The sequence below is a fragment of the Capnocytophaga sputigena genome, from assembly GCF_002302495.1.
GTDB classification, from domain to species: Bacteria; Bacteroidota; Bacteroidia; order Flavobacteriales; family Flavobacteriaceae; genus Capnocytophaga; species Capnocytophaga sputigena.
Genome location: NZ_CP022379.1, coordinates 2,280,343 through 2,338,013, shown reverse-complemented (window position 1 = coordinate 2,338,013; position 57,671 = coordinate 2,280,343). Strand labels below are relative to the sequence as shown.

Genomic DNA, 57,671 nt, shown 5'->3' with positions numbered 1-57,671 from the left:
AATTTGCTAATCATAGGGTTACCAACCTGTATTTTGTTTCCAATTACCTTGTTCATAATCAATATCATTCACAGGTATAGGCCATACTATTTTATAATAGCTTGCACTTCCTACTTGTATATTGAGTTCACTGTAATCTTCAGGCGGGGTATTTCTGATAGAGTTTAAGTTTTGAGGGGTACCACGTTTTACAGCTAATCCCCAACGATTGATATCGTATAGACGGAAGTCTTCAAAAGCTAACTCTCTATTGCGTTCGTTTTGTATATCGGTAAAGAGGTTGCTACCCGAAGTAGTAACAGCACTGAGCCCTCTGGCAGCACGCAATAGGTTTAAATATTTTTTAGCGTTAGTCTCGTCATTATTTCTATAAGCAGCCTCAGCAGCTATTAGGTAGGTTTCGGCTATACGGAAGAGTTTAGCTCTATGCCCATAATAAAAGAAATAACTATCAGTAGGTTCTAATTTTGTATTTCTAGGATATTTATTCACTGCATAAAGGTTAAAGAAACCTATTTCTACTTGTTTTAAAAACACATCTTTACGCCAGTCGGCTGCCGTAAATAAATCTACAAAATCCTGAGTAGGCAACACATTAGGACTTGCTTCTGTTTGCCCTGGGAAAAAGAAACTTTCTTGTTCACTTAAATAAAGTTCATTTGTATTTCCTGAAGTTTCAGACACTCCTGATTTGATAGCAGCATATAATTGTGTAATACTCTCGGTATCATCATCTTCAGCCCATATTTTACTCAAAACATCAGCAGAAGTTGCTAATGGATAATTACCTGTATTGATAAGCTGTTGTGCTACTTGGTAAGCCTGTGCCCAATTGTTTTGATAGAGCAAGACTCTTGCTTTGAGAGCTCTGGCAGCATCGAGGGTGAAAGTATCAGCACCTGCTGTTCCTTCTGTACCTGCCAATAGAGTTTCGGCTTTTTGAATATCGCTGAGGATAAAATCATAAGTTTCGGCTACACTACTACGTGCTGGAAAATTCTTCAATGAAGAAATTATGAGTATAGGTAAACCTAAATCGGTAGTAGCTGTTCCACTATTATAAGGTTTACAGAAGTGCGTAACTAAATAGCTATAGCAATAAGCACGCCCTAAATACAATGCTCCTGTAAGTTCTTTTATTTCATTTTGTTCTGGTATATTAGGGAAGCCTTTAAGCGCTATATTGATATCTTGAATGATTAAAAATCGTTCTTTCCATATAGTAGCTGTTGTATTTTCTGAAGCTCCAAAAATTGACCAACGGTGCATATTAGGAAGTTTTTCCATTGCCCCTTGCACTGCATTTAGATAATCGGCTTGGATATCGGAGGCATACATCTGTTCTCCTTGATTGGCATTGCGCAAGGCATTGTACATCCCATTGACCCACTGTTCAGCATCGCGTTTGTTGCTGAATAGTTTGCTTTCGTCCACTTCGTTATAAGGATCTAAATCCAAGCGCGCACAAGCTGTTGGCAATAAGCTAATCGCCGAAAATAACAATGTTGTATATAATATCTTTTTCATTTGTTTTTAAAATTTAAGTTCAACACCCATAGTAAATTGTCGAGTAGGAGGATAACCACCTCTTGATAATGTATTAGAGAACTCAGGGTCGGCGCCTGAATATTTAGTGATGGTGAAAATATTACGTGCCGATGCATATAAACGAACTCCTGAAAAGAATTTCATTTGGTCTATTAGTTCTTGAGGAAGCGCATAACTTATACTTACACTTTTCAATCGCATATATGATGCATTTTCTAACAATCGGGTATCTTTTCGCATATAGTAAGCACTGTTTAGTCTTGGTAACTCGGTGTCATCACCCTCTTGTTTCCAGTAGTTTAACAAGTCCTTGCTAAAGTTCTTTGCTCCAAAACTTCCTTGATTGAGTGTATAATACTTATCTTCATTGATGAGCCATTTACCTAAAGAATATGAGAATGCCAAGTCTAACGACACATTACGATAAGTGACTGCTACTCCAAAACCACCATTGACTGGTGCATACATTTTCTTACCTGTGGTTTGCATAAGTTGTTTTTCATCAAATTGGTAAGTTGTTTTGCTATCGTCTTTTTGCTGAATCATATAGTTAGTTTCATTGGGCAAATACCACTCTGCATTCCCATCCTTATTAATACCTTTGAATATAGGCATTGTCCATTGTAGTGCTTCATTTAGTCTATAGCCTGCATAACTGAAACTATTGGCAAAAAATTCTTTGTTTAGATACAACGATGTTACTTTTTGCTGATTGTAGTTCATATTGAAATATGGACGGATATTCCAATTGTTATTTTTGCTTCTGAAAGCAATAGTAGAAAAAGTAAAATCAATACCTCTATTTTGCATATCACCTATATTGTGAGGGATAGAAGTAAAGCCCGAAGCTGAGTTGATATAGCCTTGTGCAAGAGTTTTATGAGTATTGCGTTCGTAGAACTCTAAGTTGATATTGGTACCTTTCACTATTGAAATGTGTAACCCTAATGTAGTTTTCTGTTGTTCTTCCCACATAATATCGGGGTTACCTAACATAGAAAGGAAATAACCTGATTTTTCCTTGTAAGTATTAGAAGGACTTATCAAAGTTCTATTGCGGTAATCACCAATAGATGAGTTACCCGAAATACCTGTACTAAAACGCAAATCTAAGCTAGTAAGCCAATTCACGTTTTGCAAAAATTTCTCTTCTTTGACTTTCCACATCGCACCTATCGCCCAGAAATTTGCGTAACGGTTGTTAGCTCCAAAAGCTGAAGAACCATCACGACGTGCTGATAAATCTAAGAAATAACGATTTTTATACGAATATTCTAAACGAGAGAAAAAGGAGTTAAACCCAGTTTCCGACTGGCTATCGCGCACTGTAGGTTCTTTAGGTCCGTGACTAAGCATTGTTAGCCTATCGGAAGGTTGCCCTTTTGAAGAAGCACTAAAAGAACGCATTACTGACTCCACAGACTCTTGTCCTAACAAGAAATCAAAATTGTGAGACTCTTTTATGTTCCATCTATATTCTAACAAGTTCGTATAAGTGCGTTGCAAATATTTGCTCATTTGTCGCTCGGTTTGTCCTACTGTTTTGTTAGAATCGGTATCATAACGGTATTCTATAAATGAAGGTAGAGGTCCTCTACTATAATCTTCATCTACATTGTATTGTATCCCCAATTGAGTTTTGAAAGTCAAGTTCTTTACTGGTTCTATCTGCAAATAACCTATAGGCATAATATTATCACTATATCTATCGGCAGGGTATTTTTCAGCTAAATAATCAGGATGATAAAAACCATTCTGATGACCTGTAATAGAAGGGATATAATTCTTGCGTTTTCCATCGGTTTGAGTAGGTGAATAGATAGGCAGTGACAAAATATCAGTTTCAGCACCACCACCGCCTGAAACTGATTGCATATCAGTATGTGCTAGCGATATAGAAAGTCCAGCCTTTAGCCACTCGGCTATTTGTGTATCTAAATTAGCATTGAGATTATAGCGTTTATAATCTGAACGCGCTTTTATTCCTTGCTGATCTAAATAACCTAAGGAAAGGAAATAAGAAGTTGTATTACTTCCTCCTGAGATAGATACATCAGTACGTGAAACAGGAGCAAAATCGTGAAAGAAAACTTTATCCCAACGCGTATTGTAAGGATTTTCGGCTAAAATTCTATCGGCAATTTCTCTAGGGGTGGTTTCAGTATATCCCAAACGTCTACCAAGTGAAGTTAAAGCACTAGGTTCCTTGAGTATCCAAAAATCCATATACTCCTCAGGAGTAGCCATATTTTCAAAGAATTTTCGGGTTACATTAGTACGCATTGAAAATCCTAACTGATGATTGATAGCAATATGAGTACGCTCATTGCGTTTGCCTCTTTTAGTAGTAATTAAGATAACGCCATTGGCAGCACGTGCCCCATAGATAGAAGTAGAAGCCGCATCCTTGAGCACTGTTATACTCTCAATATCAGCAGGGTTATACATTGTCATTATATCGCTGGTTACGACAGCACCATCTATTATATATAGAGGTTCTGAAACTATAGTTTCGTCGAAAACAGAGAAAAAAGTATTTAATCCGTGTATGAGTACAGAAGAGTTTGCTCCTGGTCGTCCAGAATCTGTAGAGATTACTAAGCCAGCTACCTTACCTTGCAATGCGTCAATAGCGCTTGCATTAGGTGTTTCGGCAATATCTTTTCCTTTTACTGTAGCAACTGAAGCGACTGTACGACTGGCAACTTTTTTACCTCCATAGCCTACTACTACGGTGCCTTCGAGTTGTTGCACATCCTCTTGCATAGTAATATTGAGCTCTTTAGTGCCTGCAGTGAGTTTTTTCTCTACCGTTTTCATTCCTAAGAAAGAAAACTTGAGCACATCACCCACATTCGCTTTTAGGGAGTAATGTCCGTCGAAATCGGTAGTTGCACCTCGTTGGGTACCTTTCACTAAGATAAAAACACCTAATAAAGGCTCACCTTTGTTATCCTTTACAGTTCCTGAAATTTCTATTTGCTGAGCGCTCATAGAGCCTACTATCAGCAAAAAGAATAGCCAAACATAGCTTGTTGATAATCTTTCTCTCATAATTACTTTTAAAAAATAGGCGCAAAGTTTTTAAAAAAAAAATGAGATATGCAAATTAATTTGTTGATTTGTTGATTTGTCCATTTGCTGATTTGTCCATTTGTCCATTTGCTGATTTGCCAATTTGGCGATTCGATTTGATATTTTATTTTTTGCCAATTCAAAAAAATGTATTACCTTTGCGCCCAGAAATCCTCAGAGAGACTATTTGAGGATTTTTTATTTTTATATAAACATAACAACATCTAAAAAGAACATTATGAAAAAAGTATCATATTACACCCCTGAAGGACTGAAAAAGCTCCGCGATGAGCTCAACCAGCTAAAAGATGTAGAGCGCCCTCGTGCCTCTCAAGCTATTGCAGAAGCCCGCGACAAAGGCGACCTATCAGAAAACGCCGAGTATGACGCTGCTAAAGAAGCACAAGGCTTGCTGGAAATGAAAATAGCTAAACTTGAAGAATTAGTAGCTAATGCCCGCATCATTGATGAATCTCAACTTGATGTGAGCAAAGTGCTTGTACTTTCGACAGTAAAACTGAAAAACCTCTCCAACAAGATGGAAATTACCTACACCCTTGTAGCCGAAAGTGAAGCCGACCTCAAAGCAGGGAAAATATCGGTAAGTTCGCCTATTGGCAAAGGACTTTTGGGTAAATCAGTAGGTGAAATTGCTGAAATTAAAGTACCTAATGGCACTCTTAAAATGGAAATCTTAGAAATAAGTAGATAACATAACAAGTAACAGGTAACAAGTTAAAAATATGAGTATCTTTACAAAAATTATCAATGGAGAAATTCCTTGCTACAAAGTAGCTGAAGACGATGAATTTATCGCTTTCTTTGATATCAATCCTAACGCTAAAGGACATACCCTCTGTGTACCTAAACAAGAAATCAGCTATATCTTTGATATGGAAGATGCACACTACTTGCGCTTGATGGCTTTCTCGAAACGCGTAGCCAAAGCTCTTGAAAAAGTAGTGCCTTGCGAGCGTATAGGCGTAGCAGTTGTAGGACTTGAAGTCCCTCACGTACATGTACACCTCATTCCTATTAGCGAAATGAAAGAAATGACTTTCCAACACAAGGTTAAACTCACCGATGAAGAGTTTAAAGCCCTTGCACAGAAAGTGAGTGAAGCTCTTTAGCTTCTATTCTTGGAGGAAAATAAAAAAGGCTATCAACAATTTAATACTTGTTGATAGCCTTTTTTATTGTTTGTCAAAGTGTTAGTGGTACTTATGACAATAATCCGTCAAGAGCATCGGTGTAAGTCTTTTTAGGAGCTACTCCTACTTGGCGACCTACTACTTCACCGTTTTGGAATACCAATACAGTAGGGATGTTGCGAATGCCATATTTACCAGCAAACTCTTGGTTGTTATCCACATCCACTTTACCTACTACTACTCTACCTTCGTATTCTTTAGAGATTTCTTCAACTACGGGAGCAAGCATACGGCAAGGACCGCACCACACTGCCCAAAAGTCTACTAATACAGGTTGGCTGCTTTTAAGTACCAACTCTTCAAAATTTCCATCTGTTATTTCTAATGCCATACTAATATGTTTTTTGTATTGTTGTTAAAAATTTGAGGCAAAGATACGATTTTTATCGAATATGCCAAGCCTCTAAGTAATAGTTTTTCGTTATACTATTATAACATTCATTATCTACGTACTGATTGCAAGAATTCGGAAAGTTTCTTTTTACCAGAGGGAAAAGTAAATTTAGCTTGCAACTGGTAGTAATTTTGAGGATCTACTACATTGGGGTAGGCTTCTTGAGCGATGATAAATTTATTATCGTCAAAAGAAAGTTCTTCCATCAATTGTCCTACTTGCTCGGTGGTAAATGAGACAATATTTTTTTGAGCGCGAAAGAAAGAGAGTTTGTCTTTATCAAAAGTCTCATCTTTGTACATTTTAAAGAAGTTGTTGAAATCACTTTGACGCATCATAGGAGCACCTCCATAATTTCCTCCGTAAGAGCGATTCCACACATCATTCCACTGACGACCGTGATAGGAAGGCTGATTGTTATTCAAAGTAATTTCGTCTAACAAATACAAGCCATCACGCGAAAAGAAATCCATTATCATACGAGTATTATCGTGAGGGTTGATAGTTACGCGGTAAATCAGTGTGCGTCCTTGCCAGATACTGAGAGGCTGAGGAGTAGCAGTTAGGTCGAAAAATCGATACATACCAGTAGTGCTAGTAATTTCTTGATCGCCTATACTCACCGTAAAGCGTCCACGTTCAGGAATGCGGATAAACACTTCGGCATAACCACCGTTATAATCGTATTCCCAATCAATATTTACCGAGATACCTCCACGCCCCATCACAGCGCGTGCTTGTTTGTTTTGGTGGTACTCGTTTTGTAATAAACGTCCAGCTGAGCCTACTTCTTGAGCCCAACTTACAGAGGCAAGAGCCCCTAAGCATAGTAATAATAACTTTTTCATAAAGTGTATAGTATTTTATTGACAATAGGTAGCGAAATTCGTGCCAAAAGTATTTTTTAGGTAAGAGATAAGAGGTAAGAGGTATGAATTTGTACTACAAATTTTGATAAAGTGATTAAAACAAAATGGTTTAAGTGATATTTAACAATGCTTTAAGATACGAGAGAACGTTAAATTTGTATTTTTGCACCGTTGAACTAATAAAAACAATATAAACAAATGAAAAATCTTTTAAAAATGGCTTTTATAGCCGCAGCAATTTTTGTAACATCGTGTGGAAAATCGGACGATCAAACAAATAATCAAACAAATAATCAAACAAATAATCAAACAAATAATCAAACAAATAATAATAATAATAATAATTTAGTAGGAAGTTGGATTATTGAAAGTGAAACAGAAAATGGTATTGCAAAAGTTCTTAATGAATGCGAAAAGAAAAATACTTACACTTTTACTGCTGATAACAAATATTCTTTAGTTTCTTACGACAAAAATCCTGCAAATAATCAATGTAAAGAAAATCTGGAGGAAGGCACTTACACTATTACTGGAAAACAGATTGTTTTAACAGAAAAAGGAGATAGAATAGGCGAAGCTGATAAAGCTACTTTTTCTATAGCCAACAACAAACTCACTCTTACTTTTGAAGATTTCAACCAAAGTAGTAGTGCTACAGAAACTACAGTTTATATCTATAAGAGAAAGTAACTTTAGCTTTTACAAGTTAAAAAAGCGCAAAGCCTTGAAGGGCGTTGCGCTTTTGTTATTTTATTTCTTTGAATAATTGAAAATCCTTTAACCTTACAATTACCTACTTCTTAGCAGTGGTTTTCTTGCGGGCAGTAGTTTTCTTAGGAGTTTTCTCGGTGAGGAGTACAAGGGCTTGTTCTTTAGTGAATGTTGCCACATCGGTATCTTTAGGGAGTTCTACCTTGGTTTTACCTTTGATGAGGGTAAAACGCCCCCAACGCGCTTTTTCTATGCGAATAGTTCCTTCATCCCATTCTCTTACTATTTTCTCTGATTCTTTTTTGAGTTTATCTTCTATAAGTTCTTGTACATCTTGCTGGGTGAGATGATCGAAATTGTATTTCTTAGGCACATTGATATAGGTGTTGTTCCACTTGATAAAAGGTCCAAAACGACCTACTCCTTTGGTCACCTCTACTCCCTGATAAGTAGCAATAGGGGCATCAGCTTTTTTCTTTTCGCCAATGAGTTGTTTTGCACGTTCGAGGGTTACACTAAATACATCTTCTCCTTTATCAAGCGATATAAATGCTTCACCATAACGCACATAAGGTCCAAATCTACCTACATTCACCTCTACATTCTTACCTTCTATAATACCTAACTGACGAGGGAGTTCAAAGAGTTTGAGGGCTTCCTCAAAAGTAATAGTTTCTATAGACATACCAGCTAACAGACTCGCATAGATAGGCTTCTCGACATCATCGGGGTTTCCTATTTGTGCCATTGCACCGTAACGCCCTAAGCGTACGCTGAGAGGACGCCCTGTTTTAGGGTCGGTGCCAAGTATACGCTCACCTGTTTCGCGACCTGTGTGCTTTTCTACATTTTCTACCACAGGGTGAAAATGTTTGTAGAAATCAGAAAGCATCTCTGTCCAGTTCTCTTTACCTTCGGCTATTTCGTCGAAGCTATTTTCTACTTTAGCCGTGAAGTTATAGTCCATTATGGTATCGAAATGGTTTACGAGGAAATCGTTTACCACACTACCTATATCAGTAGGGATAAGTTTACCTTTATCGGCGCCTACGCGTTCACTTAGAGTTTTTGGGGTAATCACATTAGCTTTAAGAGTGAGTTGGTGATAAGGACGAACTTCTCCTTCAAGAGTGCTACGCTCCACATAACCGCGATTTTGAATAGTGGAAATAGTAGGTGCATAAGTAGATGGACGCCCGATACCAAGTTCCTCTAATTTTTTCACTAATGAAGCCTCAGTATAACGAGGTAACGGACGTGTAAAACGTTCTGTAGCAGTGATATGCTTATTAACGAGTACTTCTCCTTTTTTAAGATTAGGCAACATTCCTTCTTGTTCTTCTTCCTCATCGTCGGTGCTTTCTAAATACACTTTTAGAAATCCGTCGAACTGTACCATTTCACCATTAGCAACGAAATATTCTTTGTGCTTATCGGCTTCTATTTTCACGGTGGTACGCTCTATTTGAGCATCTGCCATTTGGGAAGCCAAAGTACGTTTCCATATCAGTTCGTAGAGTTTATTTTGGTCGGTTTCTGCTGGAATACTAGAGCGGCTCATATCGGTAGGGCGAATTGCTTCGTGAGCTTCTTGCGCCCCTTTGCTTTTGGTAGCGAAGTTGCGCACTTGGCTGTATTGCTCTCCAAAGATCTGTACAATAGCATTTTTGGCAGTGCTAAGAGCTTCTTGTGAAAGGTTCACGCTATCAGTACGCATATAGGTAATAAATCCAGATTCGTACAAGCGTTGGGCTACCGTCATTGTTTTGCTAACTGAAAAATGCAATTTGCGCGCAGCTTCTTGTTGAAGCGTGGAAGTAGTGAAAGGCGGCGCAGGCATTTTTTTAGCAGGTTTTGTTTCTAAGGATTGTACCTTGAAGTTCGCTCCTATATTCTGTTGCAAGAAAGCCTCAGCTTCTGCTTGAGTATCAAAATTTTTAGGTAAGGCAGCTTTCACCACCTTTCCTTCAGAAGTTGTAAATTCGGCGGTAATTCTGTAAGACGATTGCGTTTTGAAGTCTTGTATTTCGCGTTCGCGTTCCACAATAAGGCGTACCGCTACCGATTGTACACGCCCTGCTGAGAGCCCACTTTTAATTTTTTTCCACAATACTGGGGAGAGTTCATAACCCACGAGGCGGTCGAGTACACGGCGTGCTTGTTGTGCATTTACCAAATTGTAATCGATGGTGCGAGGGTTCTTAATTGCATTCTCAATAGCCGATTTGGTAATAGAGTTGAAAACAATACGTTTGGTATTCTCATTTTTCAGTTTGAGAGTTTCGGCAAGATGCCATGCAATAGCTTCTCCTTCACGGTCTTCATCGGAAGCCAGCCATACAGTTTCGGCAGTAGTAGTGAGTGATTTAAGCTCTTTTATAAGATTTTTCTTATCGTTAGAGATGAGGTAATTAGGTTTAAAACCGTTGTGGATATCTACCCCTAACTCGTTAGAAGGCAAATCTACAATATGCCCATAGCTGGACACCACTTTGTAGTCCTTACCCAAGAACTTTTCAATAGTTTTAGCCTTTGCAGGCGACTCTACAATCACTACATTCTTAGCCATACGCTTGTTTGTTTTTTGAGTTATTGGGGGCAAAAGTACGAAATAATTACGAATGACGAACGATGAACGACGAAAAAATGCTTTTCTTTCTATTTTTCATTCTTTGGTTCGAGAACTTTGCCACCTTTTTTAAATATTTTCTGCATCAACCCTTTGAAGGTATTGAAATCTACTGAATAAGTGAGTCCTACCCCTTGGGCATAGCCTATGCGATCGAGCATATATTGTTGCCATTCATTTTCACGGTTGAATATTTTGGCAATGAGGCTACCATCAGGGTTGAGGCGGAATTGTACTTCTACATTCCCCGCTACGGCAGTACGGCTCACCCCACCTACAGGAATACCCACTTTGGCATTTACACTCGCCCACTCAGTAATTTGAGTAGAAACAGTGAAACCTAAACGGTCGCTATTGATATCAGAAGAACCATCGTTGATACCTGCCTCGTACGATACTCCCAAGTTCAGCTTGTTGTCTTCATCAGATAACAATTGGTTAAACAAACCAGCCGCTGTTTCAAAAAGGTTGTAGGCAACCAAACGATTATCGGTGTTTTTCTCACTTATAAACGAGCCTTGAGCCAAAAGCGAGAAGGCTTGTAACTGCTTGCGGTCTTGATCTTCTAACTTGTAGTTGAGTTCAGACACTAAACTTGGACTACTATCGGGGAAGGTAATATCAAACAAGGTTTCGGGGCGCATTAGTTCACCTTCTAACTTGATGACTACCTGAGTGTTGATTTTGCGGTTGTACTGATTACTTTCTAATAGTGTACTTGGGTTTGCACTGAGGGTATAAGCGGCTTTCAAGTCACGCAAGGTCGCTTTTAACGGGTCGCCACTCCAAGAAATAGAACCTCCTGGGAGTACTGTAAAGCGCTTATCGATAATGTTTTCGTATTTGAAATTGTAAAAGCCTGAATAGGTGATAAAGTCTCCCCACATATTGAACTTACCATTGGTATTGATTTCAATAAGGAGTGTACCTGCCCCACGCCCTACAAGGCTACTGCCAGTTTTCCTATCCATTACGATTTCCACTTCGGCAGTAGGGAGGATATCCAATTCAAAATTCAGTTCTAATCCTTTGATAGACTCTAAATCTCGGTTTACTTTCACCTTCTTATCTCCTTTTTCTATAAAGGTGATAAACGAATCGTCACCTACACTCTCACTATCGCTGAGCGGTATTTTGAAAGACGTACCTTCTTCAGTTTTTGCATTTACCTTAATAGCAATCTCATCTAAAGCCCCCTTAATCGTAGCATTCCCTTTCATAAAGGCAGTTCCGTAGAAAAGCGCATCATCAGTATAAGGGGTATTGAGCACCATAAAACGCTTGCCAAGGGTTTGCAATTTCAAGTCTAAAAACCAATCTAACAAACGGTTATGACGAATTGAACCATTGAGGGTAGCTTGGGTTTTATAGGCTGTATCGGTAAGTAGCCAATTGTCTATATCAAAAGTTTTGTTGTTCACCTTGATACGTGCCCCTTCTTGTATATCGGTATTGAGTTTGAGATAAGTAATCCCTACACCTGCCTTATGCAAGGTGAGCGTACCATCCATCAGCGGGTCGGTTACACTCCCGTTTATCTTCACTTGTCCTGACATAGTACCGCGCAGGTCGTAGAAAATACCTTCCAAAAAGGGATTGAAAGGAGAGAGAGCAAAGTCTTTAAAATGAGCTGTAAGGTCGAGTAATGTTCCTTTTTTCTTGTCCAGATTGATTTTTCCTCGTGTGGCAAATCCAAGAGCTCTACCATTGGAAAAGAAAGCTCCTACATCAAATGACGACAAATCGTTATTACCAAAGATGCCTACTTCTAAATCGCCATAGTCGTAGCCGTTCAGTTTGAAATACTGAATAAAGAGATCGGCTGAAGGGTAATACAAGTTTCCTCGCTGGGTGAGCGACACATTGCCATTGAGCGTTCCCGTGAGGTTGAGTCCCTTCATTTCGGGAACAATCTTATCTAACGCCACATTATGCGCCACTAAGTGCAGATTCTTGTAATCTTTAGTTGTGATGAGTCCACTGAGGTTTATATACTGGTTTTGGTGTGCCATTTTGAAATTGCTCACCTTAATAGTATCGGCAGTACGGTTGAGGACAATCTTGTTGTACTCATTCATCGCATTCTCACGATTGATATACCACGCATTCCCTTTGAAATCTATGAGTGATTTTTTAATACCAATAATAGACTCTTGTTTCTTGTTCAGTGTATGATAGAAATTCAGCTCGTAAGTGTCTTTACCAGTATCTCCTCCTTTGAACTCGGTGCGAAAGAAAAGAGTATCCTTAATAGTAGTATTAATCAGGTTGAAATCCTGAATTGCATAGACACCAAAATCAGCTTTTTTCACTTCAAAATAAGTGTTGTACAGCGGATTTTTATTGTCAATTTCAAGGCTAAGACTATCAATTTGATTGTCGTAGGCATTGATGCTCGGCGATTTCATTTGGAATTTAAAACTTCCTTTATCGGCATCTATATTACCATTCACAAAAGTATTGCTGCCTATTTTCACTTTAGGGACAAACACTTCTACAATTTTGTTGTAGATATTGAAATGAAAATCTACATATTGATTTTTCTCTATTTTATAAGGATTATAGTGGGTATAGATACTTCCCACAGCATTTTGGAGTACTTTTTTGAGTTCAAGCAATTTAAACTTACCTTTTACATTCCCGCTGACAATATCAGGAGAATTAATTGTAATTTCTTTGATGCCATTGTTGAGAGTTGAAACTACTTCAAAATCTTTAAAAGAAAAATCGCCTGCTGAATTAATATAGTTCGTATTTTTAAAGGCTATTTTTCCTACAATATCATCTAATTGATTACCCGAAATATCTATCACCACCTTGCCACAGAACTGTGAGATGCTGTCCATCTCCATAAAGTGCAAAGCGTGCAGATCGGCTATAGCGATATCGGCTTGGAAGTCGAATTTGTTGTTTTTACCCGATAGGTCGGCAAGTCCGTTGAAACTCATTTTAAGATTGGGGTCGCGAGCATCTATTTTACCGCTAAACACCTGATTGCGAAACTCCCCATTGATACCTATGCGCTGATAGTTATAACCGTTATAGCCCACGGAATGAATGGTGCCATTGGCATAGAGTTTCATCGTAGCGAAATCTAATCCCTCACCACGTACCAACATATCGGTGCTGATAGCCCCTATACTTGGGTCGTCTAAAATTTTGCCTAAATGAAATTGATTGGTAGTGAGTGTTCCTTTGAAAGCTGTTTTATCGGTGTGAGTAAGGTCGTCTAAAGAGCCATCGATATGAGCTTCTCCATCATTAGTTTTCAGTAACACATTTGTTTGCAAAGAAGTAGTTCGGTAAGCAAAATCACCATCTAAGGAGAACATTCCCAGCCTTTGCAGTTCCTCTGGAATACTTTTACCCAAGACTTCCGGCATTAAATAAGCCAAATCGTTATAAATACTCTCGGCGTGTATCCCCTTGCCAATAACAGCAGTATTAGCGTGTTCAGAAAGCAGATTTTGAAAAGCCAAATCACCTTGTATAAGTGTATTTTGATAGGATATTTTACCTTGAGGAATCACAAAATTGTTCAAGGTACCCTTCATAGTTACCCCTTCTAACACTATATCTCTACCACCGCTGAAACCATTATAAAAAGTATTCAAATCAGTAGTGTTTATCTTAGCTTTAGGCAGATTGACATCAAAAACTACTTTGTTTACAAAATCACCAAAACTACCATTGTGAGGCAGCATTGTTATCGTACCTTGAATGTCCGTTTGTGGTGTTTGCAGTCGCAAATCCTTTGCCTGCATCAAACTATCAGTATAACTAAAATAGGTGTTTGCGTGGGTAACCTCCAATTTATCGTTGAAACGAAAGTTTGCTTCTTTCATCTCAAAAAACACTTTGCTACCCAAGACTTTAAAATCGTTAATCGTTGTGTTGAGCCGGCTGACTTTCAGTATAGAAGGGTCCGGATTATTTTCATCGGAGATATAACAATAACTATCTTTGAGCTCTATACTTTTGGCTTTCATCACAAACTTACCCGTACTGGGTTCGCCCGAATCGAATTTATTTACAAATACATCAAGATTTGAAAGGGTGTCACCTTTGTGAGTTTTCATATTGAAAACGAGGCTATCCCCTTTGACATTTCCAAAGTACAGATTACCCTCAATGAGTTGTTTGAAGTCTAAAATAGAAGTAGTGAGTTTTTTAGCTGAAATGAGTGTATCCTGTTTATGGTCGCGAATAAGAATGCGTTTCACATCTACATCACCATTGATTTTCACGTGAATACGCTCGATATTTAAGTCGATACCAAATTCCTTATTCAGATAAGCCACTGCTTTTTTGGCGATGAAGGTTTGAGTGGCAGGCAAGGTCAAAAGAAGAGCCGTAACCCCTAGTAACACAAGGGTTATAAGGAAGAAACGGACGAGTATTTTTCGTAATTTTTTGATAGAATGAGTGTTTTAGTTGCTGTTTATAAAGTAGGGACGTTTTGCAAAACGCCCCTATAAATAATCATATTACGCGTCAATTTTAGCATATTTAGCGTTTTTCTCGATAAACTCACGGCGAGGAGGCACTTCGTCTCCCATTAGCATAGAGAAAACGCGGTCGGCTTCAGTAGCGTTATCAATAGTTACTTGGCGGAGGGTGCGGTGCTCGGGATTCATAGTTGTATCCCACAACTGGTGGTCGTTCATCTCACCCAAACCTTTATAACGCTGGATGGTTACATTGCCCATTTCGGCAGAAAGCGCATCGCGTTGTTTGTCGTTCCAAGCATATTCTTCGCGTTTGCTACCTTTACTTTTCACCAAATAAAGTGGTGGTGTAGCAATATATACGTGACCATTTTCGATGAGTTCGCGCATATAGCGGAAGAAGAATGTGAGGATAAGAGTTGTAATGTGAGAACCATCGACATCGGCATCACACATAATAATCACTTTATGGTAGCGTAGCTTACTCAAGTTGAGCGCTTTAGCATCTTCTTCAGTACCTACGGTTACCCCTAAAGCAGTATAGATATTCTTAATTTCGTCGCTATCGAACACTTTGTGTTGCATTGCTTTTTCGACATTGAGGATTTTACCTCTAAGTGGCAATATCGCTTGGTTATCTTTATTGCGTCCTTGTTTAGCAGTACCTCCCGCTGAATCCCCCTCTACGAGGAAGAGTTCACATTTTGTTGGGTCTTCTTCAGAGCAATCAGCAAGTTTACCAGGGAGACCACCACCGCTCATCACGCTCTTACGCTGTACCATTTCGCGTGCTTTGCGCGCTGCCTGACGAGCTTGAGCTGCCAAAATGACTTTCTCTACAATAGTTTTGGCATCATTAGGATTTTCTTCGAGATAATCTTCGAGCATTTGCCCAACGGCTTGAGATACAGCCGAAGTAACTTCGCGGTTACCAAGTTTGGTTTTTGTTTGCCCTTCGAACTGAGGTTCAGCCACTTTCACCGAAATAACTGCAGTGAGCCCTTCACGGAAGTCATCACCTTCAATCTCTACAGGATTCTTTTTATCCTTACTCATTTTCTCGAGCAAGCCCGATTTATCAGCATAGGCTTTAAGGGTACGAGTGAGCCCCATGCGGAAGCCTTGTAAGTGAGTTCCCCCTTCGGAAGTGTTGATATTATTGACGTAAGAGTGTAGGTTCTCGTTGTAAGAGTCGTTGTAAATCATAGCAACCTCTACTGGAATACCATTCTTTTCACCTTCCATAGCAATCACTCCGCCAATGATAGGCATACGGTTGCCATCAAGGAATTTTACAAACTCTTTCAATCCATTTTCTGAATAGAATTTCTCGGTAATAAAGTTACCTTTTTCGTCCTTATTACGGAGGTCGGTAAGGGTGATTGTAATACCTTTATTTAAGTAAGCCAATTCGCGGATACGAGCGGCAAGAGTATCGTACTTATATTCAGTAGTTTGTTCAAAAATTAACTCATCGGGGTGGAAAGTAACTTTAGTACCGCGTTTATCGGTATCGCCCACCTGCTTTACAGGATATAGAGCAACCCCGCGCTGATATTCTTGTTCCCATATTTTGCCATCGCGGTATACGGTAGCCTTCAAATGGTCGGAAAGGGCATTCACGCAAGAAACCCCCACACCGTGCAAACCACCAGACACTTTGTAAGAACCTTTATCGAATTTACCACCTGCACCGATTTTGGTCATTACCACTTGGAGGGCAGAAACACCTTCCTTTTTGTGTATATCAACGGGGATACCACGACCATTATCTTCTACTGTAATGGAATTATCTTCGTTGATAGTTACCGAAATTGTATCGCAATAACCGGCAAGAGCTTCATCGATAGAGTTATCAAGCACCTCATAAACAAGGTGGTGCAAACCGCGAGGTCCTACATCACCGATGTACATAGAGGGGCGCATACGCACGTGTTCCATCCCTTCGAGGGATTGGATATTATCCGCTGAATAGTCAGCAGGATTTAATTGTTCGTTATCTAATTCTTCTGCCATAATTTTATTATCGAATCAAGGGCGCAAAGATACAAATTAATTTATTATTATGCAAATAAGGAAAATAGAGTTTCGTATTTAGAAGATAGGAGGACGAAGTTTTTGGCACGGTTATTGTAACTATTTTATTCGTAAAACAAACTTATTTATTTTAATTTTTATACTATGAAAAAGTTTTTAACATTTGTATTTTTAGCATTTTTTGGTGTAATGGCTTATGCCCAAGACGCTGAGATTTCTTTCAAATCTGAAGAAATTGACTACGGTAACATCAAACAAGGTGCCGATGGCGTGCGTGTGTTCGAATTTACTAACACTGGTAAAGCACCGCTCGTAATTACTAACGTAGCTTCATCTTGCGGTTGCACCGTTCCTTCTTGGACAAACCAACCTGTAGCACCTGGAGCTAAAGGGAAAATTGAAGTAAAATACGATACTAATCGTGTTGGCCCTATCAGCAAAACGATTACTGTAACTTCTAACGCTAAAAAAGAACCTGTAAAAGGCTTGCGTATCAGAGGAAATGTTCAATAATCCATAACTATTTATATTTTAATTACTCCCTAAGTCGCCTACGACTCCTCATTAGTAGGCGACTTTTTTATGTTAAACTTTTGTAAAAAAAAACATTTGTAAATATTTTTTATTTACTTTTGCACCGTAAAAAACTAAATAATAACAAATATGAAATTACGTACAATCACTTTATTTGCTGGGCTTTTTGTAGCTCAGGTATCTTTGGCTCAAGTAGAAGAGGTAGGCTCTGTAATCGACACCACTATTACTGCACCAGTAATAACTACTGTTGAGCAAGCAACTTCTGAAGCAGAACTTAAAACTCAAAAAGAACAACTAAAAGCAGAACAAAAATTGCAAAAAGAGCAAGAAAAAGCTATAAAAGCTGAAGAAAAAGCTGCTAAAGAAAAAGCCAAAGCTGAAGAAAAGGCTAGAAAAGAAGCTGAAAAAGCTAAAAAAGCTGAAGAAAAAGCCGCTAAAGAAAAAGCTAAAGCTGAAGAAAAAGCTAGAAAAGAAGCTGAAAAAGCTAGAAAAGCTGAAGAAAAAGCCGCTAAAGAAAAAGCTAAAGCTGAAGAAAAAGCTAGAAAAGCCGAAGAAAAAGCCGCTAAAGAAAAAGCTAAAGCTGAAGAAAAAGCTAGAAAAGAAGCTGAAAAAGCTAGAAAAGCCGAAGAAAAAGCCGCTAAAGAAAAAGCTAAAGCTGAAGAAAAAGCTGCTAAAGAAAGAGCTAAAGCTGAAAAAGCTGCTCTAAAAAGAAAAGAACAATTAAGCAAAGCTAATAGTGAAGTAAGTAAAGTAGAAGCTAAAATAGCTAAAGCTAAAGGTGATTTAGCTAAAGAGCAATCTAAATTTGACATAAAGAAAGCTAAAGGTTCTCTTTCTCCTCAAGACGAAGCTAAACTAAAAGGTAAATTGCTTAACAAACAGCAAAAAATTAACAGCCTTGGTCTTGATCTTATCAAAGCTAAAGAAAAAGTAAACAAATACTCTATGTAAAATATTTTTTACTAAAAAAAAGAGGGTTATCGTTGCGATAACCCTCTTTTTTATTATAATCATTTCTTAAAACTCAGCGCTTTGTGGAGTACGTGGATAAGGAATCACATCGCGAATGTTAGTCATTCCTGTAGCAAAGAGTACCAAACGTTCAAAACCAAGACCAAAACCACTGTGTACAGCTGTACCAAACTTGCGGAGGTCGAGATACCACCAGAGCGTTTGTTCATCCATATTGAGGTCGGCGATTTTTTGCTTGAGCACATCGTAACGCTCTTCACGTTGCGAACCTCCAACAATTTCACCTATACCAGGGAAGAGGATATCCATAGCACGTACTGTTTTACCATCGTCATTCAATCGCATATAGAACGCTTTGATATTCGCTGGATAATCGTAGAGAATTACAGGGCACTCAAAGTGTTTTTCTACTAAGTAACGCTCGTGTTCGCTTTGCAAATCTACCCCCCATTCGTTTACAGGATATTGGAATTTCTTCTTCTTGTTGTGATTGCTATTTTTGAGAATATCAATTGCTTCAGTATAGCTCACACGTTTAAACTCATTGTGAATTACAAATTCGAGTTTTTCAATAAGCGACATAGAACTGCGCTCATTTTGCGGTTTGGTTTTTTCTTCTTCTAAGAAACGTTTATCAAGAAACTCAAGGTCGTCACGACGCACTTCTAAAGTATATTTGAGCACGTATTTGATGAAATCTTCTGCCAAATCCATATTGTCGATAAGGTCATAGAACGCCATTTCGGGTTCTATCATCCAGAATTCAGCTAAGTGACGTGAAGTATTAGAATTTTCGGCACGGAAAGTAGGTCCAAAAGTATAAATCTTGCCGAGCGCCATTGCAAAGGTTTCACCTTCTAACTGACCAGACACTGTGAGGTTTGTTTCACGACCAAAGAAATCTTTTTTATAATCTACTTCACCATTTTCGGTAAGTGGTGGATTTTTAGCATCCAAAGTAGTTACACGGAACATCTCACCAGCACCTTCGGCATCACTACCGGTGATAATAGGTGTATTTACATAGAAAAATCCGTTGTCCTGAAAGTATTTATGTATAGCAAATGCCAAAGTAGAACGCACGCGCATCACGGCACTAAAAGTATTAGAGCGCACACGCAAGTGAGCATTTTCGCGCAAGAATTCCAATGAGTGTTTTTTAGGCTGGATAGGATATTCTTCGGGATTGCTATCACCTAAAATCACTACCTCGGTAGCTTGTAACTCTACCGACTGACCTTTGCCTTGACTTTCTACTAATTTCCCTTTTACTTCAATAGCTGCCCCTGTGGTAATGCGTTTGAGTATATCGGGGTTTGTATTTTCAAAATCTACTACTACTTGGAGGTTATCGATAGTAGAGCCATCGTTGAGGGCTATAAATCGGTTGCTGCGAAAGGTACGCACCCAACCTTTGAGGGTAATTTCCTCGTGTATGCTTTTTCCGTTTTGTAATAATTGTTTGATATATAACATAATAATTAATTTATCAATTTTCAAATTTGGATTTTACTTTTTCGGCGAGTTGCTCACCTGTATGTTCGTTTATTTGAGTGAGAATTTCTTCTATTACAGCCGCTTTTTTACCATCTTCACTCCACAATCCGCCTTTAAAATACACTTTTTGTTGTCCGTCGTACTGAGCAAAAGCTCCGATAGGTGCCGTACAACCGCCTTCTAAAGCACGGAGGAAAGCGCGTTCCACTTGCGTTGCCACATAGGTATTACCATCGTGAATGCGCAAAAGCACACCTTGTAATGGCACGTTGTCCTCGTGTAGTGTGACCATTATAGCCCCTTGTGCTGGAGCGGGAAACATCCAATCGAGTCGCAAGTGATTTTCAGGTAGTTTATCAATGCGTTCCAAGCCTGCTGCTGCAAAGATAGCCCCATTCCAAGGGTTATCAGCAAGTTTTTGCAAGCGAGTATTCACATTGCCACGCAAGTTTTCTATATTGTGATGTGGATAGCGGTGCAACCATTGTGCTTTGCGTCGCAAACTGCTGGTAGCGATGGTTGCTATTTCGGTATCTAAAAACGAAAGATCGCCTTTGTAGACTAACACATCGTGAGGGTTCCCCCGCTTGAGCACTGCCCCTACTACAATCCCATCGGGCAAAGCGGTAGGCACATCCTTCATACTATGTACTGCTATATCTATCTCGCCGTTGAGCAGGGCAATATCCAAGGCTTTAGTGAAGATACCTGTAACTCCCATTTCGTAGAGTGGTTTGCTGAGTTCTATATCGCCGTGAGACTTAGTACTAACTATTTCAGTAGAGTATCCTAGAACTTCTAATTGGTGTTGTACGGTTTTAGCTTGCCAAAGAGCCAACTCACTATCACGCGTACCTATACGAATTGTTTTCATTACATATTTCTTTATCGGGGGCAAAGGTAGCAATAATTTGTCAATTAGCCAATTTGATAATTAGCAAATTACATAAGAGATTTTTTTCGAGATAGAGAGATTTCCCCTTTTCGTCGACAAAATTAACCTTTTCGTCGATAAAGTTTGTTTTCCCCTACCTTTATAGGCTACCTTTTGCATCAGCTAAATGATAAAAAATGGTTATTAAATTGTAAAGAAGAGGGTGATAATTTTCATTGTACTATCCTAATATCTTTTTCACCTTCTTCTTTCATCTAAAAAAACTAAAGCCTATGAAAAGAATATTATACATATCTCTCTTATTTCTCCCTTTATGGACAACAGCGCAATCCAAACAATGGTCACTAACCGATTGTATCAACTATGCGATACAACACAATATCTCTGTAAAGAAAACAGAACTCAACCAGCAAACGGCTGAAATCAATCTCAGTCAGGCGAAAGATAACCGCTTACCTACGGTAAGTGGCTCAGCATCGGCGAACCTCAACAACGGGTCGGCAATCAACCAAATTTCTAACGAACGGGTATCGCGCCGTACGTTCTCCAACAACTTTGGGGTATCAGCCTCTGTACCTCTGTATCAAGGGAATAAATTGAATCTACAAATAGACCGCAGCAAGCTGTTGCTCGAACAGAACGAACTCTATGTGCAAGAAGCGAAAAACAATATCACCCTGAGTGTGCTGGAAGCCTACCTGCAAGCACTTTACAGCTATGAAGGGATTGCAGTAGCCAAAAACACAGCGCTCTCCTCGGCTGAAGAACTCAAACAAGCACAAACCAAGTTTGCCAATGGCTCGATAGCTAAACTGAGTTTGGCAGAAATAGAAACACGTCACGCCAACAATGAATACGCTATCATTCAGGCAGAAAACCAGTATGCTAACCGTGTGCTAACGCTCAAACAACTGTTGGAGCTTCCTCCTAATAGTGACTTTGCTATTGCTCTCGACCTTCCTAACGATGAGAATACAGCGATTATCCCTAATAAAGACGAGGTGTTTGCACAAGCCAAAGAAACGCTTCCTAACCTAAAAATCTATCAATCACAGCAGAAGATAGCTGAAAAGGATATCAAAATAGCTAAAGCGGGATATGCCCCTACCCTATCACTCCAAGCTGGTGTAAACACCGGTTATTCAAACCTCAACGATTTGAGTTATCGCACGCAATTGGACAGCAATTTCGGTCAGACGATAGGCGCTACACTTAATATTCCTATCTTTTCACAAAACAAAAACAAGAACAATGTAAAACTCGCCAAGATTACCCAGCAACAAGCTATTTTGGAAGAACAACAAGCTGAAAAAGAATTATATGCCAAGATAGAAACTGCTTGGCAGAACGCTACCACTCACCAAGCGCAACAAGCAGCCTCGCGTACGGCTCGCGATAATGCTAAATTAGCTTACGATTTGGCAGCGAAGAAACACGAGTTTGGTGGACTTACCAACACGGAACTTTTGGTGAGCCAAAATGCTTACCTCACTGCCGAACAAACGTATTTACAAAACAAATATATGTCGGCACTCTATGTACAGTTGCTGAAGTTTTATATGGGAGTCCTCCCCCTAACCCCCTCCCAAGGAGGGGGAATGTAGCGACGGTCATCTTTCTAAAAAATAATCTAAAGAACATTGTCTAACAACTAATGACTAATAACTAACGACTAGATACAATGAAAAAACACATCAAAAAAATTATTATTATTGCGCTATTAGCGGTAGTGGCTTTTGGGGTATATCACTTCTTTATGAAAGAAAAACCAACGCCTATTGTACTACAAACCGATGAAGTTACCCAAGGTGATGTTACTACCGAAGTAACTGCTACGGGTAGTGTGCAACCGGTAGATGAGGTAGAAGTAGGTACGCAAGTATCGGGATTGGTGAGCAAAATCTATGTGGATTACAACAGCCAAGTAAAAAAAGGGCAGCTATTGGCAGAAGTCGACAAAACCAATCTACAAGAGAACGTTATCAACGCTACGGCTAACTACAATTCGGCAGTTAACGAACTGAATTATTACCGTCAGAATTACGAGCGTCAGCAAAAAATGTACAATGCTCAAGTGATTAGTCAGCAGGATTATGAGCAAGCGTTGTATCAGTTTAACAATGCAAAAACCAATGTTGCACAACGCCTTACGACCCTCAATCAGGCGAAAACTAACTTAGGTTATGCCAATATCTATTCACCTATTGACGGGATTATCCTCAGCAAAGAAGTTGAAGAAGGACAAACTGTAGCCGCCTCAATGAGTGCGCCTACGCTCTTCAAAATAGCCAAAGACATCAAGCGTATGCAGGTGGAAGTAAATGTAGATGAAGCCGATATAGGACAAGTGAAAGTAGGGCAACGCGTGAGTTTCACCGTAGATGCTTACCCTCAAGAGGAGTTTGTAGGACGCGTTACTCAAGTGCGCCTATCGCCTACCACCTCATCAAACGTGGTAACTTATACGGTGATAGTAGAGGCTGAAAACCCTGATGAAAAACTGAAACCAGGACTTACCGCAACCATTGCTATTTATACCAATGAACTGAAAGGCGTAACTATCGTGCCCGCCAAAGCTATCAACTTTACTCCTGATACCGATGTGTTACTGCAATATTACGCTCAAAAAGGTATTACAGCTGAAGTTCCTAAAGTACAACACGGCAAGGGCAAACAAAAATACGTATGGGTAGTGAACACCGATGGTAGTCTTGCCCAAAAAGCCATAACCATAGGCAGCAATGACGGTATCAACGTGCAAGTAGTAAATGGACTCAACGTTGGTGAGAAAGTAGCCACTAACCTACAAGGCGACCGCCCACAAGTGGCAGGAGGCGACAGTAAGAACAGTGATAGCAGCAGTCCGTTTATGCCAAAACGCCCTAATAGAAACAATTCAAAAGCTAAATAGATGAAAAAAGCCATTATAGATATACGCGATATGAAGCGTAACTTCCAGATGGGCAACGAGACGGTACACGCCCTGAAAGGCATCAACCTGACCATCAGAGAAGGAGAGTTTGTAACCATTATGGGACCGAGTGGGTCGGGTAAATCAACTTTGCTCAACATATTGGGGTGCTTAGACCGCCCCTCTTCTGGCGATTACATTTTAGATGGTATCTCGGTGAAAGATATGAGCAAGAACGATTTAGCACATATACGCAACACGAAAATAGGTTTTATCTTTCAGTCGTATAACCTATTAGCCCGTACCTCAGCCATTGAGAATGTGGAACTCCCACTGATGTACAACCCTAAAGTATCAGCTAAAGAACGCCGTGAGCGCGCTATCGAAGCCCTCATCAGTGTGGGGTTAGAAAAGCGATTGAACCACTTGCCTAGTGAGCTCTCGGGCGGACAGCAACAACGGGTAGCCATTGCGCGCTCCCTTGTGAATCACCCTGTTATCCTTCTCGCCGATGAGGCTACTGGTAACCTTGATACCAGAACCTCGTACGAAGTAATGGAGCTTTTCCAACGCCTCAACGACCAAGGTAGCACCATAGGCTTTGTAACCCACGAAGACGATATTGCCCAATTTAGCAAACGCACAGTTGTACTGAAAGACGGACATATCATCAGTGATAAGGAAGTAACTAATAGACTAAACGCCAAAGAACAGTTGGCACAATTACGAATGACGAAATACGAATGACGGTGCGAGCCGCACAGGCAAATGCGAGCCGCACAAGATGAATCTTTTTTCCCAAAAAATTTGCAGGTTTAAAAAATTGTACTACTTTTGCAAAAAAAATAACAGGTGTTATATTACAGATGTTATAACAAAGTTTTATGCCGAAATCAACAACAATAACGCAAGAAGTAATTATAGAAACAGCTTTTGAGATGGTGAGAAAAGAGGGCTTTGCAGTGCTTTCTGCCCGAAATATTGCCAAGCAAATAGGTTGCTCTACTCAGCCCATCTATTGGTGCTATAAAAATATGGACGACCTTAAGGCTGAAATCTGTAAAAAAGCACTGCCCTTCCTACAAAATGTAGTACTCAGTTACTCAAAAACAGGCAATACTCTTTTGGATTTAGGACTGGGGTATGTGCGGATGGCACACACTGAGCCCGCTCTATTCAAGGCTTTTTATATGGATAATGTTACCAATGTAAAACTTACTGACATTTTTCCGGAAAGTGAGCGAGTGGTTGAAATAATGAAAAATAGCGAGGAATACCAAAACCTACCTGATGAAGAGCTGAAAAATGATATTGCTAAAGGTTGGATGTTGGCACACGGTATCGCCTCATTGGTTGCAGTGGATATGCTTGTTTACGACGAAGATAAAATTTTAGAAATTTTAAAATAAACCTGCCTTAATATGAGAACCAATAAAAAAACACTACGCAATGTAATCCTATTTAGCTTGGTAGCTATCTCTTGTGGATGGATAGGCATTGGTGTAAACCAGTTACTTGGTGAGCCTTCTAATTTAGAGTCTTTAGGATCAGGAATTTTTATTGTTACTCCTATTGTGTGTGTGATTTTGCTCCGCCTTTTGGGTGGTGATGGTTGGAAAGATTTTCCTTTAAAACCTCGTTTCAAGCAAAACACTCACTGGTATATCTTTGCTATTGCAGTTTATCCCGTGGTTATTGGTATAACACTGTTTGTTGGCAAACTATTTGGTTGGGTAGATGTGAGTAAGTTTAGTCTTGCCGCCTATCTCCCTGTTTTTGCAGCAGCTTTCTTACCCGTTTTTATCAAAAACATTTTAGAAGAGACGGCTTTTCGAGGCTATCTCACTGTAAAAATGGAACAACTCACCAAAAATGAATGGTTGATTTATGTAGTGGTGGCATTTGTCTGCCAAATATGGCATCTGCCATACAACCTCATATTCTTAGACGATGCTTATATGGCAACCTTTTTTCCTTATAGCAAAGAGCTATTTGTTTTGGTGAGCTTTGTGGTTATTGCTGTTTGGACAATAATGTACACCGAAATTTTCTTTCTATCGCGTTCACTTTTATTGGTAGTTTTGATGCACTCAATGAAAGACGCTCTTAACCCTCTCATTTCAGAAGGATTCACTGTTATTTCACCCGACAAAACACTTTTATTATCCCCTCTTTTTGGTTTTATTCCAACGTTAATATACTTGGCTATAGGTTTGTATTTAAGAAGAATACGCAAAAGTAAAGAGTGTCTTCTTTCATAATGAATAAATCGTATAAACTAAAATTTCAATAATATGAGTTCAAACACTGAAAACCCTGTAAATGTTGCTTCTTGGGATAAGATTTTCCCTAAAAGCGATAAAGTTGAACACAAAAAAGTATCATTCAAAAACCGCTATGGTATCACCCTTATTGGCGACTTGTATTTCCCCAAAAATAGCGAAGATAAAAAACTTGCTGCCCTTGCTGTTTGCGGTGGGTTTGGAGCTGTAAAAGAACAAGCCTCTGGATTTTACGCGCAAACAATGGCTGAAAGAGGCTTTGTAACCTTAGCCTTCGACCCTTCCTATACGGGAGAGAGTGGTGGGGAGCCTCGCAATGTAGCATCACCCGATATCAATACCGAAGATTTTTCGGCAGCAGTAGATTGCTTAGGCATTCAACCTTTTGTTGATAGAGAAAAAATAGGAATCATAGGCATCTGTGGTTGGGGAGGCTTTGCCCTGAATGCTACCGCTATCGATACGCGTATCAAGGCAGTGGCAACAATGGTAATGTACGATATGTCACGTGTGTTTAGCAAAGGTTATTTTGATGCCAATACACCCGAAATGCGTTTGGAAATGAAGCGTTCGCTCAATGCTATCCGTTGGAAAGATGCCGAAACAGGAACTCCCTCCCCAGGTTATCCTATGCCGGATACCCCTTCAGATAAAGTGCCTGAATTCTTAAATGATTATATTGAGTTTTACAAAACACCACGAGGTTTTCACGAGCGTTCAGTTTCTAATCACGTTTGGACTGCTACTACGCTGCTTTCATTTATGAATTTCCCTCTGTTAGCGTATGCCAATGAAATTGAGGTGCCAACCCTTATGATTGCGGGAGAAAATGCCCATTCTCGCTATATGAGCGAAGATGCCTACAAGTTGGTTGGAAGTAAGAAAAAAGAACTGCTAATTGTCCCTAATGCACGCCACACCGATTTTTACGACAATCAAGCTGGAGTAATTCCGTTTGATAAATTGGAGGCGTTTTTTAGTGAGCATCTTCAATAAAATGTATAAAAAACAAGTCTCAAGCTAATGTCTTTTACATATAGCCTTCAACTCATTTCTCGCAACTCATCTTTAAAACTTTAGCTAAGTTGAGAAAAATCAGTATCTTTGCCGAAAAGTGCGAACAGTGTTCGCACAATTCAACATATATGAATATAGAAGAAATCAAAAAGAAAATACAAATCATCTTAGAACTTCCTCAGCTAAAACGATTTGGCGATATATATATGAATCCGGTATTGGAAGAAGCAAAAGTAGCCAAAATAGAGAAAGAAAATCGTATTACTCTACCTGCAGATTATCGTACTTTCATTACCCAAATCGCCAATGGATGTGTAGGACCTGATTACGGACTGCGTTCCCTTAAAGAAGCAACGGAAGATTTGATGTGGAAAGACCGGACTATAGACCTCTCCACCCCTTTCCCCTACACCGAGCATTGGAATGAAGAGGAATGGCTTAATAGTATTGATTGGGACGGAGGTGAGCGCCCTACACAAGAGGAGGTGGAAACCTATATGGATACAAAGCGCATCAGTGGTTGCTTGCAAATATGCCATATAGGGCACGGAGCCTCCTATCTTTTAGTGGTGAATGGTAAGGAAAAAGGCTATATATGGCTCGATAGTCGTCAGGATTATGGCGGACTATCGCCTGAATTTAATGAAAAAGGAGAAAAACTCACCTTTGAGATGTGGTATACCGACTGGCTGAATAAGGTAGTAGCCCCTGAAAAAGTGTGGCTTGAGAAATCACTCCAGTTTATCAAAAAGGCTTTTCCGAAAATAGAGGAAACAGATTTTAGGCTAATGATTTATGTGCTTCACAAGCATTATTCTGGTATGAACTTAGCAACTCTCATCGCTCAACTTTATGGACTGAACCCAATGGATATTTATTTTGGAAAGGAAAAGTTTATCCAAAGAGAAAAGTACGATGAACAAACTATTGAGCAGTATGAAGCCCGATTGCGAGAAATCGGTTTTTATGATTGGGCAGCAGAGGAAGAATAGAGAGTATTTGTAAAAACATCTCAATATAACTCATTTTTTATAGTTTAACTAAGTTGAAAAAATCAGTATATCTCCAAAAAAATACTTTATATGAAACACTTACTTATTTTATTTTTTCTCCTTACGACCAATGCCTTTGCGCAAGGTCCTTTTGGAGATTATGCCGTAGTAAAAGACAAAGACGGCTATGTGAACATTCGCGCCAAAGAAAGCGTAAAAAGCAAAATTGTAGGCACTTTGCCTAATAATACACTTGTGTATGGTTTATTTGATACTACACAAGATGAAACTGGTGAAGAGATATTTTTTAATTGGATTGCTGTAGATAAAGGCTATGTGCATAAAAGTCGCCTAAAGATGATAGGCGAATTTCCTTCTATTGGCAAAGGTAAAGAGCAAGGCAATAGTATCACTATTGCTGGTAAAGGCATTAGTGTAACTATTACTACCCAAAAGTTTGATAAAACCAAACATAAGATTACCAAGAAAAAACACAAATATTACGAGGAGTTAATCATTGATGGTAAGAGAGCTCAAGGTGCGGACTTTATTCCTGAAAACCACTACAAGAGTATTGTGGTTAATATTAATGGTAAAAATGTTTCTATCCCCAAAAGTGCCTACGATGATTTGTACCAAGTATGGGTACATCCGTATAATAATGAGGTATATTATGATAAAGAAGACGATGTACTCTATATCTTCGTTCGCTGTGGTGACGGTGCCTATGCTTATAAAGTATGCTGGCAAATAGTAAAAGGAGAGTATAAAACCCGTATTATAGGAGAACCTTTCTAGTCTCACAGAATTTGCCAATCTGCTAATTTTCTAATTTGCTAATTAACATTATGAATATACAAAACCTTTTTAAAATAGCGTGGCGTGCCCTTTTGCTCAACAAAACAAGGGCTATGCTTACAATGCTGGGCATCATTATTGGGGTAGGCTCAGTGATAACAATGCTTGCCATTGGCGAAGGCTCTAAAAAGAGCATCAAGGAGAATATTTCTAAAATGGGTACTAATATGCTCAATATCCGCCCAGGGGCGGGTATGATGGGCGGCGTGCGTATGAGTATGAGCGATATGCAATCACTCAAAATGACAGATTACGAAGCCCTTAAAAAAGAAGGTACTCTGCTGAAATATGTGTCACCCGTAGTGAGTGGCAACGGACAAAGTATAGCAGGGGGCAACAACTGGCCTACCTCTATCTACGGTGTGAATACCGAATACTTACCTATACGCGAGTGGAGTGTGGCTGAAGGGAGTATGTTTGGTGAAGATGAGATTACTAACTTTGCCAAAGTAGCCGTTATAGGGCAAACAGTGGCTAAGAACCTCTTCACTAATGGCGAAAACCCTATTGGGCAAACCATACGCTTTAAGAATATCCCTTTTAAAGTAATTGGCGTACTTACCAAAAAAGGTGAGAGCAACTTCGGTCAGGATCAAGACGATGTGATTATCGCCCCTTATACTACGGTACAAAAGCGTATTTTGGCGCAAACGTTCTTGCAGAGTATTGTGGCTTCTGTAATAGATGAAAGTCAGTCGGAGAATGCAGTAAACCAAGTAAAGAAGATTTTGGAGCGCACTCATAATCTTTCGGCTACACAAGAGAATGATTTCAATGTGTTTTCGCAACAAGAACTCATCAGTACATTTAGCTCTACCAGCGAGATGCTCACTATTTTATTGGTAGCTATTGCCAGCATTTCGCTCATCGTGGGCGGTATAGGCATTATGAACATTATGTACGTATCAGTAAAAGAGCGCACTAAGGAAATAGGTTTGCGTATGGCTATTGGGGCTAAGGGTAAGGATATTTTGGCACAATTCCTCATCGAGTCGGTGCTTATTAGCATTACTGGGGGGGTATTAGGTGTAATTATTGGCTTATTAGCTACTGTAGGCGTATCGCTGTTCATAGGTTGGCCAGTGAGTATCACCTTGTATTCTATCGTAATATCCTTCTTAGTATGTACCATTACAGGGGTGTTCTTTGGTTGGTATCCTGCCCGCAAAGCAGCCGAGTTAGAACCTATTAGTGCCCTTAGATACGAATAATACGAGCCGTATAGGCAATTTTTATCTCTTACCTAAATTAAATGAAATTTTTAACACACATAGCGTCTTGGGCAGTGGTTTGTATTCTGCCTGCCCTTATCTTTATCTCCGAAGGCAATCAACGCTTTGAGGAGGCGTTTTACCGTTCGCTTACATCATTGCCCTTTTTGATGTTTTTGTTCTATAGCTGTTACTATTGGCTTATTGATAAGTTGTGGTTCAAAAAACGGTATTTGCTTTTTGTTTTGATGGTAGCGGTACTAATTTTATGTGCTTCATACAGCAAATACGAGCTTTTTTCGTACTTTGCCCTTCACAAGAGTAAACACAAGATGCCTCCTTTCCACGCTTTTATGTATTTTGATTTTCTGTCGAATTTATTGCCAGTAGTTTTTGCTATGGCAATACGCTATGCCCAACGCAACTTTTCTTTAGAAATCGCTCAAAAAGAAGCTCAAGCACACAAACTACAAGCCGACCTTACTCAATTGAGATACCAACTTCAACCGCATTTCTTTTCCAATGCGCTCAACAATATCTATTCGCTTATTGCCTTTGACCCTCAAAAGGCACAACAGAGCGTGCATAGCCTTAGCAAACTGATGCGCCACTTTATGCAAAACATCGACCAAAAGCAAATTAGCCTTACTGAGGAAGTAGATTTCTTGCAACAGTACATCAGCTTAATGCAATTGCGCCTGACTGATAAAACTACGGTAAGGGTAGATTTCCCAAAGCAACTCCCCCCTCTCACCATAGCACCTTTGTTGTTTATCAGCTTGGTAGAAAACGCTTTTAAACACGGGGTATCAGCGACGGAAGCAACAGAATTATCGTTTAGCTTGAGAGTGGAAGAGAATAAGGTACTATTTAGAAGTGAGAACACTATAATTCCTAAACAAGAAAGTTTGTATAGTTCAGGGATTGGCATTGATAATTTGAAGAAACGACTCAGATTGCTCTACCCCGAAAAACATCAATACACCGTTGAAGAAAGAGATGGAAAATACATTGCTCAATTAACAATTGAGAATTGATAATAAACAAAAAAAGCGACTCAGCGTAAAGCTGAGTCGCTTTTTTTATGAGCTTTTTTAGGTACTAAATTGTCAAACCTTTGGTGGCTCTTACATTTTCGCCTTTAGCATTGGCTTTAAATTCAAAGCTGAGATGCCCTTTATCACCTTTGCGCTCTCCGTAGTAGGAAGTAGCTGGGTGTATAGCATCTATTACAAAAGAAACTTCTATTGTACCATCTTCTTGAACTTCATAATTCAACTTATCCATACGGAAAGTATTGAACTTATTGTCTTTTTCAAGAATAAGGCTTTCAGCTTTCTTTATCAAATTAGGCACTATTGATAAATTAACCTCGCTCAAACTAATAGTGCGACCTTGCTTAGAAGACAAGCCTGTTTCACTTTCATTTACTTGGTCGTTATAGGTAACATAATTTGCATAGAAGTCTTTTTCACCTTTGTTGAACCTCACTGTGATGATATCTATCACACCTCGGTTAGTTCCAAACGAAACTTCTGTAATATTATTGTACTTAGCAAAGTTTTTTTGCAAAAGTTCTTGAGTTACTTTTAGTCCTTCGGGGCTGTTGAGGTTTGCTCCTTTATCGCCTGGCATACAAGCCACGAGTGTAAGAGCAAATAGTAAAGTGAATATCTTTTTCATAGTTAATCAGTTACTAAATCCCACTCACCATTTTCACCGCGGAAAATTCTCACTTCGTAGTAGTTAGTGATACGTTCTCTTCCTCGGCGATAAGAACTTTCACCTTTTTTAGTCATATCAATTTTGAAGACGGTTTTAAGTTTGCCGTTTTCTTTTTTCATAGAGATTTCGTTTATGTTGAAATCTTCATACTCGGCAGTTTCTTCTAAACCGCTAAAGAATTTGAGACCGTCTTGTGCTTCGGATAGAAGTTTATCGAAAGGAATTTCGGATACTTTGAAACGTTCTTTATCCTTGTCTAAGCCTGCATTAGCTCTAATACTTGCTGTTTGGTCGGCTTCAGGGTCACCCAATTTAGAAGTGCTGTTGTAAGTTTGTTTCATATCTTTTTGAACAGCTGGATCGTAGTAGCTGGTAGCCACTTCATCGAATTTGCTATTCAAAGCTCCTTTAGTTTTGAGTTCTACCCAATTGAACTCTTTGTCGCCAAAAGGATCTTTGGTGAGTACCTCTTTGGCTTTGTCTATTCCTTCTTTACTGATGAGGTCATCTCCAAAAAGGGAACCTCCACAAGAGGTCATTACTAAGGCAACCATAGTGCCTACTAAAATACTAAGTTTTTTCATTGTATTACAGTTTTTATTTGTTACTAATATTTGGCAAAAGTACTAATAATTTGTAGGTTATCCAAATTATTATCACCAAATTTTCTAATTAGAAAATAGTCCTGCGACATCTACATTTTGTCGTTGGGCTTCAGTGGCATATTGCCATTCGTATTTTTTGAAACCAAAAAGGGAGGCTATTACATTGGATGGAAATACTACAATGCGGTCGTTGTAATCAGTAATGGAAGCACTGAGGTAACGACGACCCGCTGCCAATTGCTCTTCGCAATCACTGAGAGCGTGTTGCAGTTGCACAAACTGACTATTGGCTCTAAGTTCAGGATAAGCTTCGGCTTGTAGCATAATATTCCTGATAGTTGTGCTCGCTTCATCGGGTTGCAGATAAGGATTCTCGGCAAGTGTAGGTTGCACTGGGCGGCGCAATTCGGTGATTTGCCTAAGGGTGTCCTGCTCATAAGCCATATACTCTTTGGTAGTGGCAATGAGGTTGGGTATCAAATCAGAACGCTGTATAAACAAAGCGTCTAATGATGAAATAGCATTCTCTATCTGGTTGCGGCGTTTAGACAAACTGTTAAACGCTGCAATCACAAAAATTAATAGGAGTACTCCTACTGTGATTAAAATATAGGTTATCATAGGGCGGGGGTTAGGTTTCAGGGGTCAGGTTTTAGGGGTTAGGGTTATCCCCTACCCCCTATTGTGTCAAGCATTTGCAATTGTTCTATAAGTTCTCGGTATACACTTTCTACCATAGTGAGGTCTATCTTTTGGAAGAGCATCGCGGTAGGCGAATTATCGGTACGCATAAGGGCATTGCCTTCATTGGTAGCGATCACAATATTATGCTTGTTGATCGCGATATACACTTGCCCTTTGTGACGTTCGTTCAGTTTTTTAAGGCGTTGCATAAAGGCTGGAGTAAGCACATAGCGCGCTGTTATCTGGTCGTCGCAATACACTTCAAACTGTTTTTGAAACTCGGGGTCTTCTAAGCGTATTTTTTCTCCACCTCGGTTGAGGTAAGTAGCTATTTCATTGTCTTTAAAGTCGCTAAAGAAACCTTTTACGGGGTGGATTACAATAGGGTGTTCAAACTTTTTGGGAGAACGCGCTACAAAGTAATTCCCGTAGAAAACTACATCATCACCTTCTTTTTCGTTGCGGAAATTAGGACGAAATGTAACACTGAGATTGCTCGATTGGAAAGGCATTCCGTTGTAATGCCCTACGATTTGGTCACCTCCTTTAAGGGTATAACGTTCCGCTTTGAATAACAACGAATCTAAAAATTCGGCTATACCTATGTGTGCATTCTCGTAATAAGCAAACTGCGGACTGATATAATTCACTAATTTGCCAAAGATTTTCTTTTTCACTTGGGTATAATCACCGGCGCCAGAGAGTTGGTTTTGAGCGTATCGCTTGGAGAGCATACCCCACACATAACTCCCTACAGTGATGATACCTATTACGATAAAGATATTCACAGGATTGCTAAAACTCAATCTACCTGAAGCGACTAAGAAGCCTATCAAACCTATTACTCCAAAGGCAAAAGCGAATTGCACATAAGTCATTTTTTTGGTAGTGGTACGTCCTTTTTCCATAGCAGCCAGTTCAGCACCAAATTCATTTTCGGCAAAAGTGCGGAACTCTTCAACAGGTTTGAGCACAATCGTTTCTTGAGGAGCTGTTGCTTGTGAAGTAGTTATTTCATCGCTGTAAAGCTCCTGCATTACAGTGTTGTAAGTAGCTAAATTTTGCGGCTGGTTGAGCACGCGTTTCAGTTCGGGGGCTGCATATTTAGCAATAGGCAACTCAAAATTTTGCGTTCCTATAGACACATATAAATAAGTAATAGGGTCTAACTGATACTTTACTTTTCCTAAAGGTACGGTAGTGAGGTAGGTCTCTATTTCATTCTGGATACGCACCTCCTGACCTTGTTGCAAAAGAGCGAAAAATTCATCTACTTTTTTAGCGCGGGTAAAGATAGTGCGAGTGCGCATTATAGGGTAGTAGAGCGAAAGCAAAATAGCAACAGGGAGGATATACTTGATATGCGGTGGAATGCTGTCGCTGCTACTAAGCGCCTTGCTGATAAAAGGCAAAGCAAAAACAGCGAGTAGTGTTATTACAATCACCACCAATGCAATTACGAGAATAAGGTTGCGAAGTGCGATTTTCTTTTCGCGTTCACATTCCTTTAGTACGAGTTCTTGGGCTTCTGTTAAATTCATTTTTATTAGTTTTCAGACACTTCAAACTTACCACCTTCTTCAGTTTTTAAAAGATGGACTCTGTAGTAATAACTTTCTGATTCCCCCTTTTTATTCATATCAATATAGATGGTATTCATTATATGATTGGGAAATTTGCTTCTTCTTTGTTTATCTATGATAATTTCGGAAACAGTAAAGTTATGAAAATCAGCAAAATCTTTGTTTTCTGCTAAAAATTTCTTTGCTTCTTGTATTTCAGTACCAATGCGAGCATAAGGTATATCCGCTGCTTTGAAAATGAACTCATCATCTCTGTCTTTTGGACGAGCTTGAGGTTCACCCACCGCTACTCCTTGGGCATCTACATTTTGAGAGAAAAATTGTTTGTCACCTGGATTAAAATAACCAACCGAAATATCCTTAAACACATCGTTCATAGGACCTTCACTCCCAAAATGTACTCTAGTAAACTCTTTATCAGCTAAAGGACTTTTCTCTAAAGCCGTTTTCAATGCACCGATAATATCTTTATCGGCAAAAGTTATTTTCTTATCCTCTTTTTTAGAGTTGCTATTACCACCACAAGCGGTAATCAAAAGGGCTATTACTGTCCCTACTACGAATACGATTTTTTTCATACGATATTTATATTTAAAATTAATTGTTTTTCTTCCACAAGGCTGAAATACCTACGTTTTGGTCTTTTTGTTGTACAGGGTATTTGCTGTTGATAGCGTCGAGGATATCGGTATCAAAATCTTGGTTGCTACCATATATAGTTCTGATAATCCATTGCCCTATCCAGCCTCCTTCAGAGTAAAGCATTTTGAGCCAACCTTTCATAGTACTGCGGTCAAAACCGAGGTAAGTATCTTCACGGCTCATATCATCGGTCATTGGAGCATATTTGGTGGTGATGAGCGTACGGTGATAAGCGTTTTTGGCTACAAAAATGCGATCTTCAGCATTACCAGTTCCCAGAAACTGAGCGGCTGCACTACCTTTTTTGAGAAATTTTACCTCATACTTGTTACCGAGCTTTTCTTTTAATAGCTCAAATAAGTCTTCTAAAGATACTTTTCCTTCGAGAAAAGTAATGGTGATGTTCCTGTCTAAGAGTCCCATAGATGTTACTTTTTTTAATTTTCGTTATTTGTTTGTAAATTTTACGCGGCAAAGTTAAGAATTTACCCCCCCAATATGTTAAAACAAAGTTAAACTTTTGTTAAACTTTCATTTCAAGGTTTATAGATAAAGGTTAGCTCCAAAATCTATAAAGGAAGAGGAGGTTTCTCTTGAGGCAAAAGTATGGGATATATAGTTACAAAAAAAAGAATTTCAATATTCGCAGAAGTTGGGTAAATAAGTGCGGAAGAAGTTGGGCAATTTGCTGATTTGCCTATTAGTTTTTCAACAAAAATTCTTGTACGTATTCGCGTTTGCGGTCGGATACGGGGAGCGTATGACCGGTAGTAAGTTCTAAGAGTCCATCTTTGTAGTACTTCTTTATATAGGTGCTATTCACCAAATACGACTGGTGGCAACGCACAAATTGCGTTTCGGGCAACAGCGATTCGTATTCTTTTAGCACTTTACTCACTACAATTTGCTGTTTATCGGCGAGGTAGAAGGTAGTATAGCCTTTATCACTTTGGCAATACACAATATCTTGTACGGGCACTATTTGTATGCAATCAGCTGTTTTGAGGGCGAGTTTGGTCACTTCTTTCTTTTCGGTGTAATACTGCATTGCCAATTGCATTTGGTGTTGGTTGAACTTGTATTGCTCTTGTTTTTGGTAACAACGCAATAGGGTATCGTTTAGAGTAGTTTTGTCTATAGGTTTTAACAGATAGGCAAAAGCGCCTAAATTTAGGGCTTCCATAGCAAACTGATTGAAGGCGGTGATAAAGATAATCTGCAAACTATCAGTTTTTATCCGTGAAAAAAGTGTAAAACTATTGCCATCAGCAAGCTGAATATCCGAAAGGATGAGCTCAGGTTGCAAAATAGGAATTTCTTTTTCGGCTTTAGCAATTTCGGAAGCATAGCCTACAATTTGCACAAACGGAAGTGCCTCAACTAAGGAGATGAGGTATTTTAAAATATTAATTTCGTCTTCTAAAATATAAACTTTCATATCTGTTAAGAGGGGATTACGGGGATTACAATTGCTACTCGGTAACCAGTTTCGGGAGGGGACAAGGGGGCAGCTTCAAAATAAGCATTGCCTTTTTGTTGGGTGTTAAACAAAAGGTCTAAACGCTCTTGGGTAATCAGTTTAGAAAGCGATTTTTTATGAGGGTTAGACACCCCTTTGCCATTGCCATTATCAATAAGGATAAGATGCAGTTTGTTGTCTTTTTCCTCTATGATAAGCGTGAGCACTCCTTGGTAGTTGATATTTTTAAAGCCGTGTTCAATAGCATTTTCTACAAAAGGCTGAATGAGCATAGGCGGAATCAAGTAGGCTTCGGTATCCAAATCGGTTTCTACGTGAAAAGTAAAACGGTTCTCATATCGCATTTGCTGAAGTTTTACATAAATTTCAATGGCTTCTATTTCCTCTTGTAAGGTGATAGTCTCTTCGCGATTTAACTCCAATTGTTTTCTAATAAATTGAGAGAAAGCTACGAGGTAACTATTGGCACGCTCAGTTTGCTGGTCGCCGATAAGTCCTTGCAGGTTAGCGATTGCGTTGTATATAAAATGCGGATTTAGTTGTAGTTGTCGGGTTTGTTGTTCTAAGAGCAATTGTTTGTTTTCAGCTTGAAGTTGTTTGTTTTTAGCTTTCAACAGCCTGCGGTTGTAAAAGAGATAAAACAACACCAAAATTACCCCCAGAAAGAATACAATAGCTATAATGAGGAACTTCTGTTGAGAAATTCTCTTTTCGCTCAGCTCGTTGTTTATTTTCAGAGTCCTGATTTGCAGGTCTTTTTTCTCGGTTTGGAACTGAGTGAGCAATTCGTTGTTTTTATCGGCTTGTATGGATTTTTCGCGAGCTGCAAAAAGGGTGAGTACAGTATCTAGTGCGTAGTAAGCATTGCGGTAATCACCTTTCTTTTTATAAGCCTCGTTGAGAGCGCGATAGTAGTTAAAACTGTTTGCGGGGTCAGCACCGATAGCGCGATTCATCGCAATTGCCTCGCGCGAGTAGTAGATAGCCGAATCGTACTGTTTGTTTTGCAGAAAGGTACGCGACATATTGAGCAGCAACTGAGGGGAAAGATTATGGCGCTTTTTCGCCACTTGAAAACTCTGTTGCATTATTGCTAATGATTGTGCGTTTTTGCCTGTAAGTTTGTAGTATTCAGCTTCAAACTGATGCAAGCGATTGAGAGCTTCGGGCTCGTTCAATTTTTTGGCTAAAGGAGCCGCTAATGCGTAGTATTTTTCAAAATCATTGATATTTTTCTCGCTGAGGGCAATCATACAAGAAATATCGTAATACCGTTGTCGCACGCGGGGATGCTGCTTGTAAGGGTGGTGGTCTATATATTGTTGTACGTATTTTTTGCTTTCGGTGTAATTGCCAAAACTCAACGCATTTAGGTAAGCATATTTAGCCAACTCATCGTATAATCTGTACACATTCCTGCAATGGTGTTGTTCTGCTATTTGGGTTTGTTGCAAGAGTGCTTTTACAGTTTGGTGAGGCGCTAACGATTTGTACTCATTTTTTGCTTGCAAACTCTCTACAAAGTGCAAAACTGCCAATTCATATTGATTATCTTTCAGTTGCACTGCATTTAAAGCATAAGTAATACTATCTTTTTTCTTTTCAGCTTTTAGCAAGCGCACTTTGGTAAGCCAATAAGCAGGAGAGTTACCCCCCTGCTGAGATGGAAATGTTTCAGCTATAAATTGTTTGATTGCAGCAGCTTGTTGGTTCTCTTTTAACGTATCAAGCGACATTATAAAGCGCACTGTTTCGGCATCTGCTTTTTGGGCTAAAGCAGTGCTAAAACAAAAGGAGAAAAGAGCGATTAGCAGTGTGCGCATAAAGTTGTTATTTTCAATCAGAAAGCAAAAGTAGTAATAATTTGTCAATTTGCCAATTTGCTAAAACCTAAAACCTAACCCCTGCCCCCTGAAACCTAAAAAAACGGTATAATTATTGCGTCATAAAAACAGCTTCCTCTTACAAATGCTTGTAAAACCTACCGCAAATCAGTTTACAACGTTAAATAATTGTTAAAGTTGTGTGTAAATATACACAATATGGGAAAAATATACTACTTTTGCACCCAGCAATGATTTCTTAGTATTATTTTTTTTAAAACACCCCTTAACAACACTATGAACAAAAGGTACTTTTTTTTATTTCTTATCTTTGTTTTGAGTACATTTTTGTACTTTGCTAAAGCGCAAACACACTTAAGTAAAGAACGTCAATTAGCTTTAAAAAAAGCAGAATTAAACATCAAAGATTTATACAGCGAGCTCAACGCTGCCCAATACGACCTCAGCTTTGAGGCTTTTCGCTATGCTTATATAGGCTATCAATCACTTAAAAAACAACACCGCTTAAACGATAAAGAACTCTTCTCGATTATTGATTTCACTAAAGATTGTAATTCTAAACGCTTTTATACTATCGATTTAGAAAAAATGAAAATTGTGTACTACACTTATGTAGCACACGGCAAAAAAAGCGGAGAACGCTTGGCTACTTCTTTTTCTGATGTAGAGGAATCTAACAAAAGTAGCATTGGTTTTTATATCACTGGAGAAACTTACGAAGGCAGTAATGGCTATAGCCTAACGCTCCACGGCGATGAAAAAGGTTACAACAGCAATTTGGCAAAACGTGCTGTAGTAATTCACACTGCCGATTATGCTAACGAAAGCTATATCGCTCGCAACGGACGTATGGGCAGAAGTTTGGGTTGCCCCGTGTTGCCCCCTAATATCTACAAGCAAGTAATCAATACTATTAAAGATAAAACAATGATTTTTGCTTACTACAACGACGCTAAATACTTAAAAACTTCTAAATACTTAAATGTTTTAAAACTTATAGAAGACGACTCAGTGTTCTAAAAAATTAAAGATGAATTTTGAAAAAATATTTGAACCTAAAAAGAGAGGCTGCCTATATAAGGCAGCCTCTCTTTGTTTATAATTCGCTATTATGTATATTTTTCAAAATTTTAAGCACTCACTTCTAATTGGAAGACTTCTTGTAACCAACTGATGCTTTCATCGATAGACGATGTGTCTTTCAGGTGATTTACCAACTGAGTAGTAATTTTTTGAATGATGCGATTGCTAATGAGTTCAGCTTGTTCCTCGTTGAAATCGCTAATCTTCTTGCGATGAAAATCCATTTCAGCATTTTTAAGGCTTTCGAGTTTAGATTTCAGCGCTTTAATAGTAGGTGCAAATTTGCGATTGTCTACCCATTGGAAAAATTCTCCTTTTACCTCTTCTATAATCTCTAGAGCCTGCGGGATGGATTCTTTGCGACGTTCTAAGGCTTCATCTTTGCGTTTAGAAAGTTCATCCATATGCAAAAGGGTTACATTAGGGAGTTGTACCACCTCTTCAGCTACATTTTTAGGGATAGAAAGGTCTAATATGAGAATAGGCTTATTAGGGTTGATAAATTCCTTGTGTACAGTAGGGGTAGCTGCTCCAGTAGCAACTACAAGTACATCGGCTTTGCTAATTTCAGTTTGCAAATCGGCAAAATCTTTTACCACTACGTTGAATTTTCCTGCTACCTGCTCAGCCTTCTCACGTGTGCGGTTGATAAGGGTAATATGCTTATTTTGAGTGTGCTTAATAAGGTTCTCGCAAGTGTTACGCCCTATCTTTCCTACTCCAAAGAGGAGGATATTTTTTTGTGACACTTCAGGCACATTTTGCATAATGTACTGTACCGCCGTAAACGATACCGAGGCAGCTCCTGAGGATAGAGCTGTTTCATTCTTGATGCGCTTGCTCGCATTGATTACACAATTCATCAATCGCTCTAAGAAAGCATTTGCCAATCCTTTGTCGCGTGAGAGCGCAAAGGCTTGTTTCATCTGCCCTATGATTTCAAAATCTCCTAATATTTGGCTATCTAAACCTGTACCTACTCTAAAAAGATGTTCTACAGCTTCTTTGCTTTTGTTTACATAGCCTACTTTTTGGAAATCATCTACCGAGCCTTTAGCGTATTCACATAACAATTGAATGAGTTGAAAAGGGTGTTCGGCATAGCCATAGAGTTCCGTGCGGTTACAAGTAGAAATAACTAAAAGCTCCTCAAAGCCTTCTTCTTTAGCTTGAGAGAGCAATTGGTCTTTATTTTCAGGGGTAAGACTAAACATCCCACGTATAGTCGCATCGGCTTTTTGGTAACTAAGCCCTATGCAGTAGAAAGATTTGTTCTTTGAGATAGAATGTTGTGTCATAGCTTGTTAGTGATTGATACTACTTACAGTTGTGTTTTCAGGGGCAAAAATAAGAAGTTCGCTGTAAATAACACAAGATACAGCGAACTTTTATCATTAAAACACCTAAATATGTAAGCAGTCTAAATAATTTGGTGCGAGCCGCACGGGCTAATTTACTAATTGGTTAATCGGTAGTACGACAGAGTGGTAAGGTAGAGCATCGCAACAATCCTTCTTGTTTGGCAATTTCGGAATATGGAATTTCCTCTACAGTGAAGCCTTGTGAGCGCAACCATTGGTTTAGGCGAGTGAAATTCTTTTCGGAAACCACTACTTCTGGACTGATAGAAAACACATTACTACACATATTGTACATTTCTTCTCGCTCTATATGGAAGAGGTTTTCTTTGCCAAAGAGGTCTACCAAATATTGATAATCAGTTTCGGATCGGAAGCCTCCTTTGTAGATAATCCCTTTGTCTTTTCCTACGGGCTGGAAGCAGCAATCGAGATGCAGGGCATTGTCACGTGCTTCAGTTTTTGATTTGAGCAAATCAAACTCCTTCACTTTTTTATGAGGAAAAAGCTGCTGGATAAAGGCAACGCCTGCCATATTAGTACGCGCAGTTACTTGTTCTTTATAGTCAGCACCTTTATAAGTACCAATAAAAATATGGTCGTTCCAAGGCATTACATCGCCCCCTTCAATATGTATATCGGCGGGAGGAGTAATCACTTTTTCAGGAGGCATTTGAGCGACAATATATTCAATAGCCTGAAATTCAGCTTGTCTATCGGGCAGGATATTTGCTTTGATAAAAGTATCTTCAATCACAAAACCAATATCGCGAGTGAATATTTGGTTGCAATCGGTAATAATTTCAGGGCGATATACTTTTACATTGTATTTTTCAAGTACTGCACGAAAAGCATCCATTTCGGCTACCATATCCTTTTCTATAGGATAGGTACCTGCTTTGATGTGCTCTGCCGACTTAGGGTCGTAGGCTTCTTCGAGTTTAGGAGTAGGTCCATTGCTGGTAGCCGTACCTAAAATTACGGCTTCTAACCTATTGGTTTCGTTGGTGATGTGTAATTTTATCATACTGATATTGTCTTGTTTTTGGCAAAGATACAAATAATTTATCAATTTGCAAATTTGTCGATTTGCAAATTTACTAATTTTCAAATTTGCTCATTTAATTAGAAACAATATAAATTAGCGTTATTTCTTTAGTTTTTCTTTGGGAATCTCAATCACTTAGCGTATTTTTGTCGCATATTTCACTAATTAAATTACTCACGTATGGAAACAGAAATTTTAGCACGGGTGCAGTTTGCGCTCACAATTGCGTTCCATTACATCTATCCGCCTTTAAGTATAGGGCTTGGACTGCTAATGGTTGTCTTTAAGGGCATCTACTTGCGCACTGGTAAAAAAGAGTATGACACGCTCGCCCGCTTTTGGACGCGCATCTTCTCACTTACCTTTGGTTTGGGTGTCGCTACAGGGATTGTAATGGAATTTGAATTTGGTACTAACTGGGCTACCTATTCGCGTTATGTAGGCGATATTTTTGGTAGTGCCTTGGCTGCTGAAGGTGTTTTTGCTTTTGCACTTGAAAGTACCTGTCTTGGTATTGTACTTTTCGGGTGGAACAAAGTAAAACCTATATGGCATTTCTTAGCAACCCTTGGGGTGTTCTTAGGTTCTATGTGTTCCGCTATCTGGATTGTGATTGCTAACAGCTGGCAACAAACTCCTGCAGGTTATGTAGTTGCTGGTGAAGGTTTGCAAGCTAAAGCCGTCATTACCGATTTTTGGGCAATGGTGTTCAACCCCTCAAGTGTAGATCGTATATGGCACGTATGGCAAGGGGCTTTCTTAGCTGGTATCTTCTTGGTATTGAGCGTACACGCTTGGTATTTACTCAAAGGTCGCCACGTCGAAATTTCTAAAAAAGCCTTTAAAGTAACCCTTATCATTGCTACTGTTGTGTGCTTGTTGCAATTAGTTTCAGGACACAGTTCAGCTGATGGTGTAGCTCAAAATCAACCTGAGAAATTGGCAGCTATGGAAGGACATTTTCAAACAGGTCCTGCCGATCTCTATCTCTTTGGTTGGGTGGATAAACAAAACGAGGTAACTCACGGAGTGAAAATCCCTAACGGACTTTCATATATGATTCATTACGACACAGCAGCTCCTGTAACAGGTCTCGACCAATATCCAGTGGAAGACCGCCCAGGGCAAGTGAATGCTGTATTCCAATTCTATCATATAATGGTAGCCATTGGTATGTTCCTCATCGCACTTACTCTCTATGCTTCTTTCCTATTGTGGAGAGGCAAATTGTACGACAAACGTTGGCTCTTGCACATTTTTGTATGGAGTGTACTCTTGCCTCAAATAGGTAATCAAGTAGGTTGGTTTGCAGCCGAAATGGGTCGCCAACCTTGGATAGTGTACAAACTCTTGCGCACTAGCGATGCGTTGTCTAAATCGGTAACAGCGAACCAAATACTCTTCGCAATTATCTTATTTACCGTTGTTTATATCATCCTCTTCGCTTTATTCATCTACTTGATGAACAAGAAAATTGTTCACGGTATTGATGAACACGACACTCAAGAACAATTACAAACAGCATAACATTATACAGATATGGAAACATTTTTAGGAATTGACTACCCTACGTGGTGGTTCATCATTATAGGATTTTTGATTACAGGCTATGCTATTTTAGACGGCTTTGACTTCGGCGCAGGAGCGTGGCATTTGTGCTTCGATAAGAAAAAAGAACGCCGCGTAGCTCTGAATGCCATAGGTCCTGTGTGGGATGGTAATGAGGCGTGGTTAGTAATTGGGGGTGCTGGTATTTTTGCAGGCTTCCCACTAATGTATGCCGAATTGTTTTCGGCTATGAACACACCTTTTATGCTATTCCTCACTTTTATTATCTTTAGAGCAGTAGCCATTGAGGTACGTGGCAAAGAGGATAGTGATCGTTGGCGCAATACTTGGGACACTGTTTACAGCGTGTGCAGCATTGTGTTACCCGTACTCTTAGGAGTAGTGATTGCCAACGTATTACAAGGATTACCATTAGACGAGAACTTCGTATACCAAGGAGGCGCTCTCTTTACATTCCTTACTCCTTATGCACTGCTTGTAGGCGTAATGACTTTATTGCTTTTTATGGTACACGGAGGTTTGTATTTACTCATCAAAACTCACGGTGATATGCACCACCGCATCGAGAAACGCATCAATTACGCTTATCTCGCTTTTGTGGTAGTGTTCACAGCTGTAGCGATTTACAGTATGCTCACACCGCATTTGGCTGAGAATATCGCCAACAGTACTGCGCTAAAAGTATTCCCTACTCTATTGCTCCTCAGCATCTTGAGCATAGCATTCTTTATGAAGAAAAAAGACTATAAAAAGGCTTTTGTAGGCACAATACTCACTATTGCTTTCTTTATGGTAGTAGCCGCACTCAACTTGCACCCTACTTTCTTGAGAACTACTTTAGAAACAGGCAATAGCATCACCGTTTACAACGCTGCTGCTTCTCAAAAATCATTAGAGATTATGCTCACTATCACAGCGATAGGTGCACCTCTATTGCTTATCTACACTTATTTTGCTTACAAAGTATTCTGGGGCAAAGTAGAAATTGACGAAAATAGTTATTAATAAATAATTGATAAAACAATCAACAAAAGCCAAATAGCCTTTTTACTATTTGGCTTTTACTTTGATTGGCACGAAAATTGCTTGTAATCTTGAACTAAAATCATTAAAAACACTGAAAATGAAAAGAATACTATTGGTCATCATCGCTCTTTGTAGCGTAACCATACAAGCCCAACAGGTTGATAAAGCTAAAAAACTATTAGATGAAGTGTATGCTAAAATGGTGGCTTACAACAATATCTATATAGATTTTAAATACAACCTCGATAATATTGCTGAAAATATCAATCAGGAAACTAAAGGTAATGTAACTATTGCCAAAGATAAGTATGTGCTAAACTATTTAGGAGCTACTAAAATGTACGACGGCAGTAAAACATATACTATTGTTCCTGAAAACGAAGAAATTACCATAGAAAAAAACGCTTCCGACGATAGTACCATTACCCCCTCTAAAATGCTTACCTTCTACAAAAAAGGCTATAAGTACAAATGGGATATACAACAAAATGTACGTGGTCGCAAAATTCAATACGTAGAATTAAAACCTCAAAAAGCTAATAGCGAGGTAAAACAAATCCTATTAGGTATTGATATTCAAACTAAACACATCTACAACCTTATTGAAATAGGCAAAAACGGCACTAAAACCACTATTACAGTGAATACTTTCAAAACCAATCAGCCGTTATCGGCTAACATCTTTAAGTTTGACCGCGAAAAATATAAAAAAGACGGTTATACTATCACCGAAATGTAGTTGTTAGTCCGTTAGCTTAGTTGTATGAAAATCATTGACCGCTATATCATTACTCAGTTCCTCAAAAATTTCCTCGGGGCACTCTCTATCTTAATTCTCATCTTTGTATTCCACACTATTTTCACATACATCGATGAGCTGGCAGGGCGTGGCTTGGAACTTTGGATTATATTCAAATTCCTCATTTATTTCATTCCGCAACTCATCCCTATCATTATGCCTCTGGCAGTGGTAATTGCTTCAATTATGACCTTTGGAGCTTTTGCCGAGAGCTATGAGTTTGCTGCAATGAAAGCCTCAGGTATTTCGCTGATGCGTGTAATGCGACCACTGATTATCTTAATGGCATTATTGAGTATAGGCACTTTCTTCTTGGCTAACAATGTGATTCCGGTAGCCTATCGCGAGGTGTATACCCTCAGGTCGAACATCGCCAAAGTAAAACCTGCAATGGCTATAGCCGAAGGGGTTTTCTCTAATATAGGAGAAGATATCAGTATTAAAGTAGGTAAAAAAAGTGGTGACAACGACCAGTTTTTGGAGAGTGTACTCATTCACAAAAAAACACCCGATAGAGTAAACCGTACAGTTATCAATGCTAAACGCGGTGAATTGAGGAGTGCTAAATCTAACCCTAACTTTCTCCAACTCATCTTAGAAGATGGCACTTACTACGAAGATATCAAAACCAATACCTATGAAACTCAGCAGAAAATGCCTTTTGCCAAAGTGCATTTTCAAAAATATGTAATCAACCTCGACCTTTCTCACCTAAACAATGTAGATTTCAACGAAAAATCCGATGCTACTACTTATAGAATGATGAACGTAAATCAGTTAGATTATGCTATCGACTCACTTCGTTCGGATTTCAAACAAAACATCACCGATTACGGAAATAATATGTTTCGCCGTACGGGCTTTAGCACTGCCCCTCCTCCCCCACCAATACCTGCTGATAGTTTGTTACAAAAGAAAAAAGCTGCAGCACCTATAGAGGTAAAATCGGTGGCACAATTGCTAAAAATGCTCAATAGCGGTGAGCAACAACGAGTGCTTGAGATGGCAATGAGCAACAACCAAGCACAGTTAGACAATGTGGAGTTTCGCCAGAGCGACCTTGAATATCGCTACAAACTGATGAACTTGCACATAATGAACTTCAGTGATAAGTTTGCGCTCACCATAGCTTGCTTTGTACTCTTTTTTGTAGCTGCTCCTTTAGGTGCTTTTATCCGAAAGGGCGGTATAGGGTTGCCCTTAGTTTTTGCGATGATATTGTTCTTATCCTATTATTTTATAGGAATGTTTATGAAGAACATAGCCGAGAACAACACTATCAACCCCGCTTTAGCTCCGTGGATTCCGGCCTTGATATTAATGCCTTTAGGCATTTATCTCACCGCAAGAATTGCCAAAGACAAAGAAGTTTTCCATTTCCCTCTCACACACAAGTTGATGGTATGGACAAAGGATAAAGTTAAAAAAGTGAAAGGTAATAAGAAGAAAATTATTAAATCTCCTCAACCTACTAAGCTGAATAACGAATAAAAACAATTGTAAATCAATAATAAAAAAGACTTTGCAGCATCAAAAATGCTACAAAGTCTTTTTTAATAATATATTTTGTGTAATTTTTGAGTTTTATTCAAAAGAAAACCCGTTGAGCAAATCGGCTGCTTTCATACGCTTTTTGGCGGGGAGTTGCAATTCTAAAAGCTGAATAAACCCATCTTTCACCGCTACGCGCAGTTGTTTCTTCTCTACTAAAAGTTTCCCGATGGGTTCATTATGAGTTGAAGGCTCAAAAACAGCATCATACACCTTGGTAGCAAGCATTTCTCCCTTGTGAGGAAACTCCGCCCAAGCAGTAGGATACGGACTCATCCCTCTAATAAGGCGTTCGATAGTCATCCCGTCCTCTTCCCAATTGATTTTACAGGTTTCTTTATATATTTTAGGTGCTTCGGCAAAAGTAATCTCCTTGTTTTGCGGCTGAGTAGTACAAGTACCTGCAGCGATACTATCTACTGTTTTGAGTACCAAATCAGCTCCTTGTAACATTAGTTTATCGTGGAGTGTACCCGCTGTTTCGTGAGCATCAATAGGGGTAACAGCTTGAGCGATAATTGCACCTGTATCAATCTTTTCATCTATAAAGAAAGTTGTCACCCCCGTTTGTTTTTCGCCATTGATAATCGCCCAATTGATAGGAGCAGCCCCGCGATAATTAGGCAAAAGTGAAGCGTGGAGGTTGAAAGTGCCATATTTAGGCAATCGCCACACCACTTCAGGCAACATACGGAAAGCTACGACTATTTGTAAATCAGGTTGGAGGGCTTTAAGTTCACTAAGGAAATTCTCATCTTTGAGTTTCAAAGGTTGGAGTACGGGTATACCTTTACTTTCGGCATAGACTTTCACAGGCGACTGATGCAATTTTTGTCCGCGACCAGAAGGTTTATCGGCAACAGTTACCACGCCCACTACGTTATAGTTATTTTCCACTAAGGCTTTTAGGGACGCTAAAGCAAAATCGGGCGTTCCCATAAATACAATTCTCATACAATTGACAATTAATAATTAACAATCTTGTCCAACTAAAAGTGTTGTTAAACTTTGGCAAAGGTAAAGTATATCTACAAAAGCAGCAAATATTTTTCATTTTATTTTGCCACGTAAAAAATAATTCGTACCTTTGCCGCCGATTTAAACAATAATTAAAAACGTTAAGCTATGTATGCAATTGTAGAGATAGCAGGGCAACAATTTAAAGTAAGCAAAGACCAAAAAGTTTACGTGCACCGTTTGCCTAATGCAGAAGATGAAAAAGTAACTTTTTCTAACGTACTTCTCATTGATAACAACGGAGTTGTAACTGTAGGCGCCCCAGCTATAAACGGAGCTTCAGTAGAAGCTAAAGTTTTAAAACATTTGAAAGGAGACAAAGTGCTCGTATTCAAAAAGAAAAGACGTAAAGGTTACAAAGTGAAGAACGGACACCGTCAGTACCTCACCCAGATTGTAATCGAGAACATTGTTGTAAAATAATTGTTAAACTTAAAAATCTAAGAAAATGGCTCACAAGAAAGGTGTCGGTAGTTCAAAGAACGGTAGAGAATCACACTCTAAACGCTTAGGCGTGAAAATTTTCGGTGGTCAAGTTGCCATCGCTGGAAACATTATCGTTAGACAACGTGGAACTCAACACAATGCTGGCGAGAACGTGTACATTGGTAAAGACCATACTTTGCACGCTAAAATAGATGGTATCGTAAAATTCGAGAAAAAGAAAAACGATAAATCTTATGTTTCTGTTATTCCATTAGAAGCATAATTGTAAAGTTTTAAATTAATTAAAAAAAATAAGAGTTATTCATTTTATGAGTAACTCTTATTTTTTTACCTAAAATACAAGGAGTTTGGCAAAGTTTTTGAGGCAAAACGAGGCAAAAAAACAATTATCGCAATATGAAATATCTTGTGCAACTTTGCCGTATATTAGTAGGTGTTACTTTCATCATCAGTGGGATGATAAAACTCAACGACCCTATGGGTTTTTCTTTCAAATTAGAAGATTATTTTGCCCCTGGTGTACTCAATTTGCCTTTCCTCGTGCCTTATGCTTTAGCATTTGCTATCTTTGTATGCATTTTTGAGGTAGTATTGGGCGTAACTCTATTAGTAGGCTATAAAAAGAAACTCACACTATGGCTTTTGCTCGCTATGTTAGTATTCTTTGGCTTCCTTACCTTCTATTCGGCGTATTTTAACAAGGTAACTGATTGCGGTTGTTTTGGCGATGCTATCAAATTTACTCCTTGGCAATCGTTTACTAAAGATTTAGTGCTTTTAGCACTCACTTTAGTTGTTTTCTTCGGTCAGAAATATATTCATCCACTTACAAAAGGCAAACTACCCTTGGTAGTAACTTGTCTCTCAGTGCTTTTCTGCATCATCTTCGTTTATTACGTGTACAACCACTTGCCAGTGAAGGACTTCCGCGTGTACAAAATAGGTACTAACATCCCTAAAGGTATGGAATTACCTCCTAATGCTGTTACTTACTATTGGACTTTTAAAATAGACGGGCAAAACAAAGTGATTGAAACTAAAGACCCTTCTTTCCCTAAAATAGCGGGTGAGTACGTGAGTCTTACTTCTAAAACCGAAATGCCTCCTATCCACGACTTCTACATTCAGGATAAAGATAGAACCACCGATTATTTAGAGGAATTCATCAACAAAGACAAACTTTTGATGGTGATTTCTTACCGCCTTGACCGCGCTAACCAAGAGGCGTTTAAAGCTATTAAAACCATTACCGATAAAGCAATGAAAAACGGCTATACAGTAATAGGTCTCACTTCACAAATGGAAAAAGCGCCTTATATCGTAAAGAAATACGAACTCAATTTCAACTTCTATTACAACGATGCCACTACGCTAAAAACGATGATTCGCTCTAATCCAGGGCTTATTACCCTATCCAAAGGAACTATCATCGATAAAAAACACTATAACGATAGTGAAAAATTATCAATTGATAATTAACAATTAACAGGTGTGGCGTGAAACAAATATAGCTTTTCAGCATTATCTGCGACTGCAACGAGGCTTGTCGCAGAATACGGCTGTGTCATACGGTTTGGATATCGAAAAACTTATCTGCTATTTAGAAAAATACAACATCACCGAAACCCCTGCTAATATAGAGGAAGATACTTTGCGACAATTCGTGTACGAAGTAGCTAAAGATTTGAACGCACGTTCGCAAGCGCGACTCATTTCGGCATTGAAGAGTTTTTTCAAATTTATGATGTACGAAAAAGGGCGTGAAGATTTCCCGATGAGCCTCATTGAAAGCCCAAAAATAGGCGTAAAACTCCCCGATACCCTTTCACTACAAGAGATAGATGCGATGCTGGCTTCTATAGATTTAAGCACCGATGAAGGTCATCGCAACAAGGCAATGATAGAGATGCTCTACGCTTGCGGATTGCGCGTATCGGAACTCATTTCGCTTAGATTATCCGATTTGTTTTTTGATGAAGATTTTATCAGGGTGATGGGAAAAGGCAGCAAACAGCGGTTGGTACCTATTGAGGCTTACACTCAAAAGCAAGTGAAGCAATACATAGACAACCAGCGCCGACAGCTAAAAATAGCCAAAGGACACGAGGATTTTGTATTCTTAAACAGAAGGGGAAAACAGCTCACACGAGCGATGATTTTTACGATTGTAAGACAAGTAGCGGAAAGTATAGGGTTACAGAAGACAATTAGCCCCCATACATTTAGGCATTCGTTTGCCACGCACCTACTGGAGAATGGTGCCAACTTGCGCGCTATACAAATGATGTTAGGTCACGAGAATATTACTACTACTGAAATATACGTACACATTGAGAAGAGTTATTTGCGAGAAGCACTTATAAAGTACCACCCACGCCAGAAGATGAGCTTTACCCAATAGCCCATTACGTCATCACTCTTAATACTACAATGAGTGAAGCTCCACCTTGTTAGCGTTTTTTAGTTAGAGGTCTTCAAAATCAAGGTTGCGATAAGCACCGTTCGTAACACCATTGGCAACTCCATTAGTTCTTACGCCTTCCAATCGCTCGGCATATAGCTCTCTTTTAAAATCTTTTTGATGGCGTTCAGAGATTACTTCTTCTCCTTTTTCATCAAAAACATAAGCAGTCATTTCGTTTAAAATGTCTTTAAATAATTCAAAATCTTCTTTGTAGAGGTAGATTTTGTGTTTTTTGTAGTGTACAGACCCATCGTCGTGCGAAAACTTCTTACTTTCAGTAATAGTCAAGTAATAATCATTAGCGCGTGTAGCCCTCACATCAAAGAAGTAAGTGCGTCTACCCGCCCTTAGGACTTTTGAGAAAATTTCCTCATTGTCCAAAAATTCTTTTTCTTCCATTGTATGTACATGTTTTTTCTAATTCGCGTACAAAATTCTATAAATAGAGAATACTATGCAAATTTTTTAACAATTATTTTATCATTAACCTCATATTTTATTATAATTTTAACATATATAGTGCTAATATAGTATTTAAACATAAAGTTATTAAAAAGGCGTGAGGGATCAGGAGGCTGGGGTCAGGTATCTGGGGGCAAGGAGTAAGCACTAACGACTAAAAACTAACGACTAACTACTAAACTTTAATAATTATTTTGTACTTTTGCAATCTTAAAAGAAAACAATGTCCGAAAAAACATCACGCACTAAACATACATTTCATCAGTTATCGCGCTTTGTTAAACCTTACCGAGGTGTATTTGTAGCGGTAGCCCTATTTGCTATACTTTCTTCTATTTTTTCTACAGCTCAGCCCTACCTTATAAAAGTAGCAATAGACGATTTTATTACCCCTAAAAACTATGAGGGGTTGTTGCACATCACCTATATATTAATAGCTTTGGTCTGCGCCGAAGTGCTGATGCAATTCCTCTTTTCTTATTTTTCAAACTGGCTGGGACAAACCGTCATACGCGATGTGCGCGAAAAACTCTTCGCCCACTTGTTGCGCCTGAAAATGCGATATTTTGATAAATCGTCTATTGGGGTATTAGTCACCCGTGCGGTGAACGATATGGAACGCATAGGTGAGATTTTCAGTTCAGGACTTTTTGAGATGGCAAGCGATGTGCTCAAAATGTTAGTTATCACCATCGTAATGTTTGTAATCGATTGGAAATTAGCGCTCATCAGCTATGCTACTATGCCACTAATTCTCTATTTCACTCGTTGGTTTCAGCGTTCTATGAATGCTGCTTTTGTGGAAGTGCGCAAAGAAGTAGCTAACCTCAATTCGTTTGTGCAGGAACGCATTTCGGGTATCAAAATAGTACAGCTTTTTGCCCAAGAGCGCGAAGAGTTAGAGAATTTCAAAAAAATCAACGAGAAACACAAACAAGCGTGGCTTAAAACGATATGGTACAACTCCATTTTCTTCCCTATTGGCGATTTGTGCATATCAATTACTATTGCCCTTATTGTGTGGTTTGGTGGGCGACAAATCGTAGGTGATAACGTATACGATTTGGGAAATATCTTCTTGTTCATACAACTCACGCAACAACTCTTCCGCCCTATTAGGCATATCGCCGATAAGTTCAATACCTTCCAAATGGGCATTATCGCATCCGACCGTGTTTTTGCTATTTTGGAAACCGAAAACGACTCTGAAACTGAAGGACAGAAAGAACTTACTGAAGTGAAAGGCGCTATCCAGTTTGAAAATGTTCATTTTGAATATGTAGCAGGCGAAGAAATTTTGCACGGCATCAGTTTTGAAGTAAAAGAAGGCGAAACCATTGCTATTGTAGGGGCTACAGGTGCTGGAAAAACAACTATTACCAACCTGCTAAACCGATTCTACGACCTTAGCTCGGGTGCGATTTACATCGATGGGGTAAATATAGAGGAATACACCCTCAGTTCATTGCGAAAACACATTGCTACTGTATTGCAAGATGTATTTTTGTTTGCTGATAGTGTGCTGAACAATATCACCCTGAAAAATCCTGCTATCAGTGAGGAGGAAGTGATTGCTGCTGCTAAAAGCATAGGCGTTCACGATTTCTTGATGAGTTTGCCCGAAGGTTATCACTACAATGTGAAAGAACGCGGCTCAATGCTTTCGGCAGGGCAACGCCAACTCATTGCTTTCTTGCGCGCTTACGTGCATAAACCGCAAATTCTCATTTTAGACGAGGCTACTTCATCAGTCGATTCTCATTCCGAGCAACTCATACAACAAGCTACCGATAAAATGACCGAAGGGCGCACTTCTATTATCATCGCCCACCGTCTTACTACGGTGAAAAAAGCCAACAAAATTATTGTGTTAGACAAAGGAAATATCGTAGAAACAGGCACTCACGAGGAATTATTACAAATAGAGAACGGTTACTACCGCAATTTGTACGAAGTGCAGTTTTTAGAAGAGTAGTTTTGGTATATTGTTTGATTTACAGCTAACAAGTTTCATCAAAACATTGTTAAGTAATGAAAATCAAACATTTTTTATCTTCAGTAGCTTTACTGCTTCCCTTAGTAACCATCGCACAGAAATCGGTAGTGCCTGAGGTGAAGGTAGTAAATGAACGCAATGCCAACCCGATGGTGTTGCAAGACCTCTCAGTAGACATATTGGTAATAGGGCAAACAGCCGTCACCACTATGGAAATGACTTTCTACAACCCTAACAGTCGCGTAATGGAAGGCGAATTCCAGTTCCCCTTAGCTAACGGACAGCAGGTATCGCGCTTTGCCTTGGATATCAACGGAAAACTGCGCGAAGGAGTGGTGGTAGACAAAGCCTTAGGGCGCAAAGCCTTTGAGGACATAGTGCGCAGGGGTATAGACCCTGGTTTGTTAGAAAAAACAGAGGGCAACAACTTCAAAGCCCGTGTGTATCCTATGCCTGCCAAAGGCACTCGGCGTGTGCTCATCGCCTTTGAACAAGAGCTACACGAGCGCGACGGACAGGATTATTACTTCTTACCTATCACAGCTAATGTAACCCTTAAAAACTTCAAAGTACGCACTGAGGTGGTATCACGCTTTGTAAAAGCTGATATTCAAAACAGCTTGCAATTAGACTTCAAACAAGCGCGCAACAGCTATATCAGCGAGGTGAGCCAACAGAACTTCACGCTCAACCAAAATATAGCACTCACTTTCCCAAAAATTGAGAAACCACAAACTATTAGCGCCACTAAAGGCAACAAAACCTATTGCTACGGCAATATCGCTTTGGCTACTGCCCAACCCAAAAACAGACCTACCCCTAAGGAAATAGGGCTTTTATGGGATGCATCACACTCGGCAGCCAATCGCGATAGAGCAAAAGAATTTGCTTTCTTAGAAAGCTATTTCAAGGAAGTAAAAGATGTGAAAGTCATTCTTAGCAGTTTCAATATTCGCTCTGACAAACCCCTTACTTTTGAAGTGAAAAACGGCAATTGGCAAGTGCTGAAATCGCATTTAGAAAGTTTGCAATATGATGGTGCTACCGATGGCAATGCTATCAATTTCAGTCTCAAAGCCGATGAATTGCTCCTCTTTAGCGATGGCATTTTCAACTTTGGCAGTAAAGAATTTTCAGTAAAAGAAGTGGTAAAACAAGCTAAAACCCCTATAACGGTAGTCAATGCGTCGGCAGTTGCCAATACCCCAAAAATGCAATACCTCGCCAATGCTACGGGGGGTAGCTTTATAGATTTGACCACTCTCTCTACCGAGCAAGCACTAAAAGCAGCACAAACTGTACCTTTCCAACTACTGGATATAGAAGTGAAAAATGGCAAAGTAGCCAAAATTTTCCCACAGAAAGGCACAGCTATTAGCAAAGGTAATTTCACTCTTGCAGGAGAATTACAAACTAAAGAAGCTACTTTAGTACTCAGTTTTGGCTACCCTAAAAATGTAATACTACAAAAAGAAATACATTTGGCAGTCAATCCCGATACTTCGGAAAGTGAGTTCGACCTTTTGCGCCGTATATGGGCAGAAAAACAAATTGCTCAATTAGAACGCGAAGGCGCTGAACAAAAACAAATAGATGCCGTAGGGCGTGAGTATGGCATTGTAACCGAAGGTAATTCACTTATCGTTTTAGAAACCGTAGAAGATTATGTGCGCTACCGCATTACACCTCCTGAAGAATTGGCTAAAGAGTACTATGCGATACTAGACTCTCAAGCAGAAGAGAAAAAAGAGAGGAAAAAGGAAATTTTAGAAGACCTTATTGAGCAATCAAATGAGCAAACAGAATGGTGGAAAACTGTATATCCTCTAAAAGATAAAAAAACTAAAAACAAAAAGCAGCTAAATGTGGTAGTAGATGAAACAACCGACAATCGTGCTGAAATAAAAGATGAGGTTATAGCTTCTGCTGAAATAGCTAAAATGGAAGCATCTGTGCCTCAAGCTGAAGTTCAAGCTCAAGCGCGAGGAATCAGTATGAGAGGGATAAGCTCTGTTTCAGAAGATACTGATAGCGCAGAACTCAATGAGGTAGTAGTAAGGGGGTACGCTCCAGTGATGAAAAGAAGTCTAACAGGTTCTGTTTCTGTTGTAGCTACAAATGATGTGAGGGTTGAAAACACTCCAATAGCAAATATAGAACTCAATGCTTATAACCCCGATACTCCTTATCTAAAAGTAATGGAATATACTGAAGAAGCTAAAGCCGTAGAAACCTATTACAAACTGAAAAAAGAATATGGCACAACACCTGCTTTCTATGCTGATGTAGCCGATTATTTCTTCAAGAAAGGCAATCGCGAGCAAGCTATTTTGGTAGTATCTAATTTAGCGGAACTCGGTTTGGACGACCCGCAACTGCTTAGAGTATTAGGTTATAAACTCAGTCGTTATAATGCCAAAAAAGAAGCAGTACAAGTATTCCAAAAAATAGCAGTCATACGACCAGAAGAACCTCAATCTTTCCGCGATTTAGGCTTAGCTTTAGCCGATGACACTCAGTACAATGAAGCGGTGAAGAACCTTTACAAAGTAATTACTGAAGATTGGAATGACGACCGATTTGAAGATGTAAAGCTCATTACTCTGAATGACCTCAACAGTATCATAGCGCGCAATAAAAACGTAAAAACAAGCTATATCGACAAGCGTTTGCTCAAAAAAGAGCCTGTAGATGTACGTGTAGTACTCTCTTGGGATACCGATAATTGCGATATGGACTTATGGGTAACCGACCCTAAAGGCGAGAAATGTTATTATCAAAACACACTCACTTATCTCGGTGGAAAAATATCAGACGACGTAACTGAAGGTTATGGACCCGAAGAGTTTATGATTAAAAAAGCTATGAAAGGTCAATACAAAGTGGAGGTGAATTACTATGGTAGCAATTCCCAAAAGCAATTGATGCCCGTGAGTTTGCGAATTACTTTCTACACTCACTACGGTACACCCCAACAAAAACAAGAAGAAACAACGATACGTCTGAACGAAGAAAAAGATGTAATTGAAGTAGGTGCTTTTCAAGTAAAATAGATAACAAAAAAAGCGGGGCTTAAAAGCCCCGCTTTTCTTTAGTAATTCTTATTTTTAAGTTTCAAATTATCTATAAATTACTCAACAATATTAGCAATACTTACACGGTTCCAATCTGGTTCGCTGAACATATCACCGATACCATTACCTTCAGCTTCGATTCTATCAGCTGAGATTTTGTAACGTTTAACTAAGAGAGTTTTAACAGCTTCAGCACGAGCAGTAGCTAATTTTTTGTTTTTCTCTAAGTCACCTTCAGGAGAAGCGTAACCTTTGATACTTACTTTAGCATTTCTATATTTGTTAAGGTAAGAAGCGATACGCTCTACGTTAGGCAATTGAGATGCATCGATAGTACTTCTACCTACACGGAAAGTAACTACAGACTCTAAAGTTTTTTTGTTTTTAGTAACAACTTTCTCAACTACTTCAGGTTTTTTGTTACGAGCAGCTTCTAACTCATCTTGCAAGTTTTTGATTTGTTTTTGGTTATCAGCTAATTGTTTGTTTTTGCCGTTCAACTCATCGCGAAGTCTTGCTAACTCAGCGCTGTTATCAGGAGCTTGAGCAGCTGTAGTGAAGTGGTGAGCACCATTGCTACCTTTGAAACGGTAAACTACACCAGCAGTTACTTGAATCATAGAGTTCAAAGTATTCAACTCATTTTGAGAAACTGAAGGCTCTGTGTTAACGTGTTGTACAACACCAATAGGGTTAAGTCCGCGTTCAACACCATAAACAATAGCAGGGCTAATTTTGATACCCCAAGCTTTGCTTTCACCTAAGTTGAACAACAAGTTAGAACCAAACTGAGCACTCATCCAATTCAATTTTGCACCGTTTTCAGCTTTTCTAACATCAGCACCTTGTGGGTACAAGTGATACCAGCCTAAACCAGCAAAACCTTCAACTTCAAAGAAACGAGGAGTTCCTTTGTAACCAGCAAAAAGATTGCTCAAGTTTACAGTACCTACCAAACTTACATTACTAGCGTCTACAAAGTTACCAAAAACTTCAACATTATCAAAGTTTACTGGACGTACATACGCCATACCTTCAACGCCTAAACGGAATGCTGGAGAGATTTGTTTACCTATCTCTGCTCCAAATGTAGCACGGGTGTTTTTAAAGAAAGCTTCAC

Annotated in this window: 46 protein-coding genes and 2 pseudogenes (1 of these 48 running past the window's edge); 26 read left to right on the top strand and 22 right to left on the bottom strand. The window is 39.1% G+C overall.

The genetic code is table 11. The features are described from left to right. Window positions 1-18: 18 nt before the first annotated feature. Window positions 19-1,527 (bottom strand): RagB/SusD family nutrient uptake outer membrane protein, encoded by a 1,509-nt coding sequence (locus tag CGC57_RS10525; RefSeq protein WP_095899086.1) that lies wholly within the window; start codon window positions 1,525-1,527, stop codon window positions 19-21. Window positions 1,528-1,533: 6 nt separating this feature from the next. Continuing rightward, the gene (locus CGC57_RS10520) at window positions 1,534-4,542 is read right to left on the bottom strand and encodes a SusC/RagA family TonB-linked outer membrane protein (RefSeq protein WP_095899085.1); all 3,009 of its coding nucleotides are present in this window, start codon (window positions 4,540-4,542) and stop codon (window positions 1,534-1,536) included. Window positions 4,543-4,861: 319 nt separating this feature from the next. Between CGC57_RS10520 and greA the strand changes: the two genes are divergently transcribed. Beyond that, window positions 4,862-5,335: a transcription elongation factor GreA gene (gene greA / locus CGC57_RS10515; protein WP_095899084.1), complete on the top strand. Its 474-nt coding sequence runs from the start codon at window positions 4,862-4,864 to the stop codon at window positions 5,333-5,335. Between the two features lie 31 nt (window positions 5,336-5,366). Beyond that, window positions 5,367-5,753: an HIT family protein gene (locus tag CGC57_RS10510; RefSeq protein ID WP_095899083.1), complete on the top strand. Its 387-nt coding sequence runs from the start codon at window positions 5,367-5,369 to the stop codon at window positions 5,751-5,753. A 91-nt stretch (window positions 5,754-5,844) separates the two neighbouring features. Here CGC57_RS10510 and trxA read toward each other — a convergent pair whose 3' ends face one another. Both trxA and CGC57_RS10500 read right to left on the bottom strand, forming a co-directional pair. Then, window positions 5,845-6,165 carry a thioredoxin gene (gene trxA, locus CGC57_RS10505; protein ID WP_095899082.1) on the bottom strand — a complete coding sequence of 107 codons (321 nt, stop codon included), beginning with the start codon at window positions 6,163-6,165 and terminating at the stop codon, window positions 5,845-5,847. 110 nt (window positions 6,166-6,275) lie between these two features. After that, complete coding sequence (locus CGC57_RS10500; RefSeq protein WP_095899081.1) at window positions 6,276-7,076, bottom strand: proline and serine-rich protein 1 family protein; 801 nt, start codon at window positions 7,074-7,076, stop codon at window positions 6,276-6,278. Window positions 7,077-7,295: 219 nt separating this feature from the next. Here CGC57_RS10500 and CGC57_RS10495 point away from each other — a divergent pair, with 219 nt between their 5' ends. Beyond that, entirely contained in the window at window positions 7,296-7,787 is a 492-nt protein-coding gene (locus CGC57_RS10495; protein WP_095899080.1) for a lipocalin-like domain-containing protein, read from the top strand. A 103-nt stretch (window positions 7,788-7,890) separates the two neighbouring features. Here CGC57_RS10495 and topA read toward each other — a convergent pair whose 3' ends face one another. The 3 genes from topA to gyrB all read right to left on the bottom strand — a co-directional run bounded on the left by topA (window position 7,891) and on the right by gyrB (window position 16,901). Beyond that, entirely contained in the window at window positions 7,891-10,377 is a 2,487-nt protein-coding gene (gene topA, locus CGC57_RS10490) for a type I DNA topoisomerase (protein ID WP_095899079.1), read from the bottom strand. An 89-nt stretch (window positions 10,378-10,466) separates the two neighbouring features. After that, a complete protein-coding gene (locus tag CGC57_RS10485; RefSeq protein WP_095899078.1) occupies window positions 10,467-14,807 on the bottom strand; it encodes a translocation/assembly module TamB domain-containing protein in 4,341 nt (1,446 codons plus the stop codon). 117 nt (window positions 14,808-14,924) lie between these two features. Then, the gene (gene gyrB, locus CGC57_RS10480) at window positions 14,925-16,901 is read right to left on the bottom strand and encodes a DNA topoisomerase (ATP-hydrolyzing) subunit B (RefSeq protein ID WP_095899077.1); all 1,977 of its coding nucleotides are present in this window, start codon (window positions 16,899-16,901) and stop codon (window positions 14,925-14,927) included. A 165-nt stretch (window positions 16,902-17,066) separates the two neighbouring features. On the opposite strand from gyrB, the gene CGC57_RS10475 reads away from it, so the two are divergent. Both CGC57_RS10475 and CGC57_RS13170 read left to right on the top strand, forming a co-directional pair. Next, window positions 17,067-17,435, top strand: a complete 369-nt coding sequence (locus tag CGC57_RS10475) for a DUF1573 domain-containing protein (RefSeq protein ID WP_002681708.1) — start codon at window positions 17,067-17,069, stop codon at window positions 17,433-17,435. Between the two features lie 570 nt (window positions 17,436-18,005). After that, window positions 18,006-18,410, top strand: a pseudogene (locus CGC57_RS13170) (hypothetical protein); the annotation flags it as partial. 66 nt (window positions 18,411-18,476) lie between these two features. On the opposite strand, the gene asnS reads toward CGC57_RS13170, so the two are convergent. After that, the gene (asnS, locus tag CGC57_RS10465) at window positions 18,477-19,907 is read right to left on the bottom strand and encodes an asparagine--tRNA ligase (protein WP_002682083.1); all 1,431 of its coding nucleotides are present in this window, start codon (window positions 19,905-19,907) and stop codon (window positions 18,477-18,479) included. A gap of 13 nt (window positions 19,908-19,920) precedes the next feature. Continuing rightward, window positions 19,921-20,802, bottom strand: a complete 882-nt coding sequence (hemC, locus tag CGC57_RS10460; protein ID WP_095899075.1) for a hydroxymethylbilane synthase — start codon at window positions 20,800-20,802, stop codon at window positions 19,921-19,923. Window positions 20,803-21,095: 293 nt separating this feature from the next. Between hemC and CGC57_RS10455 the strand changes: the two genes are divergently transcribed. The 10 genes from CGC57_RS10455 to CGC57_RS10410 all read left to right on the top strand — a co-directional run bounded on the left by CGC57_RS10455 (window position 21,096) and on the right by CGC57_RS10410 (window position 31,131). Next, entirely contained in the window at window positions 21,096-22,427 is a 1,332-nt protein-coding gene (locus CGC57_RS10455) for a TolC family protein (protein ID WP_095899074.1), read from the top strand. 77 nt (window positions 22,428-22,504) lie between these two features. Further along, window positions 22,505-23,734 (top strand): efflux RND transporter periplasmic adaptor subunit, encoded by a 1,230-nt coding sequence (locus CGC57_RS10450; RefSeq protein ID WP_095899073.1) that lies wholly within the window; start codon window positions 22,505-22,507, stop codon window positions 23,732-23,734. Further along, window positions 23,735-24,481 carry an ABC transporter ATP-binding protein gene (locus CGC57_RS10445; RefSeq protein ID WP_095899072.1) on the top strand — a complete coding sequence of 249 codons (747 nt, stop codon included), beginning with the start codon at window positions 23,735-23,737 and terminating at the stop codon, window positions 24,479-24,481. A gap of 137 nt (window positions 24,482-24,618) precedes the next feature. Then, complete coding sequence (locus CGC57_RS10440) at window positions 24,619-25,143, top strand: TetR/AcrR family transcriptional regulator (protein WP_095899071.1); 525 nt, start codon at window positions 24,619-24,621, stop codon at window positions 25,141-25,143. 12 nt (window positions 25,144-25,155) lie between these two features. After that, complete coding sequence (locus CGC57_RS10435) at window positions 25,156-25,995, top strand: CPBP family glutamic-type intramembrane protease (RefSeq protein WP_095899070.1); 840 nt, start codon at window positions 25,156-25,158, stop codon at window positions 25,993-25,995. A gap of 33 nt (window positions 25,996-26,028) precedes the next feature. Beyond that, on the top strand, window positions 26,029-27,012 hold the full coding sequence (locus CGC57_RS10430) for an alpha/beta hydrolase (protein WP_095899069.1): 984 nt from the start codon (window positions 26,029-26,031) through the stop codon (window positions 27,010-27,012). 149 nt (window positions 27,013-27,161) lie between these two features. Next, the gene (locus CGC57_RS10425; RefSeq protein ID WP_095899068.1) at window positions 27,162-28,025 is read left to right on the top strand and encodes an SMI1/KNR4 family protein; all 864 of its coding nucleotides are present in this window, start codon (window positions 27,162-27,164) and stop codon (window positions 28,023-28,025) included. 90 nt (window positions 28,026-28,115) lie between these two features. After that, window positions 28,116-28,823: a hypothetical protein gene (locus CGC57_RS10420; protein WP_095899067.1), complete on the top strand. Its 708-nt coding sequence runs from the start codon at window positions 28,116-28,118 to the stop codon at window positions 28,821-28,823. Between the two features lie 50 nt (window positions 28,824-28,873). Beyond that, a complete protein-coding gene (locus CGC57_RS10415; RefSeq protein ID WP_095899066.1) occupies window positions 28,874-30,094 on the top strand; it encodes an ABC transporter permease in 1,221 nt (406 codons plus the stop codon). A 41-nt stretch (window positions 30,095-30,135) separates the two neighbouring features. Further along, a complete protein-coding gene (locus tag CGC57_RS10410; protein ID WP_095899065.1) occupies window positions 30,136-31,131 on the top strand; it encodes a sensor histidine kinase in 996 nt (331 codons plus the stop codon). A 64-nt stretch (window positions 31,132-31,195) separates the two neighbouring features. On the opposite strand, the gene CGC57_RS10405 is transcribed toward CGC57_RS10410, so the two are convergent. The 8 genes from CGC57_RS10405 to CGC57_RS10370 all read right to left on the bottom strand — a co-directional run bounded on the left by CGC57_RS10405 (window position 31,196) and on the right by CGC57_RS10370 (window position 38,636). Beyond that, complete coding sequence (locus CGC57_RS10405; protein WP_095899064.1) at window positions 31,196-31,777, bottom strand: hypothetical protein; 582 nt, start codon at window positions 31,775-31,777, stop codon at window positions 31,196-31,198. A gap of 2 nt (window positions 31,778-31,779) precedes the next feature. Continuing rightward, the gene (locus CGC57_RS10400) at window positions 31,780-32,403 is read right to left on the bottom strand and encodes a hypothetical protein (protein WP_009750843.1); all 624 of its coding nucleotides are present in this window, start codon (window positions 32,401-32,403) and stop codon (window positions 31,780-31,782) included. An 84-nt stretch (window positions 32,404-32,487) separates the two neighbouring features. Then, window positions 32,488-33,045: a LemA family protein gene (locus CGC57_RS10395; protein WP_095899063.1), complete on the bottom strand. Its 558-nt coding sequence runs from the start codon at window positions 33,043-33,045 to the stop codon at window positions 32,488-32,490. Between the two features lie 44 nt (window positions 33,046-33,089). Continuing rightward, window positions 33,090-34,649 carry a DUF3137 domain-containing protein gene (locus tag CGC57_RS10390; protein ID WP_095899062.1) on the bottom strand — a complete coding sequence of 520 codons (1,560 nt, stop codon included), beginning with the start codon at window positions 34,647-34,649 and terminating at the stop codon, window positions 33,090-33,092. Between the two features lie 5 nt (window positions 34,650-34,654). Continuing rightward, entirely contained in the window at window positions 34,655-35,269 is a 615-nt protein-coding gene (locus tag CGC57_RS10385; RefSeq protein ID WP_095899061.1) for a hypothetical protein, read from the bottom strand. A gap of 19 nt (window positions 35,270-35,288) precedes the next feature. After that, window positions 35,289-35,756, bottom strand: a complete 468-nt coding sequence (locus tag CGC57_RS10380; protein ID WP_095899060.1) for a hypothetical protein — start codon at window positions 35,754-35,756, stop codon at window positions 35,289-35,291. Between the two features lie 277 nt (window positions 35,757-36,033). Further along, entirely contained in the window at window positions 36,034-36,771 is a 738-nt protein-coding gene (locus CGC57_RS10375) for a LytR/AlgR family response regulator transcription factor (RefSeq protein ID WP_095899059.1), read from the bottom strand. A 5-nt stretch (window positions 36,772-36,776) separates the two neighbouring features. Beyond that, window positions 36,777-38,636, bottom strand: coding sequence for a sensor histidine kinase (locus tag CGC57_RS10370; RefSeq protein ID WP_095899058.1), 1,860 nt, complete (start codon window positions 38,634-38,636; stop codon window positions 36,777-36,779). Between the two features lie 297 nt (window positions 38,637-38,933). Between CGC57_RS10370 and CGC57_RS10365 the strand changes: the two genes are divergently transcribed. After that, on the top strand, window positions 38,934-39,677 hold the full coding sequence (locus tag CGC57_RS10365; protein WP_095899057.1) for a murein L,D-transpeptidase catalytic domain family protein: 744 nt from the start codon (window positions 38,934-38,936) through the stop codon (window positions 39,675-39,677). A gap of 110 nt (window positions 39,678-39,787) precedes the next feature. On the opposite strand, the gene hemA is transcribed toward CGC57_RS10365, so the two are convergent. Then, a complete protein-coding gene (hemA, locus tag CGC57_RS10360) occupies window positions 39,788-41,038 on the bottom strand; it encodes a glutamyl-tRNA reductase (protein ID WP_095899056.1) in 1,251 nt (416 codons plus the stop codon). Between the two features lie 166 nt (window positions 41,039-41,204). Next, window positions 41,205-42,125, bottom strand: a complete 921-nt coding sequence (locus CGC57_RS10355; RefSeq protein WP_095899055.1) for a dimethylarginine dimethylaminohydrolase family protein — start codon at window positions 42,123-42,125, stop codon at window positions 41,205-41,207. A 201-nt stretch (window positions 42,126-42,326) separates the two neighbouring features. Between CGC57_RS10355 and CGC57_RS10350 the strand changes: the two genes are divergently transcribed. From CGC57_RS10350 to CGC57_RS10335, 4 genes are all read left to right on the top strand, one after another. After that, window positions 42,327-43,673 (top strand): cytochrome ubiquinol oxidase subunit I, encoded by a 1,347-nt coding sequence (locus CGC57_RS10350; protein ID WP_095899054.1) that lies wholly within the window; start codon window positions 42,327-42,329, stop codon window positions 43,671-43,673. 12 nt (window positions 43,674-43,685) lie between these two features. Beyond that, entirely contained in the window at window positions 43,686-44,720 is a 1,035-nt protein-coding gene (gene cydB / locus CGC57_RS10345) for a cytochrome d ubiquinol oxidase subunit II (RefSeq protein ID WP_095899053.1), read from the top strand. A 118-nt stretch (window positions 44,721-44,838) separates the two neighbouring features. Beyond that, window positions 44,839-45,480 (top strand): outer membrane lipoprotein periplasmic chaperone LolA1, encoded by a 642-nt coding sequence (gene lolA1 / locus CGC57_RS10340; RefSeq protein ID WP_095899052.1) that lies wholly within the window; start codon window positions 44,839-44,841, stop codon window positions 45,478-45,480. A 24-nt stretch (window positions 45,481-45,504) separates the two neighbouring features. Beyond that, window positions 45,505-47,031 carry an LptF/LptG family permease gene (locus CGC57_RS10335; protein ID WP_095899051.1) on the top strand — a complete coding sequence of 509 codons (1,527 nt, stop codon included), beginning with the start codon at window positions 45,505-45,507 and terminating at the stop codon, window positions 47,029-47,031. 93 nt (window positions 47,032-47,124) lie between these two features. On the opposite strand, the gene fmt is transcribed toward CGC57_RS10335, so the two are convergent. Continuing rightward, window positions 47,125-48,045 carry a methionyl-tRNA formyltransferase gene (fmt, locus tag CGC57_RS10330; protein ID WP_095899050.1) on the bottom strand — a complete coding sequence of 307 codons (921 nt, stop codon included), beginning with the start codon at window positions 48,043-48,045 and terminating at the stop codon, window positions 47,125-47,127. 171 nt (window positions 48,046-48,216) lie between these two features. On the opposite strand from fmt, the pseudogene rplU reads away from it, so the two are divergent. From rplU to xerD, 4 genes and pseudogenes are all read left to right on the top strand, one after another. Further along, window positions 48,217-48,522: pseudogene (gene rplU / locus CGC57_RS10325) on the top strand (50S ribosomal protein L21); the annotation flags it as partial. 34 nt (window positions 48,523-48,556) lie between these two features. After that, complete coding sequence (gene rpmA, locus CGC57_RS10320; protein WP_002679833.1) at window positions 48,557-48,817, top strand: 50S ribosomal protein L27; 261 nt, start codon at window positions 48,557-48,559, stop codon at window positions 48,815-48,817. Window positions 48,818-48,951: 134 nt separating this feature from the next. Next, a complete protein-coding gene (locus tag CGC57_RS10315; protein WP_095899048.1) occupies window positions 48,952-50,034 on the top strand; it encodes a BT_3928 family protein in 1,083 nt (360 codons plus the stop codon). A 10-nt stretch (window positions 50,035-50,044) separates the two neighbouring features. Beyond that, window positions 50,045-50,956 carry a site-specific tyrosine recombinase XerD gene (gene xerD / locus CGC57_RS10310; RefSeq protein WP_095899047.1) on the top strand — a complete coding sequence of 304 codons (912 nt, stop codon included), beginning with the start codon at window positions 50,045-50,047 and terminating at the stop codon, window positions 50,954-50,956. Between the two features lie 63 nt (window positions 50,957-51,019). Here the strand turns inward: xerD and CGC57_RS10305 are convergent, their stop codons facing one another. Then, on the bottom strand, window positions 51,020-51,418 hold the full coding sequence (locus tag CGC57_RS10305; protein ID WP_095899046.1) for a PUR family DNA/RNA-binding protein: 399 nt from the start codon (window positions 51,416-51,418) through the stop codon (window positions 51,020-51,022). A gap of 286 nt (window positions 51,419-51,704) precedes the next feature. Here CGC57_RS10305 and CGC57_RS10300 point away from each other — a divergent pair, with 286 nt between their 5' ends. Both CGC57_RS10300 and CGC57_RS10295 read left to right on the top strand, forming a co-directional pair. Continuing rightward, a complete protein-coding gene (locus CGC57_RS10300; protein ID WP_095899045.1) occupies window positions 51,705-53,456 on the top strand; it encodes an ABC transporter ATP-binding protein in 1,752 nt (583 codons plus the stop codon). Window positions 53,457-53,512: 56 nt separating this feature from the next. Beyond that, window positions 53,513-56,530: a DUF2135 domain-containing protein gene (locus tag CGC57_RS10295; protein ID WP_095899044.1), complete on the top strand. Its 3,018-nt coding sequence runs from the start codon at window positions 53,513-53,515 to the stop codon at window positions 56,528-56,530. 77 nt (window positions 56,531-56,607) lie between these two features. Here CGC57_RS10295 and CGC57_RS10290 read toward each other — a convergent pair whose 3' ends face one another. Then, a protein-coding gene (locus CGC57_RS10290; protein WP_095899043.1) for an OmpA family protein crosses the window boundary here: on the bottom strand, window positions 56,608-57,671 show its 3' portion. It continues 139 nt past the right edge of the window; the window shows 1,064 of its 1,203 coding nt (coding positions 140-1,203); its start codon lies beyond the right edge, outside the window; its stop codon occupies window positions 56,608-56,610.

Bases quoted from the DNA above. Each gene is read 5' to 3' on its own strand.
- CGC57_RS10390 (WP_095899062.1), bottom strand. From the start codon at position 34,649: ATGAATTTAACAGAAGCCCAAGAACTCGTACTAAAGGAATGTGAACGC.
- rpmA (WP_002679833.1), top strand. From the start codon at position 48,557: ATGGCTCACAAGAAAGGTGTCGGTAGTTCAAAGAACGGTAGAGAATCA.
- CGC57_RS10455 (WP_095899074.1), top strand. From the start codon at position 21,096: ATGAAAAGAATATTATACATATCTCTCTTATTTCTCCCTTTATGGACA.
- gyrB (WP_095899077.1), bottom strand. From the start codon at position 16,901: ATGGCAGAAGAATTAGATAACGAACAATTAAATCCTGCTGACTATTCA.
- CGC57_RS10410 (WP_095899065.1), top strand. From the start codon at position 30,136: ATGAAATTTTTAACACACATAGCGTCTTGGGCAGTGGTTTGTATTCTG.
- CGC57_RS10335 (WP_095899051.1), top strand. From the start codon at position 45,505: ATGAAAATCATTGACCGCTATATCATTACTCAGTTCCTCAAAAATTTC.
- CGC57_RS10420 (WP_095899067.1), top strand. From the start codon at position 28,116: ATGAAACACTTACTTATTTTATTTTTTCTCCTTACGACCAATGCCTTT.
- CGC57_RS10430 (WP_095899069.1), top strand. From the start codon at position 26,029: ATGAGTTCAAACACTGAAAACCCTGTAAATGTTGCTTCTTGGGATAAG.
- CGC57_RS10445 (WP_095899072.1), top strand. From the start codon at position 23,735: ATGAAAAAAGCCATTATAGATATACGCGATATGAAGCGTAACTTCCAG.
- CGC57_RS10300 (WP_095899045.1), top strand. From the start codon at position 51,705: ATGTCCGAAAAAACATCACGCACTAAACATACATTTCATCAGTTATCG.
- CGC57_RS10305 (WP_095899046.1), bottom strand. From the start codon at position 51,418: ATGGAAGAAAAAGAATTTTTGGACAATGAGGAAATTTTCTCAAAAGTC.
- CGC57_RS10400 (WP_009750843.1), bottom strand. From the start codon at position 32,403: ATGAAAAAACTTAGTATTTTAGTAGGCACTATGGTTGCCTTAGTAATG.
- CGC57_RS10525 (WP_095899086.1), bottom strand. From the start codon at position 1,527: ATGAAAAAGATATTATATACAACATTGTTATTTTCGGCGATTAGCTTA.
- CGC57_RS10415 (WP_095899066.1), top strand. From the start codon at position 28,874: ATGAATATACAAAACCTTTTTAAAATAGCGTGGCGTGCCCTTTTGCTC.
- asnS (WP_002682083.1), bottom strand. From the start codon at position 19,907: ATGTTATATATCAAACAATTATTACAAAACGGAAAAAGCATACACGAG.
- CGC57_RS10405 (WP_095899064.1), bottom strand. From the start codon at position 31,777: ATGAAAAAGATATTCACTTTACTATTTGCTCTTACACTCGTGGCTTGT.
- CGC57_RS10510 (WP_095899083.1), top strand. From the start codon at position 5,367: ATGAGTATCTTTACAAAAATTATCAATGGAGAAATTCCTTGCTACAAA.
- greA (WP_095899084.1), top strand. From the start codon at position 4,862: ATGAAAAAAGTATCATATTACACCCCTGAAGGACTGAAAAAGCTCCGC.
- CGC57_RS10440 (WP_095899071.1), top strand. From the start codon at position 24,619: ATGCCGAAATCAACAACAATAACGCAAGAAGTAATTATAGAAACAGCT.
- CGC57_RS10475 (WP_002681708.1), top strand. From the start codon at position 17,067: ATGAAAAAGTTTTTAACATTTGTATTTTTAGCATTTTTTGGTGTAATG.
- CGC57_RS10395 (WP_095899063.1), bottom strand. From the start codon at position 33,045: ATGATAACCTATATTTTAATCACAGTAGGAGTACTCCTATTAATTTTT.
- CGC57_RS10295 (WP_095899044.1), top strand. From the start codon at position 53,513: ATGAAAATCAAACATTTTTTATCTTCAGTAGCTTTACTGCTTCCCTTA.
- hemA (WP_095899056.1), bottom strand. From the start codon at position 41,038: ATGACACAACATTCTATCTCAAAGAACAAATCTTTCTACTGCATAGGG.
- CGC57_RS10385 (WP_095899061.1), bottom strand. From the start codon at position 35,269: ATGAAAAAAATCGTATTCGTAGTAGGGACAGTAATAGCCCTTTTGATT.
- CGC57_RS10370 (WP_095899058.1), bottom strand. From the start codon at position 38,636: ATGCGCACACTGCTAATCGCTCTTTTCTCCTTTTGTTTTAGCACTGCT.
- CGC57_RS10350 (WP_095899054.1), top strand. From the start codon at position 42,327: ATGGAAACAGAAATTTTAGCACGGGTGCAGTTTGCGCTCACAATTGCG.
- CGC57_RS10500 (WP_095899081.1), bottom strand. From the start codon at position 7,076: ATGAAAAAGTTATTATTACTATGCTTAGGGGCTCTTGCCTCTGTAAGT.
- hemC (WP_095899075.1), bottom strand. From the start codon at position 20,802: ATGAAAACAATTCGTATAGGTACGCGTGATAGTGAGTTGGCTCTTTGG.
- CGC57_RS10435 (WP_095899070.1), top strand. From the start codon at position 25,156: ATGAGAACCAATAAAAAAACACTACGCAATGTAATCCTATTTAGCTTG.
- topA (WP_095899079.1), bottom strand. From the start codon at position 10,377: ATGGCTAAGAATGTAGTGATTGTAGAGTCGCCTGCAAAGGCTAAAACT.
- CGC57_RS10355 (WP_095899055.1), bottom strand. From the start codon at position 42,125: ATGATAAAATTACACATCACCAACGAAACCAATAGGTTAGAAGCCGTA.
- fmt (WP_095899050.1), bottom strand. From the start codon at position 48,045: ATGAGAATTGTATTTATGGGAACGCCCGATTTTGCTTTAGCGTCCCTA.
- CGC57_RS10315 (WP_095899048.1), top strand. From the start codon at position 48,952: ATGAAATATCTTGTGCAACTTTGCCGTATATTAGTAGGTGTTACTTTC.
- CGC57_RS10520 (WP_095899085.1), bottom strand. From the start codon at position 4,542: ATGAGCGCTCAGCAAATAGAAATTTCAGGAACTGTAAAGGATAACAAA.
- cydB (WP_095899053.1), top strand. From the start codon at position 43,686: ATGGAAACATTTTTAGGAATTGACTACCCTACGTGGTGGTTCATCATT.
- CGC57_RS10425 (WP_095899068.1), top strand. From the start codon at position 27,162: ATGAATATAGAAGAAATCAAAAAGAAAATACAAATCATCTTAGAACTT.
- lolA1 (WP_095899052.1), top strand. From the start codon at position 44,839: ATGAAAAGAATACTATTGGTCATCATCGCTCTTTGTAGCGTAACCATA.
- CGC57_RS10365 (WP_095899057.1), top strand. From the start codon at position 38,934: ATGAACAAAAGGTACTTTTTTTTATTTCTTATCTTTGTTTTGAGTACA.
- CGC57_RS10450 (WP_095899073.1), top strand. From the start codon at position 22,505: ATGAAAAAACACATCAAAAAAATTATTATTATTGCGCTATTAGCGGTA.
- CGC57_RS10375 (WP_095899059.1), bottom strand. From the start codon at position 36,771: ATGAAAGTTTATATTTTAGAAGACGAAATTAATATTTTAAAATACCTC.
- trxA (WP_095899082.1), bottom strand. From the start codon at position 6,165: ATGGCATTAGAAATAACAGATGGAAATTTTGAAGAGTTGGTACTTAAA.
- CGC57_RS10495 (WP_095899080.1), top strand. From the start codon at position 7,296: ATGAAAAATCTTTTAAAAATGGCTTTTATAGCCGCAGCAATTTTTGTA.
- CGC57_RS10380 (WP_095899060.1), bottom strand. From the start codon at position 35,756: ATGGGACTCTTAGACAGGAACATCACCATTACTTTTCTCGAAGGAAAA.